Origin of the sequence: Burkholderia sp. 9777_1386 (assembly GCF_015712265.1) — a bacterium.
Classification (GTDB): domain Bacteria; phylum Pseudomonadota; class Gammaproteobacteria; order Burkholderiales; family Burkholderiaceae; genus Burkholderia; species Burkholderia cenocepacia.
In genome coordinates, this window is sequence record NZ_JACCQB010000026.1 from 1 (window position 1) to 55,965 (window position 55,965).

Genomic DNA, 55,965 nt, shown 5'->3' on the forward strand with positions numbered 1-55,965 from the left:
TCGCGTGCTGCCCTGCAGACAGTACGACCGGCTGGCCGAGATCGATCAAGCCGCCGTTGTCGAACACAAGCGTTTGAGTCACGTGCTGCAGGTCGCGCAAGCCCTTCAAGCACAACGCGATAACAGCCGGATTGGTAAGGCTCCATCGCGAGCGCATCGAGGTGACTCGACCAAGACGAATCGCAACACACCTCAACCGGGTAAAAAGAAGCAGCGTGAGTTCACGCAGGCCGATGTCGAGCAGGTGGTTGTGGATATTGCTCAGCGCAAACAGACGCAGCAACCACCCCGCAAACCTGGCCGTCGGTCTGCAAGGGACACTGGAACTGGCGTAAGCGCCCTGCCCGTTCAAGCTCCGCTCTTCGACTCCGCGAAATCTGTAACCCGAAAGAGACGAACCCTGAACCCTTCAAAACACGACATTTCTATTTAGCCGCCGCTACGACATCTTGAAATGGCTACGACAAGTCTGTGGTAGCTATAGGGAATTCCAAGTTCTATACGTGTGTACTCCTGGTCAGGTGTGTACCGCTGAATTGCAAGAGCGGGCGCTGGAGTAAGGAAACGCCGGTTTGATGCAGTCAACAGTCGCCCACACGCGACTTCAGCGCACAGCAGCTGATGCATCGATCGGTAGTCGATCACGTTGTAGCGCTGAGGGCGTGTGGCGGCCTCTTCAAGCTATTGTTTTATTGAGGAATACTCGCAGGCGTTCGCGGTCGGCGTGGGCCCTTGCAAGTTCCGATTTGAACGAAAAAAATTCCAAGTTGGACGCATCTCGACAGGACTGATAGACCGTCGGTCTCACGCTTGCTCTCGTGAAATTGTCATGCTAATTTTTCATGAAATTTCTCGGCGTAATTTTCACGGGAGTCCGCATGTTCGTGCAGTCCGACCGTCACGTCGCAAGCTACTACGCCGGCACCTACCCGGCGCCGATCCCGCATCGGCCGGTGCTGGACGAACGCGTCGACGCCGACGTGCTGGTCGTTGGCGCGGGTTTCAGCGGGCTGCATACGGCGCTGCGGCTCGCGCTTGCCGGCAAGCGCGTCGTCATGCTGGAAGCGAGCCGCGTCGCGTGGGCCGCATCGGGCCGCAACGGCGGACAGGCGCTGCTCGGCTGGTCGTGCGACATGCAGCCCCTCGAGGATGCGCTCGGCCGCGACGGCGCGCGGCTGCTGTGGAACAGCATGCGCTGGGCGGCGGCCGAGGTGCGCGAACTGCCGGCGCGGCACGGGTTCGACATCGACTACCGGCCCGGCAGCCTGTGGGCCGCGGTGCGGCCGCGGCGCGTCGCGATGCTGGCGCAGGCGCGCGACGAGGCGGCCGAGCGCTGGGGCTACGATCGGTTGCGCGTGATCGGGCGCGGCGAGATGCCTGAATGGATCGGCGGCACGCGCTATCTGGCCGCGCTTCACGATCCGGAGGCCGGCCACCTGAACCCGCTGAAGCTCGCGCTCGGCCTCGCGCAGACGATCGAGCGCGCGGGCGGCCGCATCTTCGAACAGAGTCGCGTGCTCGACTGCCGCGAGACGGCCGGCGGCCACGTCGCCCGCACGACGCGTGGCGAAGTGCGCGCGGACGTGCTGGTGCTCGCCTGCAATGCGTACGTCGACCGGCTCGACCGCGATCTCGCGCGCCGGCTGCTGCCGGTCGGCACGTATCAGGTCGCAACGGCGCCGCTCGCACCCGACGTCGCGCGTGCGCTGCTGCCGCGCAACAGTTGCGTGATCGACAACCAGTTCGTGCCCGACTACTTCCGCCTGAGCCCCGACAACCGGCTGCTGTTCGGCGGCGGCTGCACGTATCTCGGCGGCATCCCGGCCGATATCGCGGCGGCGACGCGCCCGCACCTCGAACGCGTGTTTCCGCACCTGGCCGGCGTGCCGCTCGACTACGCGTGGGGCGGTCACATCGACATCAGCATGCGCCGCACGCCGGACATCGGCCGCCACGGGCAGCGCTTCTGGCTGCAGGGTTTTTCGGGGCACGGCGTGCTGCCGACGCTCGCCGGCGCGCGCGCGGTGGCCGACGCCGTGCTCGGCGACACCCGTCTGCTCGCGCAGTACCAGCGCATCCGCAACCCGCGCTTTCCCGGCGGCGGCCGGCTGGCCGCGCCGCTCGAGGCGATCGGCAAGGCCTGGTACCGTTTGCGCGATACCGTTTGATTGCACCGGAATCCATCATGAACGAACAGGAAGAGATAGAAAGTCTGGCGATCCTGATCCGCGACCTGCGCAAGCATCGCAAGGTCACGCTGAACGATCTCGCCGAACGGATCGGCCGCTCGGTCGGCTTTCTGTCGCAGGTCGAGCGCGGGCTGTCGCGTCCGACGGTCGCGGATCTTACCGCGATCGGCGAGGCGCTCGGCGTGCCGACCACCTATTTCTACAGCCTGAGCAAGCCGCGCAGCGTGCCGTGGGTCACGCGGCCCGACGAACGCCGCACCGTGTATTACGCGGCCGGCATTACCGACATCCTCGTGTCGCCGAACATGCGGTCGCGTTTCTCGATCCTCGAAAGCCATCTCGGGCCGGGCGCGAGCAGCGGCGAGCGGCCGGTCGACGACAGCGACGAGCAGGGCGGCTTCGTGCTCGAAGGAGAACTGACGATCTGGATCGACGGCGACGACACGCCGGTCACGCTCGGCCCGAACGATGCGTTCCAGCTGCCCGCGCACAAGCGCTTCCGCTACGCGAACCTGACCGACGCGCCGACGCGCGTGATCTGGGTATTCACCTGAGTGGTCGGCGGGGCGGGCGGTGTTGGAGGCGGCCCCGCCGCGCAGCCTGTTTGCAGTACTGATCGACATGCGGCGTGCGTTGCGCCGTGCGCCGCCCGAATCCGGTTCGCCGCGTTGCGGCACCGCCATACAAGACATGGAAAGGATGAGACATGGCTGACGTCGTTCCCGCGCTGGTCAGTGAAGTCCGCGCATTCCGGCAGGCGCACCCCGAGATCCGTTATGTCGACCTGATCTGCCTCGACCTGCCCGGGCACTTCTACGGCAAGCGCTATCCGATCGATGCGCTCGAGAAAGTCGCGTCGGGCTCGCTGCTGAAGCTGCCGCAGAACTGCGTGCTCCTCGGCACGCAGGGCGGCCTCTACAAGATCGGCGACTACTGCTTCAACGACGGCGATCCCGATGCGCCGCGCCGCCTGATCCCCGGCACGCTGAAGCCCGTGCGCTGGGAGCGGCAACCGCTCGCGCAGATGCTGATCAGTTCCGACGGCACCGATTCCCCGATCGAATTCGAACCGCGCGAGGTGCTCGCGCGCGTGCTGCGGCGCTTCGCGGCGCGCGGCATCCGGCCGGTCGTCGCATTCGAGCTCGAGTTCTACCTGTTCGCCGCGCAGCTCGCGGACGGGATGCCGCAGTATCCGCGCGACCGCCTGAGCGACGACCGCGACGATCAGCCGAACATGCATATCGAGCGCCTGTCGCGTTTCTCCGACGTGCTGCACGAGATGGTCGAAGCCGCGTGCGAGCAGGGCGTCGATGCGACGGTGATCACCGCGGAGCTCGGGCCCGGCCAGTTCGAGATCAATTTCGGGCATACCGACGACGCGCTGCGCGCGGCCGACTGGTCGGCGCTGTTCTGTCGCAGCACGCGCGGCGTCGCGTTGCGGCACGGCTATCGCGCGAGCTTCATGGGCAAGCCGTATTTGCATGCGCCGGGCAGCGGCATGCACGTGCACGTGAGCCTGTATGACGACGCGGGGCGCAACCTGCTTGCGGCGGACGGGCAGCGGCCGTTGCGTCACGCGGTGGCCGGCTGCCTCGCGCTGCTGCCGCATTGCATGCCCGTGTTCGCGCCGAATCACAATGCGTTCCGGCGCTACGGGTCGATGGTGAACGCAGCGAGCCGCGCGAGCTGGGGTTTCGAGGATCGCGACGCGTGCATCCGCATTCCCGAGTCGGACACCCGCGACCTGCGGATCGAGCACCGGCTCGCGAGTGCGGATGCGAACCCGTACCTGGTGCTCGCGGCGATCCTCAGCGGGATGGAGCACGGGCTCGATGCGCGCCTCGAGCCGATCGCGCCGCTCAATGAGGATCGCGGGAGCGGGATCGATTTTCCGAAGGAGATGCTGTCGTCGGTCGCCGCGATGCAGGATCATCCGGCCGTGCGCGACGGGCTCGGCAGCGAGTTCGTGATGGTGTATTGCGAGAACAAGCGGCAGGAGGAACTGGATTTCCGCAATGAGATCGGCGCGCGGGAGTATCGGTGGTTTCTGTGAGCCGATGCCGCCGTCCGCACGGCTTATCGTCCGCGCGCCTGTTCCATCGGCAGGTGCGCGCCCCACGCGTTCGTCAGCGCTTCGATTTCGGCGACCGGATCGATCTGTTGTCGAGCGCTGTCGCTTACGTCGTCGCTGAATAACAGGTGCGCGAATTCACGCGCACGCTCGGTGATCGCGGCGGTTTTCCCGCTGCGCCGCAGCGTGAACGCCGCCAGCGCCGCATCGAGATCGCCGCCGTTGGCTGAATCGTATTCGTCGACGCACCGGGCAAGATGCCACGCATCTTCGAGCGCCTGGCAGGCGCCTTGTCCGGAGGTCGGGAGCGGCGCGTGCGCGGCGTCGCCGATCAGCAGTACGTTGCCGCGGTGCCATGCGTCGACCGGGTCCAGATCGTGCACGCGGATCTTCGTGAGCGTGTCCGCTGGCGTCGCACGTATCACGTCCGTGACGGGCGCCGGCCACGGCGCGAAGCGCCGTTCCAGCATCCCGCGCGGATCGTCTTCCGCCGTATCGCACCTGTCGGCTTCCGGCCATGCCGCCGCCCAGTACACGCGATGCCGGTCCAGCGCGACGATGCCGAAGCGTTCGCGCGTGCCCCAGTAATCGAATATCGACACTTCGTCGACCAGCGGCGCATTGCTTTGCGCGACGCCGATCCAGTTGACGAAGCCCTGATAGACGGGGGTGTTGTCGCCGACCACATGACGTCGCGCGACGGAGTTCATGCGGCCGTCCGCGCCGATCACGAGATCGGGGGCGATCGTCGTGCCGTTGTCGAAGCGAACGACGGCGCGACCGTCCGCGCCAGTATCGATGGCCGTTGCGCCGTGGCCGAAGCGGACCTCGATGCCGCGCGCGGCGAGGTGCCGGGTCAGCACGGCCTGCAGGTCGCGCCGCAGGATCGACACCGTCGGGAAGCCCATGCGGCGGTCGAGCGCGCCGATCTCGGTGGCCTTGAGCAGGGTGCCGTGCCGGTCGATGCGCCGCATCGCATGCAGGCGGCCGCCGGCCTCGACGATGTCCGGCAGCAGGCCGAGCTGGGTGAGGACGAAGCCGGCATTCGGCCACAGCACCACGCCTGCGCCCATCGTCGATTCCGCCGGCCTGCGTTCGTACAGCCGGATCTCGTGGCCGCGCCCGGCGAGCGCGAGTGCGGTGCTCATGCCGGCCACGCCGGCGCCCAGGATTGCAATGTTCATGACGCTCCTTGCCTGTGTCGTGCGAACGCTCGCTGGCCGCGGGTGCGTGCCCGGGCGCCGCATTGACGGGATGAGCATCGTAAATTATGGTTTCTGGCGGGATAAGTCATCGAAATCGGCAGGCTTTGATACCTAAAACGGGATAATGATGCGTAGCAAGCTGGATCTGAATGCGGTGCGTGTGTTCGTGACGGTCGTCGATGAAGGCAGCTTTGCCGGCGCCGCACGCATGCTCGCGCTGCCGGGTTCCAACGTGAGCCGTCATGTGGCGCAACTGGAGTCGCGGCTCGGCGTGCGTTTGCTCGAGCGCAGCACGCGCCACCTGCGGATGACCGAGGCCGGGCGGTTGCTGCACGAGCGTGCGCGGCCGATGCTCGACGCGCTGACGCAGGCCGAATGCGAGCTGACGTCGCAGCAAACGGAATTGCGCGGCGTGCTGAAGCTTTGCGTCCCGGGCGAAATCGGGCCGCGCATGCTGGGGCCGATCGTCGCGGAATTCGCGAGCCGCCATCCGCGTGTCGAGATCGACTGCGACACCAGCCTCGCGGGCATGTCGACGCTGCGCGACGATATCGACCTGGCGATCATCGTCAATCGCGGCAAGCTGGACGACAGTGCGTTCGTCGTCAGGCCGCTCGCGAGTTTGCCGAGCGTCGTCGTGGCCGCGCCGTCACTGGTCGCGCGGGTCGGGATGCCTGGCCTGACGGAGCAGCTTCGGCAGTTGCCGTGCATCACGACGTTGAGCACGCTGAAAGGGCAGCCGTGGCAGTTCGCCGATCGCGACGGACGGATTCACAAGATTCCGGTGGCGAGCCGGTATCGCGTCAATAGCGGCGAGATGGCGGGCCTCGCGGCGGTGAACGGGATCGGCTTCGCGATTCTGGTCGAACGCGCGTGCGCGGTGGAGCTGGCCGAAGGGCGGCTGGTGCGCGTGCCGCTGGAGATGGCGCCGGCGCCGCTGCAGCTGCATGCCGCTTACGCGAGCCGGAATTCGGTCAACGCGAAGATTCGCGCGCTGCTGCAGCTGATGCAGGAACGATTGGCGACGGAGGAGGCGCTGCCGTCATCGCGACCGCTTCGGTAGGGCGCGCCAGTAGCGCACTTCCTCGATCGGCGTACCGTCGATCTCGAAGGTCTTGATGTCGTCTTCGGCGACGAAACCTTCGCGTTCGTAGAATGTTCTTGCGCGACGGTTTTTGACCAGCACCCACAGCGACACCCATGCATGACCCGCGTCGTGCAGCGCCCGGCATGCATGGTCGACCAGCCGCGCACCGATCCCTTGCCCGCAATGCGCAGGATGCAGATAGATCGCTTCCATTTCGCCCCACGCCCGGTCCTTGTCGGCGTCGCGCGTCGGGCCGTACGCGATCCAGCCGGTCGGTGCGTGGTTCGCGAACGCGAGCGCGACGCATGGCCGGCCCGCGTCGAGTACCACGCGCCATGCGGCCGTGCGCTTTTCGACCGACAGGCCGGCGAGGAACGGGGCCGGCATGATGTCCGTGTAGGTCGCTTGCCACGACGCGACGTGGATGCCGGCGATGGCCGGTGCATCGGCGGCGGTGGCCGCGCGGATGTCGATCGTCGTCGTATTCGATGCCATGCGCCCTCCGTGTGGCCGGTTGCCGGTTGCCGCGCTGCCGCCTGCCGGATTCACGTCGCCGGATCCAGGCTGGCGTCGATGGCGAAACGGTAGTGGATGTCCACGTGTGATGCGTTGCCCGGTGCGTCGGTTTTCTTCAGCACGAACTCGAACGCGGGTTCGAACCAGCCGTCGCGTGCGATTTCTCCGCCGAGGATCTCGACGTCGTACCAGCCGTTGTCGATTTCAATGACGGGCCTGCCTGGTTCGCGATAGCGCGCAAGCAGCGCATTCACCGTGTCGTCGGTGAAGCGTTCGAGAATGCGCCACGTGTAGAGCATCACCGCACGATGCGCGACGCGCAATACGTATCCACCGCGCCGATGCTGCAGACGACTGCCTGCTTTCAGCAATTCGGGCGTGCCGTCGTCCAGCGTGAAGATGACCGTATATGGATGATTCTCGATGCCGGCCAGCGGAATGACGATGCCTTCGAGCACCGCGTGGTCGCCGCTGTCGCCGGTCGTGAACGCCGATGCGACGTCGTCCGGCAGCCCGTGTTCGTCCTTGTAGCGTTTCAGCAGCAGAAGATCGCCGACGAGAAAGTAGTCGATCAGATCGTTGAGGACTTCGGCGAATTGATGCCGCATCGTCGTTCCTTTCGAGCAGCGTGCCGTGCCGCGACGTGCTTCGCGGCACGGCACGCGTGGCGACCTTATTCGCCGAGCTTCGACGTCACGCAGCCGGTGCTCGAGCATTCGCGCTCACGCTCGCGCAGGAACGACAGTCGCGATTGCGTCATGTCGTTCGCGCACTGGATGTCGACGAGGTAGCTGCTGCCGCGCGTTTCGCTGCACTGCGCATCGCGTTGCTTCAGCCACGCGAGCTGGCCGGCCTTCAGCGTCGCCTGCTGGTCGCCGCTCAGTTGCTTGCGCAACCGGCCGTATTCGTCGTTGAGATCGCGGTCGGACTGCGAGAACTGCGTGCTCGTGCAATAGACCTGGTCGAACGCGCTGCGCGGCTTTCCGCAGCCGGCCGCGTGCGCGGCGAACGGAACGGCGAGCGCGAGCAACGCGCAGGCTGCGAGCAGATTCTTTTTCTTCATGGTGATGCTCCTGACTGGGTGAAAACCGTTGAACGCGACGGGCGAGACCGTCGTTATTGCGGCGTCGTGCACGCGTCGATGCCGCCCGCGATCGCGGCGGACAGGCGCTGGATCGTCTCGCGGCGCGCGAGCCGCGCTTCTTCGTCCGGATTGACGATCACGCCGGCTTCGACGAGCACGGCCGGAATCGGCGCGGTGCGCAGCACGACGAGATCGTCGAAGCGGTGGATGCCGAGTTGCGGGTCGATCAGCGGACGATTCTCGCCGCGGATCGGCTGCGCGTGATACAGCGACGGCCGTTCGCCGGCCGCGACCAGCCGCTCGGCGATCGCCTTCGCACAACGCAGGCTCTCCGCATAGTGCGGATTGCGCTCCGACACGAACACCGAGAAGCCGCGGAATTCGCGCTGCCGGCCCGCGTCGATGAACTGCTGCTGCATCGAGTCGTGATGGATCGACACGAACAGGTTCGCGTCGGGCGCCTGCGTCGAGCGCTGATTGAGCGCGATCTCGCGACCGTCCGCCGACGTGCGCAGCACGCGGTCGCCGTGCGCGGCGAGTTTGTCGGCGACGGCGCCGGACAGGTCGAGGTTGTACAGATATTCGACGCGGCCGCTGGCGCCGGTGGAGCCCGGATGCGCGGGCGTATGACCGGTGTCGACGACGATGTAGCGGCCGGACGCGGGCTCGGTAACGGGCGTGGCCGCGGTGTCGGCCGCGTGCAGCGCCAGCGGCGCGCCGAGCAGCGGGGCGCACGCGAGCATGCGCGCGGCGGCGCGCACGAGCGGGCGAAGGCGTCGGAAGGTTCGGTTCGTCATTGTTGTTGTCGAGAGGGGCGGACGGCGCGTCGAACGGCGCGCCGCCGTCGGCCTGCTCAATGCAGTCGGAATGTCGCGCGATTATAGCGGGTGCCGGCGACGCCGCAATGACGCGCGACGGTTGTCAGGCGAGCACGCGATGTGCCGCCAGCATGCCCCAGTACGACGCTTCCTCGAACAGCGACAGTCCGGACAGGTCGGCATGCGCGAACACGACGGGGCCGTCGGCATCGCGCAGCGCGAGCAGCCCCGGCCGGCTCAGGAAGCCGACGTCGGGCGTGGCCATCGCATGGCCGCGGACGGTGATCTCGAGCGCGGTCGCATGCTTCCACAGCTCGCGTCCGTACACGGCCTGCAGGTCGATCGCCGCCTGCTCGCGCAATGCGTCCGGCTTCGCCTGCGCGAGCCAGCGGCGCGTATCGTCCGGCGTTTGCGTGCTCAATGCCTGATAGGCGGAGAACACCGAGCGCGTCGGCGGCGACATCCGGATCAACTGGTGCGTCGACACGACGTAGCCGAGCCCGGCGCCGTCGTAGACGACGTTGTCCCACGCGAGCGGCACGCCCGCTTCCTCGGCCGGCATGCCGTCGAGCAGGAAGTTGGACACGAGCCACGGCGCGCGCGGCGGCAAGTCGCGCGCGGGCTCGAAGCCATACGCGGCAAGCAGTTGCGGGAATACGCGCGCCGCGACGAACAGCGGCATCGCACATACGACACGGCGCGCCTTCAGCGTGAACGTCGACAGCGTGCCGTCGTGACCGACGCGTGCGCACAGCACGTCGACGCCGCCCGCGCGTTCGGTCGCGCGCACCGCGAAGCCATCGCGCGACCACGTGTTCGAGCCGGTGCGCGCGGCGATCGACTCGCTCAGCTTCGTCACCATCGTGTGCAGCCCGTCGGGCCAGGTCAGCACCGCGCCGTCGCTCGCATCGCCCGCATGGCCGCCGCGCGACGAGAAATAGTGCAGGCCGGCCCAGGCGGAGACATGCTCGTAGCCGGCGCCGTAATCGTCGCGGCAGCAGTAGTTCAGATACCAGTGCAGCGCCTTCGCGGTGTAACCCTCGTCGTGCAGCCACTGGCGAAACGAGCGCCGGTCGAGTGCGCGCCAGCGCGGGTCGCGCGACGATTCCGCGATCGGGATGCAGAACACCTTGCGGCCGTCGGCGCCGCGCGCGGTGCGCAGCCCGTCCGTGTACGCGAAGAAGCGCGCCTGCTGCGCGAGCGCGTCGGCGTCGAGGCCGGTGGCCGGCACGATGCCGTCCTGCCACTGTCCATCGATGAACAGGCGTTCATCCGGTGCGTGGACGAGTGCACGCTCGTCGTACACGGGGCGCGCGGAGAACGGCGCGGATTCGATCACGCCGAGATCGGCGAGCATGTCGCGCAGATGCGCGGATTCGAGCGACGGCAGCGGCAGGTAGTGCGCGCCCTTCGGATAGCCGAGCGCGCCGAAGCGCCCGCCGGCCGCGTTGCCGCCGAATTCGGGGCCGGCGAGCACCGTGAAGCGCGTATGGCCCGCGCGCGCGAGCTGCCATGCGCACGACAGCCCGGCCGCGCCGGCGCCGAGAATTGCGACATCCGTCTCGATCGTGCCGGACGGCGCGGGCAGCGCGGCATGGTCGCGCAGCGCATGGCCTTCGCGCATGCCGGGGTAGTCGACGCGCGGCGTCGTCTCGATCCAGCCGGTGCGGCCGCATGCGGCGAGCGACGCGGCCGCCGATGCGACGAGGAACGTGCGGCGATCCATCAGCGCAGCACGTGCTTCCAGTCGTCGTCGAAGCGGCGCACGAGCGGCTGGTCGTTGAGTTCGTTCGGCGACATCGACAGCGCCGGCATGTCGGCCGGGAAGTGGAACATCTCGGCGGCCGTTTGCGCATCGAGCCAGCGCGTCGGCACCGAGTAATGCGTCGGCACCGTGAAGTCGCGGCGCTTGCCGGCGATCACGAAGCCCCAGTCGCCGAACGACGGCACGTAGCAGTGGTATGGCCACGTGTTGAGCCCGGCTTCGTGCAGCGTCGCGATGATGGTCCAGTACGCGTGCGGCGCGAAGTACGGCGAGGTCGACTGGATCACCGTGTAGCCGTTCTCCGACAGGTGGCGCGCCAGCAGCCGGAACACCGGCACCGAGTACAGGCGGCCGAGCCCGAAGTTGGTCGGATCGGGGAAATCGACGACGATCGCGTCGTACACGTCGGCATTCGATTCGAGCCAGCGCACCGCGTCGTCGTTGATCACGTGCACGCGCGGGTCCTTCAGCGCGCCCTGGTTCAGCTTGACGAGCGGCACGGACGTCGAGAACAGCTTCGTCATCGCGGGGTCGAGATCGACGAGCGTGATTTGTTCGAGGTTGCGGTGCTTGAGCAGTTCGCGCACCGCGAGGCCGTCGCCGCCGCCGAGCACGAGCACGCGCTTCGCCCACGGCAGTGCCTCGATCGTCGGGTGGATCAGCGCTTCGTGATAGCGGTGCTCGTCGCGCGACGAGAATTGCAGGTTGCCGTTCAGGTACAGCCGCATGTCGTCGTGCCATTGCGTGAGCACGATGCGCTGGTACGGCGTCGTTTCCGAATAGATCGTCTCGTCGCCGTACACGCCGTGCTCGGCCCAGTGCGTGATGCGGTCCGACAGCGCGAATCCGGCGACCAGCAGCCCGATCACGAGCGATGCGCGCATCAGCTTGCCGCGCACGTTGCGGATCTCGTCGCGGAACAGGTGCGTGGTCCACAGTGCGACGAGTGCGTTCAGGAGGCCGAACAGGAAGCTCGTGCGCAGCAGGCCGACACGCGGCGCGAGCACGAGCGGGAAGATCAGCGACACGGCCAGCGAGCCGAGATAGTCGAAGGTCAGCACCTCGCTGACGGTATGGCGGAACGCCTGGCGCCGCTGCTGGAACGCGCGCATCACGAGCGGAATCTCCATCCCGATCAGCAGGCCGAGCGCGAGCACCAGTGCGTAAAGCGCCGCACGAAACGGCGCGGCGAGCCAGGCGAACACGACGAACAGCAGCGCGGCCGACACGCCGCCGAGCAGGCCGACGAGCAGCTCGATGTCGACGAAGCGGTCGAGCACGTCGTCGTCCTCGACGAACTTCGCGAGCCACGAGCCGATCCCCATCGCGAACAGGTAGCAGCCGATCACCGACGAGAACTGCAGGATCGAGTCGCCGAGCAGGTAGCTCGACAGCGCGCTGCTGATCAGTTCGTAGCCGAGCCCGCAGGACGCGAGCACGAGAATCGACAGGACGAGCGCGCGCTTATGCAGCATCGCGCATCCGTTGTGCAGTGTTCGGCAATGTGGATATACTGGCGCGGATTTTCGTCTGGCGGCCCCGTGCGGGCCGGCCGGCGACGGGGCGGCGAACCGAGCACAAAATCCGAGGAAAAGAATGAATAGTGCCTATCTTTATGCGGTTCATTTACTGTCGGCGTTCGTGCTGCTTCTCGTGTTCGCGGCAGTGTACCTGAAGGTCACCCCGTTCGACGAACTGGCGCTGATCCGCGACGGCAACGCGGCCGCGACGCTGTCGTTCGGCGGCGCACTGATCGGTTTCTGCCTGACGCTCGCGTCCAGCATCGCGCACAACGCGACGCTCGGCGAAGTCGTGATCTGGGCCATCGGCGCGATGATCGTGCAACTGATCGCCTACGCGGTGCTGACGCGCGTGATGCCCGGCATGAATCATGCGATCGAGGATCGCAACGTCGCGATGGGCGGCCTGATGGGCACCGCGTCGCTCGTCGTCGGCATCATCAATGCCGCCTGCCTGACCTGACGCGCCACGCGTTCCGAGGAGACCGACATGAGTCTGGGTTCATTCATCCGCAAGCAGTTCATCGACGTCCTGCAATGGACGGAAGACACCGACGGCGTGCTGGCCTGGCGCTATCCGATGGAAGACCAGGAAATCCAGTACGGCGGCAAGCTGACTGTGCGCGAAACGCAGGTCGCGATCTTCGTCAACGAAGGCAAGGTCGCCGACGTGTTCCAGCCGGGCCTCTACACGCTGGAAACGCGCACGCTGCCGGTGCTCACGAACCTGAAGAACTGGGACAAATTCTTTCAATCGCCTTTCAAATCGGACGTCTACTTTTTCAGCACGCGGCTGCAGCTGGGCCGGCGCTGGGGCACCGCGCAGCCGGTGACGATCCGCGACCGCGAATTCGGTTTCGTGCAGCTGCGCGCGTTCGGCGTCTACTCGTATCGGATCGTCGATGCGGCGGCGTTCCATCGCGAGGTCAGCGGCACGCGCGCGGCATACACGGTCGACGATCTCGAGCAGCAACTGCGCAACCTGGTCGTCACCGCGATGAGCACCACGTTCGGCTCGGCCGACGTGCCGTTCGTCGACATGGCCGCGAACCAGTCGCTGCTGTCGCAGCGTGTCGCCGAGGCATTGGTGCCGGTGTTCACGCGCTACGGGCTGGCGCTCGACGCGTTCGCGGTCGAGAGCGTGTCGCTGCCGGCCGAACTGCAGAAGGCGCTCGACCTGCGGATCGGCGCCGGGATGGCCGGCGATCTCGCGCGCGCCACGCAATACCAGACCGCGCAGGCGATTCCGCTCGCCGCGCAAAACCCGGGCGGCATCGCCGGGGTCGGCGCGGGGCTCGCCGCGGGCGCGGCGATCGGGCAGGCGATGGCCGGCCAGATCGCGGGCGCCGCGCAACCGGCACAGGCCGCACCGCCCGCGCCCGTTGCCGCGCCGGTGGCCGCCGCGCCGACCGAGAGCACCGATTACGTGCAGCGGCTCGAGCAATTGAAGGCGCTGTTCGACAAGGGCCTCGTGACCGAAGACGAATATTCGCGCGCGAAGGCCGAGATCCTCGCGAAGCTCACCCGGTAAGCGTCGCGCATGTTCCGTACCTCGTGCCCCCAGTGCGGCGCGCCGGTCGAGTTTCGCTCGGCCGCGGCGGTGATGGCCGTCTGCGCGTTCTGTCGCAGCACGCTGCTCAAGCGCGGCGCCGACGTCGAGCGCATCGGCGAACTGGCCACGGTGCTCGACGATGCGTCGCCGATCCAGATCGGCACGGCCGGCCGCTACGACAAGCGCGCGTTCACGGTGCTCGGGCGCATCCAGATGACCTACGACGCCGGTGCATGGAGCGAGTGGTACGTCGTGTTCGACGACGGCGCGTTCGGCTGGCTGTCGGATGCGTCGGGCCAGTACGCGATCACGGTGCGCGAACCCGACGATGCGTCGGGCCGCGCGTGGCCCGCATTCGACTCGCTCGAACCGGGCATGCGGATCGACCACGGCGGGCGCGCGTATCTGGTGTCCGACGTGCGCACCGCGCGCTGCACGGGCGGCGACGGCGAGCTGCCGTTTCGCGTCGATGCCGGCTGGGAGGCGCGCGTCGCCGACCTGCGCACGGGCAATGCATTCGCGACCTACGACTATTCCGACGCCGAACCGAACGGCGGCATCCCGGCCGTCTATGCGGGCGAGGCGCTGGAATTCGACGCGCTCGCGTTCACCGGGCTGCGCGACACCGAAAACGATACGCGCGACAAGCGCGGCGCGGAGCTGGTGCCGTTCGCGTGCCCGAGCTGCGGCGCGCCGCTGTCGTATGCACCGAACGTGGCCGACTACGTCGTGTGCGGCAGTTGTCACGCGGGCGTGCAGTGCACGGCGGAGCAGCAGACCGTGTTCGCGGCGCGGCGCAAGCTCGAATCGGTGAAGGGCGCGCTCGAACTCGGCGCGATCGGCACGTTCGACGGCGTGAAGTACACGGTGATCGGCATGATGCGCTGCCGCGTGCCGGGCGACGACGAGACGTGGGACGAGTACCTGTTGCTGAACCCGAAACGCGGCTTCCTGTGGCTCGTGCAGAGCGACGGGCGCTGGGAACGGGTGCAGGTGCTCGACCATTGGCCGACGATCGGCGGCGAATCCGGCAACGTGACCGACGACGGCAAGACCTACCGGCTGCGCGAGGAATACGAATCGGAGGTCGTCTACGTGGTCGGTGCATTCAACTGGCGCGTGCAGGCGGGCGATCGCACGTCGATCATCGACTACGGCTGGCAGAAGGACAAGCTCACGCGCGAGCGCAGTGACGCGGAGATCGTCTGGTCGCGCGCGCGCCCGCTGTCGGGCGGCGCGCTCGCCGAGCGCTTCGGCACGCCCGCGCTCGCGGCGGCCACGCCGGCGGCCGCCGGCGCCACCGAATCGATGGGCCTGTTCGGCCGAAAGGGGCCGCACAGTTTCGCGCCGCTGCCGTTCATGTTCAGCGCGTTGCTCGTGATCTTCAACATGGGCTCGCTGTTCTCGTTCACCGGCCGCTCCGTCTACGTGCTGGTCGGCCTGCTGGTGCTGTGGCTGCCGGAATGGCTGTGGAAGCGGTTTGCGCCGGACGGGGGCAACGCGTGATCCGGTACATTCTCTACGGCATCTACGGCCTGATCGTCGTCACGCTGTTCAGTTGTTCTTCGATCGGCGGCAGCGGTTCGGGCGGCGGCGGGTGGGGCAGTTCGTCGGCGCGCAGCGGCTACTCGTCGTACGGGTCGCACAAATGACCGCACGCGACGGGAGCGTGTCGCCGGACGCGACGCTCGGCTCGCACGTGCTGGCCGACCTGGCCGGCATCGATGCGGCGCTGCTGCGCGACGCCGCGCGGCTCGAAGCAATCCTCACCGACGCGGCGCAACGGGCCGGCGCGCGCGTGATCGGCGCGCATTTCCATCATTTCGGCGGCGAGCATGGCGTGACGGGCGTCGTGCTGCTGGCGGAGTCGCACATCACGATCCACACGTGGCCCGAGCATCGCTTCGCGGCCGTCGATGCGTTCATGTGCGGCGCGGCGCGTGCCGCCGACGCGGTCGATGCGATCGCCGCGGCGCTCGGCACGCACGCGCAGGTCCGGCAGCAGGTGGCGCGCGGCGGGATGGCGGCCGCCTGTCGTTTCCCCGGCTTCGGCGAATCTGGCAAATAGCCGATGGCGCAGCCGGCTTACGCCGGTCAGCGCGGCAGTGCTTCGGCTTCGGCCCAGCGCTTGAACGAATCGAGACGCCGGCGGGTCTGCACGAGATAGAACGCGCCGATCAGCGGTTCGAGCAGCCAGCGCAGCCAGGACGGCTGGGCGCGGAAGTGGTACGTGAACTTCACCTCGGTCGATCCGGCCGTGCGCTCGGTGAAGTTCCAGCTGCCGCTGAAGCGTTCGAGCACCTTCGGCCCTTCGACCATTTCGACGGCGGCGACCTGCGGCGGACGGTACGAGATGTAGCGCGACACCATCGTCGCGCCCGACTGGCTGCGGCAGAACGCGTCGACGCCGACGTCGGCGGTCGTGCCGTCGAGCAGATAGGCATCGATGAGGAAGTTGTCCCAGACGAGCCGCCGCCCGTAGTCCTGCGACCACGTGAACAGGCGTCTGCGATCGACGCCGACGGTCCGGCTGACGGAGATCCTCATGAGGGCGGGCGCCGTGGCGCGGATTGGGATGAAATCGAGTGTAACTCGCCAATAACGCGTGTTTCGTCAGACTTCGTCAAGTCGAGCGCGGGCTCGAATCGGCTCGATTGACGTCCCTCGGGAATTCCCCTAGGATTCATCTCAACCCTTCGGGACAGACCCGGAGCGTTTCAATCTCTTGAGGGAGCCTCATGAGTACGCAACAGAACCGGCGCTTCGACGCGCTCGTTTTCATTGGTCGTTTCCAGCCTCCGCATCGTGGTCACCTGAACGTGCTGAAGTCGGCACTGAGCCGGGCCGAGCGCGTGTGCGTGCTGATCGGATCGACCGACAAGCCCCGCACCATCAAGGATCCGTTCTCGTTCGACGAGCGTCGCCAGATGCTGGCTTCGCTGCTCGACGCGTCCGAGCGCGATCGCGTGACGATTGCCCCGCTGCAGGATTCGACCTACAACGACGGCGACTGGGTACGCTGGGTGCAGGATGCGGTGGCCGTCGCGCTCGGCGACGTCGCGCAACGCAAGGTCGGGCTGATCGGCCACGAGAAGGACGCCACCTCGTATTACCTGCGGATGTTCCCGCAATGGGAGCTCGTCGACGTCGATGCGACGGAAGACATTTCCGCCACCGAGATCCGCGACCAGTATTTCGCCGAACGCACCAACAGCTTCGTGCAGTGGGCCGTGCCGGAACCCGTGTTCGGCTGGCTCGAGCGTTTTCGCACGCAGCCGGAATTCGCGCAACTGAAGTCGGAAGCCGAATTCATCGCCGCGTATCGCAAGGCGTGGGCGGCCGCGCCGTATCCCGTCACGTTCGTGACGGTCGACGCGGTGGTCGTGCACTCGGGGCATATCCTGCTCGTGCGCCGCCGCAGCGAACCGGGCCGCGGCCTGTGGGCGCTGCCGGGCGGCTTCGTGAACCAGGACGAGCGGCTCGACGCGGCGTGCATCCGCGAGCTGCGCGAGGAAACCGGCCTCAAGCTGCCGGAACCCGTGCTGCGCGGCTCGATCAAGGATCGCCAGGTGTTCGATCACCCGACGCGTTCGCTGCGCGGCCGCACGATCACGCATGCGTGCCTGTTCAACTTCCCGACTGGCGAGTTGCCGCGCGTGAAGGGCAGCGACGACGCCGACAAGGCGCGCTGGGTCCCGCTCAACGAATTCGCGCAGATGCGCAACGTGATGTTCGAGGATCACTTCGACATCGCGTATCACTTCCTGGGGAAGCTGTGACGCGCTGATTCCCCGCATCGGTCCGCCGCGACAGACGCGGCGGCACTTCAACGGCCTAGAGGAGCTCTAGCCATGCAAAACGATCCCGGCGGCTTTGCCGCGGTTCTCGCCAATCCGATTCTCAACACGGATTCGTACAAGGCTTCCCACTTCCTGCAGTATCCGCCGGACGCATCGGCGATGTTCTCGTACGTCGAATCGCGCGGCGGCCGTTACGACCGCACGCTGTTCTTCGGCCTGCAGATGCTGCTGAAGCAGTACCTGTGCAAGCCGGTCACGCACGCGATGATCGACGACGCGCGCGATTTCTTCACGGTGCACGGCGAGCCGTTCAACGAAGCAGGATGGCGCTATGTCGTCGAGCACTACGACGGTTACCTGCCGGTGAGGATTCGCGCGGTGCCGGAAGGCTCGATCGTGCCGGTGAACAACGTGCTGATGACGGTCGAATGCGACGATCCGCAGGTGTTCTGGCTCGCGTCGTATCTCGAGACGATGCTGTTGCGCATCTGGTATCCGGTGACGGTGGCGACCCGCAGCTGGCACCTGCGGCAGACGATTCGCCGCTTCCTCGAACGGACCGACGACGATCTCGCGCAACTGCCGTTCAAGCTGCACGACTTCGGCGCGCGCGGCGTGTCGAGCGCGGAGTCGGCCGCGATCGGCGGCGCCGCGCACCTCGTGAACTTCATGGGTTCGGACACGGTGCTCGGCGTGCTGGCCGCGAACCGCTTCTATCGCGAGCCGATGGCTGCCTACTCGGTGCCGGCGGCCGAGCACAGCACGATCACGTCGTGGGGGCGCGAGGGCGAGGCCGATGCGTACCGCAACATGATCAGGCGCTTCGGTTTGCCGGGTGCGATCGTATCGGTCGTGTCGGACTCCTATGATCTGTTCGCCGCGCTCGATCTGTGGGGTGGCGAACTGCGGCAGGCGGTGCTCGATTCGGGCGCGACGCTCGTCGTGCGTCCCGATTCCGGCGACCCGGTGACGATCGTGTTGCAGACCGTGCGCGCGCTCGACGCGTCGTTCGGTTCGACCGTGAACGGCAAGGGGCGGCGCGTGCTGAACCGCGTGCGCGTGATCCAGGGCGACGGTGTCGACGAGCAGTCGATCGAGGCGATCCTCGACGCGCTCGACGATGCCGGCTATGCGGCCGGCAACGTGGTGTTCGGCATGGGCGGTGCGTTGTTGCAGCGCGTGAACCGCGATACGCAGCGCTTCGCGATGAAGTGTTCGGCCATCCGGCGTGATGGCGTATGGCACGACGTTCGCAAGGATCCGGTCACCGATCGGGGCAAGCGCTCGAAGCAGGGGCGGTTGACGTTGCTGCGCAATTGGCGCACCGGCGAGTATCGGACGGTGACGTTGCCGGTCGCGTGGGATGATCACGTGCTGGAAGGCGAATGGGAAGAGGCGCTCGAGACGGTGTTCGACACCGGGCGTTTGCTCGTCGATACGTCGTTCGCCGAGGTCCGGGCGAGGGCGCATGCGGGGGAGGTGTGACGCAGGCGGCGGGCCATCCCGCCGCTGCGCGGCAGGTTCGCGTCACTTGCCGGCCAGTACACGGCTGCCGGCATTCGCCGGCGCGCCGCCGCGCTCGACCACCCGCACCGCCTCCATCGCCCGCGCCAGCGCATCGAACACCGCCGGACCCTTGCAACGCGACACGTTGAAGCGCATGTACGACGTCGCGCTGCGCGACGCGCTGAACACGTCGCCGGGCGCGAGCACCACGTCATGGTCCAGCGCATGACGCGCGACGCGCGCGGCGTCGAGTCCGTCCGGCAATTGCGCCCACACGAACAACCCGCCGCGCGGCTCCGTCCAGATCCCGAGCCCGGCCCGCGCGAGGCGCCGGATCGTTTCGCCCATCGCGTCCGCGAGACGCGCGCGCAGGCTGTCGAGATGGCGGCGGTACGTGCCGTCGATCAGCAGCCGGTGCACGACGTTCGCGCCGATCTGCGCATTGCCGAACGACGTCGCGAGCTTCAGGTCGACGAGCGCGTCGATCCATTCCGGACGCGCGGCGACATAGCCGCAGCGGATCGCGGCCGACAGCGTCTTCGAGAAGCTGCCGATCGACACGACGCGCGACAGCCCGTCGAACGCCGCGAGGCGCGGTGCGGGCGTGCTCTCGAAATCCGCGAAGATGTCGTCCTCGACGATCAGCAGCCCGTGCTCGGCCGCGAGCGTCAGCAGCCGGTGCGCGACGGGCGGCGCGAGCGTCGCGCCGGTCGGGTTGTGCAGCGCGGCGTTGGTGATGTACAGGCGCGGCCGGTGCTCGGCGAGTACCTGCTCGAAGCGCACGAGATCGGGGCCGTTCGGCGTGAAGGGGACGCTGACGATCCGTGCGCGATGCGCGCGCAGCAGCGCCTGGAAGTTGAAGTAGCACGGATCGTCGAGCACGACCGTATCGCCGGGCTCCAGCAGCAGGCGGCACACGAGGTCGAGCGCGTGCGTGCCGCCGTCGGTCAGCATGATCTGCGCGGGTTCCGCGTGGACGCCGTGCTGCGCGAGCCGCCACGCAAGCTGCTGGCGCAGCGCGGGCAGGCCGAGCGGGGTCGCATAGTCGGTCAGCGCATCGGCTTCGTCGCGCGACACGGCGCGCAACGCGCGCCGCAGGCTTTCGTCGGGCAGCCACGACGACGGCAACCATCCGCAGCCGGGCTTCACCGACGTCGGCGCCGCTTCGAGCGACTGACGCGACAGCCACAGCGGATCGAGCGCGCGATCGAGGCGCGGGCCGAGTTCCGCGAGCGCGAGCGGCGGTGCGTGCCCCGATACATAGAAGCCCGAACCGCGTCGGGCGACGAGCACGCCTTCGCTCGCGAGCCGTTCGTACGCATCGACGACCGTCGATTTCGACACGCCGAGCGCATCGGCCATCATCCGGATCGACGGCACGCGCGCGCCGGGCATCAGCGCGCGGCTCGAGATCCGCGCGCGCAACGTATCCATGACGGTTTCCACGCGCGTGCGCGACGGCGCGGGCGGAGCGGGAATCGGGGCGGAATGGTTCATGGCGAACGATGAACTGTACGGCCGGTTGTCCAGTACAGTTTGTCTGAATTGTATTGGGCTGTAGCTTACGCCGTTTTCGCCGGCGGCGGATCATCGGTCATCCATTTCCCCATTCAGGATCGACCGTGCAAAAGACGACCGACGGATGGCTCAGCGGCCTGCTGGGTGTCATCATTTTCAGTGGCTCGCTGCCCGCGACGCGTGTCGCGGTACAAGGGCTCGACCCGCTGTTCCTGACGTTCGCCCGCGCGACCATCGCCGGTGCGCTCGGCCTGCTGCTGCTCGTCGTGCTGAAGCAGCGGCGGCCGTCGCGCGCCGAGGCCGTGTCGCTGGCCATCGTCGCGCTCGGTGTTGTGGTCGGGTTCCCGTTGCTGACGGCGCTTGCGTTGAAGCACGTGACGTCGGCGCACGCGATCGTGTTCGTCGGGCTGCTGCCGCTCGCGACCGCGCTGTTCGGCGTGTGGCGCGGCGGGGAACGGCCGCGGCTGCCGTTCTGGATCTTCTCGATCGTCGGCAGCGGCGCGGTGGCCGCGTTTGCGCTGCGCAACGGCGGGCAGGCGTCGGTGGTCGGCGATGCGCTGATGCTGGCCGCGATCGTCGCGTGCGGGCTCGGTTATGCGGAAGGCGCGCGCCTGTCGCGCCAGCTCGGCGGCTGGCAGGTGATCTCGTGGGCGCTCGTGTTGTCGCTGCCGCTGATGCTGCCGCTCACGTGGCTGACCTGGCCCGCGTCGTTCGACGGAGTAGACGCCGCCGCGCTGTGGGGGCTCGCGTACGTGTCGCTGTTCAGCATGTTGATCGGCTTCGTGTTCTGGTATCGCGGGCTGGCGCTCGGCGGGATCGCGGGCGTCGGCCAGTTGCAGCTGCTGCAGCCGTTCTTCGGCCTCCTGCTCGCGGCCGGGCTGCTGCACGAGACGGTGCCGCCGTCGATGGTGGTCGTGACGGTCGTCGTGGTCGGCTGCGTGGCGGGCGCGAAGTACTTCTCGAAGATGGCGCCCGTGCAGCGTGCGGGGTGACGCAGGCGCAGCGGCGTGCCGCGCATCAGGCCGACGCCCTCCGGTGCGAGGCTGGCCGTAAGCCGGTTGCCACCGATGCGCATGATCGCGACATGCGCTCGATCCTGCACCCGATGACGGGGCCCAAGGCAAAACGGCCAGGCTGCCGGTAGCGGCAAGCCTGGCCGTTGGGCGTTCGTCACGCCGGGCGCGGGTTACTCGAACGTTTCCAGCGCGAGCAATTCGCCGATCGTCTGCCGGCGGCGGATCAGTCGCGGCGTGCCGCGATCGACGAGCACTTCCGGCGCGAGCGGCCGGCTGTTGTAGTTCGACGACATCGACGCGCCGTACGCGCCCGCGTCGTGCAGGAACAGCAGGTCGCCGATCTGCGGCTGCGCGAGCTTGCGGTGCGTGACCACGCCGCCTGCATCCTGCGTGAACACGTCGCCCGATTCGCACAGCGGCCCCGCGATCGCGAGATCGACGAGCGGCCGGCCGGCGGGCGGCGCGCCATCGTGCGCGTGTACCGACACCGCGTGATAGCTGCCGTACATCGACGGGCGCATCAGGTCGTTGAAGCCCGCGTCGATCAGCACGAAATCGTGCTTCGGCCGACGGTTGACGGCTTGCACCTCGGTGACGAGCGTGCCGGCTTCGGCGACGAGAAAGCGGCCCGGTTCGATCTCGATGCGCACCGGGTGGCCGAGATGCCGTTCGATCCGCTTGCGCGCGGCGTCCCACTGGCTGAAGTAGTGACCGACGTCGACGCGCGGTTCGCCGTCGCGATACGGGATCGACAGGCCGCCGCCGGCCGAGATCGCATCGATGTCGTGGCCGAGCGACGTGACGAGATCGACCATCGCATCGCACACCTGCGACAGGTGGCCGTAGTCGACGCCCGAACCGATGTGCATGTGGATGCCGACCAGCTTCAGCCCGTACTGGCGCACGATCTCGATCGCGCGCGGTACGTCGTCGATCCAGATGCCGTGCTTGCTCTGCGGGCCGCCGGTGTTGGTCTTGTTGCTGTGGCCGTGGCCGAACCCGGGATTCACGCGCAGCCACACGCGGTGGCCGGGCGCGTGCTCGCCGATGCGCGCGAGCATGTCCAGCGAGCCGGCGTTCACGGTCACGCCATGCTTGAGCACCGCCGCGAGCGTCGGGCGGTCGATCAGGTCTGCCGTGAACACGACGCCTTCCGGTTCGCCTGCCGGGCTGAACCCCGCCGCGAGGCTGCGCTCGATCTCGCCGAGCGACACGGCGTCGACGCACGCGCCTTCTTCGCGCATCAGCTTGAGGATATGGACGTTCGAATTCGCCTTCTGCGCGTAACGGATCACGTCGAACTGGCGCAGTTGGGCGATGCGGTCGCGGATGACGTCGGCGTCGTACACCCACAGCGGGGTGCCGTATTGCTGCGCGAGCGTCGCGAGCTGGCGGGAATCGAGAGACATGGCGGATGAACCGGATGGAGTGAACGGATAGCGGGATGATGCGCCTGATCGGCTATACAGTAAAATGCCGATTTATCTTCATTCGATTCATTCTTGATATATACGATCATGCTGACGCACCGTCATATCGAGGTGTTCCGTGCGCTGATGGTCACCGGCAGCACGACGCGCGCGGCCGAGATGCTGTACACGTCGCAGCCGACGATCAGCCGCGAGCTGGCGCGGATGGAGCAGGTCGTCGGCTTCGCGCTGTTCGAACGCGCGCACGGCCGGCTGCGCCCGACGATGGCCGCGCTCACGCTGTTCGACGACGTGCGGCTCGCGTATGTGGGGCTCGAACGCGTCGCGGCGACGGCCGCGCGCCTGCGCGAATTCCGCGACGGGCAACTGTCGGTGATCGCGCTGCCGGCGTTCTCGCACGCGATCCTGCCCGGCGCGTGCCGGCGCTTTCACGATGCGCATGCGGGTGTCAGCGTGTCGGTCACGACGCAGGAGTCGCCGGTGCTCGAGGAGTGGCTCACCGCGCAGCGTTACGACCTCGGGCTGACCGAGCACGACGTCGCGCCGGCCGGCACCGTGCTCACGCCGCTGCTCGAAGTCGATGAAGTGTGCGTGCTGCCCGACGGCCATCCGCTGCTCGCGCAGGACGCGATCGACTTGCTCGATCTCGCCGACCGCCCGTTCGTGAGCCTGTCGCTGAACGATCCGTACCGCATCCTGATCGACGAGGCGTTCGCGCAACTCGGTGTCGCGCCGCGCTCGGTGGTCGATACGCCATCGGCGGTGTCGGTGTGCGCGTTCGTGCGGCAAGGGCTCGGGGCCGCGATCGTCAACCCGCTCACGGCGCTCGATTTCGTCGGCCGCGGTCTGCACGTGCGGCCGCTGACGCGCTCGTTTCCGTACCGGGTCAGCGTGATCGTGCCCGAGCACCGGCCGAAGAGCCTGCTCGTCGATGCGTTCGCCGATGCATTGCGCGGCGAAGCGAAGGCGATCCGCCGCCGGCTCGCCGCGCACCTCGGCTAGCTGTGAAGCGTCAAGAGGTTGTTTCTTGACGCGGGAAGTCTGGCCATCGGCGCAACGCCGCCGATGGCGCTATGGGCACGATGCCAGTTGTAGTGGTGCTGCCAACTCGCCAAGGCTTCGATGCGATGGGCCGAGCTCTGGTATGTCCATGCGTAGGCCCATTCGCGTAACGCTGACTGGATGAAGCGTTCGGCCTTGCCGTTGGTCTGCGGACGATACGCCCGCGTAAATTTGTGCCGGATACCCAGTTCCTGACAGGCTCGCGCAAACTCGTGTGAGCGAAACGCCGAACCGTTGTCGGTTAGCAAGCGATGCACACGCACGCCGAGTCCGGCGTACCAAGCCACTGCATCGCGCAGGAACTGCACGGCACTGCGTTTCGTCTCGTCTGGATGCATTGCCGTGTAGGCAATCCGGGCGTGATCGTCCACTGCGACGAACAGGTACTCCCAGCCAACGCCGTCCACTGTATCGCGCCGATTGCCGGTGACACGATGGCCAGGACGCGCGATACGGCCAAACTTCTTGATGTCGATGTGCAGCAAATCGCCCGGCGCCTTGTGCTCGTAGCGCTGAACCGGTTCACGCGGTTGCAGGTCGCTCAACCGAGACAGTCCGGCACGCACCAGCACCCGACTGACGGTCGAGGCCGACACTCCCACCTGTCGAGCGATCTGACGTTGCAGCAAGCGCTGCTGGCGCAATTCCACGATCAGTAAGGCAGTCGACGGGGCGATGGCGCGTGGAGAGCGAGCCGGTCGAGAAGAAGCGTCAGCCAGCGCAACCGCACCGCCGGCCAGGTAGCGTCCAAGCCATTTGCGCACAGTCGGTGCTGTCACGCCGTGATCGGCCGCCGCTTGCGACACGCTCGAACCGGATTCGGTGATCTCCTGAACCATCTCAAGTCGACGCGTGAAAGTGAGTCGGGCATTCTTATGGGTGTTCATCCGGCTGGGTTCCTGCAAGGTTGGGTGTTTGGCGACTTCCAGTCTCCCAGACTCAGTCCGGATGAACCATCGATACAACCTATTGAAGCTTCACAGCTAGCGGCACCGTATGATGGGCGTTTCGCCGCCATCGTCCTCATTTTCCGGAATCCCGTCATGACCGACGCATCGTCTTCCCTCGAACAACCGACCCTCGTCGGCGAACGTGTCGTCCTGCGTCCGCTCGACGTGTCCGACCGGCAAGCGCTGCTGGACGCTGCAGCCGACGGCGAGTTGTGGAACCTGAAGGTCACGGTCGTGCCGGGCGCGCAGACGGTCGACGCCTACATCGACACGGCGTTGCGGGGCCGCGCGGCCGGCACCGTGATGCCGTTCGTGATCGTCGATCGCGCATCGGGTCGCGCCATCGGCAGTACACGCTTCTGGAAGATCGATCGCACGAATCGCAAGCTGGAGATCGGCCATACGTGGTTGAGCGAATCGGCGCAGCGTACGCGGGCGAATACCGAAGCGAAGTGGTTGCTGCTGACCTATGCGTTCGACACGATGCGATGCGTACGCGTGCAGTTCACGACGGACGAGCTGAACGAGAAATCGCGCGCGGCGATCCTGCGGCTCGGTGCGAAACAGGAGGGCATCGTGCGTCACGAACGGATCATGCCGGACGGCCGCAAGCGCAATTCGGTGCGGTTCAGCATCATCGATGACGAATGGCCGGAAGTGCGTGCGCGGCTCGACGCGAAGCTGGCGACGTAACGTGTGCCGCGCCGCCGGCAGGGGAGGCGGCGACGCGACAGGGGGCGGTGCGCCGCGCACGATGCGCGGCGCTGCATCGTGTTACTGCGCCGATGCGAGGTGATGACGCTGCGCGAGCTTCTGCGCGTCTGCATAGTGCGCCTGCAGGATCGGCAGCGCCTGGCGTGCGACTTCCTTCAGCTTGGTGTCGCGGCCCGATGCGATTTCGGCCTGGAATGCCGAGATCGTCTTTTGCTGGCCGGCGAGCGCGACCTGTTCGATGTAGGCCTTGTCGAAGTCGGCGCCGCGCAAGCTCTTGATGCTGTTCAGCACGGTCGTGTCCGGGTCGTTGGCCGGCACGTCGACGCCGCGCGGGCTCGCCGCGCGCATCGCCTGGATGATCTTCGCATCGTCGGTCGACACGCGTTGCGCGAAGGCCTTGACCTGGCTGTCCGACGTGCGCGAATCGGCGATGCGCGCGGCGTCGTGCTGGGTCGACACGGTTTTCGTGCCGTCCGTGATGAAGGTCTGGTCGGCTTCGTGGATGCGCGTCGCGGTGGCAGCCGGCGCGGCGGACGCGGCGGGGGCCGGTTGCGCGGTTTGCGCGGTCGCCGTCACGGCGACGAGAAGCAGGCCGGCGGCAGACAAGGCAAGGCGCGAGATGGGGGGAAAGCGGTTCATGGGACCTCCTTTCGATCGGGGCTCTGGTTGAAAAACGGATCGTGTGATCCGTCGCTGTGCGAGAGGCCGGGCGCGCCCGGGCCGGATTCGATGGCCACTCTGCCGCGGCGGCGTTCGAAGTGTTTCCCGGCCCGACTTATTCTAGGAGAGCGCTCGGGTAGCAGGTGCAACCGTGCTGTGGCTTGTGTAACGGTTGGTAAGACGAATCGATGGGCATGCGCGCAGGCAGGTAGCGCGTACCTGATGCGCGTGCGGTGGCGGCAATTTTTGCGCGCGCGTGGCGCATGCAATGCATGAGATGCAGGTGCGTGTCATCCGCATTGCATCGACGTGATGTTGTCGTGGCGGCTGCCGTGGCTGCATGCGCGCGTGGCGCGGCGAACGCGTTACACGCGTTCGAGCAGCGCGTCGAGGCGCGGCAGCAACGGCGTCGCGCAATGCGCCTGCAACGCGTCGGGCGCCGTATAGCCCCACGCGACGCCCTGGAACGCGATCCGTGCACGCCGTGCCGCTTCGGCATCACGGATTTCGTCGCCGACGTACAGCACTTCGTCGGCGCGCACGCCGGCCTCGCGAACGAGCGCGCGCAGACGACGCGCCTTGCCGAACAGCGGAATCCCGCATGCGAAATGGTCGACGCGCGCGCCGGCGCGCGGGCCGAGCCGGTCGCGCACGATCGCCTCGGTATTCGACGTGGCGATCGCGATGCGGATGCCGCGCGCGGCGAGCGCGTCGAACGTTTCGTCGACGCCGGGGAACAACTGCACTTGCGCGACACGCGGCTGCATCAGGCGGCGCATGTCGATCGTCACGCGCGGCACTTTCCACATCGGCACGTCGAGCGCGCGGATGATGTCGCGCGCCGACATGCCGCGCAGCGCCGGGCGCAGTTCGGGCGTGGCGTCGCGAAAGCCGTGCAGGCGCGACGCTTCCGACAGCGCGGCGAGAAAACTGTCGAGCGAATCGGCGAGCGTGCCGTCGAAGTCGAAGGCGATGAGGCGGTAGGTCATGATGCAGCGTGGCAGGTTTATCGGGCGATGACATTGTCACCGAATCGAAGCCGGCAGAGTACGACCGTTCGTCCGCGGTGGTTCGTGGCGCCCCTTGTCCGCCACTCGCCAGCGCGGTATCGTCGATGCTCCGCCTTCCGTCCCGACCGGAGAACAGACGTGCCCGCAGCCACTCCCGCCACGCTGAGATTTTCCACCGACAAGCGCGAACTCGACATCGACGCGATCTTCGATTTCCTGCATCGCGACGCGTACTGGTCGCAGGGCATTCCGCGCGACGTGGTCGAGCGCGCGATCGACGGTTCGCTGTGCTTCGGCGCGTACGTCGGCGACCGGTTCGTCGGGTTCGCGCGGCTCGTCACCGATCAGGCGACGTTCGCGTACCTGTGCGACGTGTTCGTGCTGCCGGCCGAACGCGGCAACGGCTACGGCCGCGCGCTGATCGACCATATATTCGCGCAGGAGATGGTGCGGCGGCTGCGCCGCATCATGCTCGCGACGACTGATGCGCACGCGCTGTACCGGCCGGTCGGTTTCGGTCCGCCGGCGAACCCCGAGCGGCTGATGGAGATCCGCCGCCCCGACATCTACACGACACGCTGACGGGCGGCGCAGCGCATACAATACGCGCTTTCCGTTTTTGCCGAAGAGAAGCACACCATGACCGAACAGGAAGCCGAACAGCTCGCGACGCACCGCCACTACAAGGGCGGCCTGTACCGCTACATCGGCGTTGCCCGCCATTCCGAAACCGAGGAATCGGTGGTCGTCTACGAGCATCTGTGGCCGCATGCGCGCGGGCTGTGGGTGCGGCCGGAAGCCATGTTCAACGGCAATCTCGAAGACGGCACGCCGCGTTTTCGCAAGCTGCGCGACTGATCCGCGGCCGGCGGCGCGTACGCCGCCGCGCAGGCCGGCCGCGCGAACCTGTGCGCGTTACGTGTCGGCCAGCGCCTTCACCAGTTCCGGCGGTGCATGCCTGACCGTCACCTCCGGCGTGCCGTGCCACGCCGCGAGTTTCTTCACGGCCTTCGCGACGTCGGCCGCGAGCCCGGTGCCGAAGCGCACGCCCGGCTCGACGTGCACGGCCTTCAGTTCGAACGTGCCGAGCGTGCGATGCGCTTTCGCATCGACGCGGCCCACCAGCCGGCCGCGATGCAGCACGGGCAGGCAGAAATAGCCGTAGCGCCGTTTGTGCTCGGGTGTGTAGCACTCGATCGTGTAATCGAAACCAAACAGCGTCGACGCGCGCCGCCGGTCCCAGACGACCGGATCGAACGGCGACAGCAGCGTCGTGACCGTCGAGCGCAACGTGTCGGCCGCGGCGGCCGGCAGCCACGCATCGAGCGAGCGATGCACGTAGGCCGGTTCCTTCCAGTCGTCGATCTGCACCGGAATCAGGTCGCCGGCCTCCGCCAGCCGTTCCAGCTCCGCGCGGTACGAGCGGCGCGGCAGCCGATAGTAGTCGGCCACCCAGTCCGCGCGCACGACGCCGAGCGCGCGGCACGTGTAGTCGAGCAGCGTGGGCAGCACGGCTTCGCGCGGCGGCAGGTCGCGCGTATCGTCCCAGCCGGGCAGCACGCGTTCGCGCACGTCGTACACACGCTGGAAATTGCGGCGCTCCGACACCATCAGGTCGCCCGTCGTGAACAGCACTTCCAGGTGACGCTTCTCGGGCTTGCGGTCCCACCAGCCGTTGCCCTTCACGCCGTCCTCGCGCGCGAAATCGGCCGACCGCACCGGGCCTTCCGCGCGAATCCGCGCGAGCAGCCGTTCGATCTCGGGACGATTCTGCGCATGCCATTCGGCCGCATATTTCCAGCCCATCCCCGACGGATCGAGCATCTTGTAGCGCATCAGCCCGAACTGCTCGATCGGCAGGAAACACGCTTCGTGCGACCAGTATTCGAACAGGCGCGCCTCGGCGAGATGTTCGTCGAGCCACTGCGGCGAGAAATCGCCGAGCCGGCTGAACAGCACGAGATACGGGCTGCGCGCGACGACGTGGATGGTGTCGATCTGCAACTGCGCCATCCGGCGGATCGTGTCGAGCACGTCGGACTTGGTGGCCTTGCGGCGGGGCGGCGTGAGCAGGCCCTGTGCGGCGAGATGCAGTGCGCGGGCGGCGGCGGGCGAGAGCGTGAGCATCGGCAGGACGGTCGAGGGTGGCGATCGGGAACCACTTTAGCGCGAAAGCGGCGCGCGCGTGCGACGTGCGGCTGCAACGCGTCTGACAATGGTTGACAGATGCGTTTCGCAAGTTTCCCTATAGTGCAGTTCATGGCGCGACGACAAGTGCGCGCAACGATTCCGCTTCCGACGCACATATGTCCATGGCACGCAGGAAGCGAATCCGGGACTCTCAACCCCCATCGGGAGACCCGGAGCCCTGAGCGAACATCCACGCGGCTGTGCACCGGCCCCGTGTGGATGTTCGCTGATTTTTTTGTTTTTCCGGTTTTCATCCGTCGCCGAGCGACAGGTCATGTCGCAGCGCTCGTCTGTCCGGGCCGCAGCGCACGGGACAGGTCGTAGTGTTTCGCCGCACCGTAACGCGGCGAACCGAAGTGCCAGTCGTAGTTGCCGCGAATGTATGTGCGGGCCTCGTCGAGCAGGCGCAGCGACGCGCGATCGTCGGTGCGCGCACGCACCTTTTTTTCCAGATCCAGATAACGCGCGAGATAGCCGTTGTGGATGTCCGCCGCCGCGTCGAGCGCGGCTTGCGGCGCGAGCCCGCGTTCGTGCATCAGGACGCAGACGAGATTGCTGCTCGATTCGCCGGCCTCCTTCGGATACGAAAAGATGTCGTTGCACAGGCACAGGATCAGGCCGGATAGCTTGCGCAGGCGCTCGACTTCTTCGTCTGCGTAGAACGCGGCGGGCGCTTCGTAGCCCGCGGCGATGTCGATCAGCGCGAACGCGCCTTCGCCGCAGCCGTTATAGGTGCGACCGGACAGGTACTCGGCCTCGCCGGGCACGACGTCGGTCGCGAACCGGCCGGTTTCCCATAGCGTCGAGAACAGGAACGTCATCATTCCCGCCACCCAGCGGGCGTACTGCACGCGTGTGGATGCAGCGGCGATACGCGCGCAGATGTCCTGCGTCGCCCGTTGCAGGGCGGGCAGGAACGCGGCCAGGTGCGGCAGGCGCCCCGCCAGCGCGGCGCGCAGCGGCGCCGGATCATGACCGGTCGGGTCGGCGATCATTTCGTACAGCCACAGGTAGAGCGCGCCGAGCTCGCCCGGGGCGCGCGCGACGCCGTGCAGGCTGCACAGGCCGTCGTCGATCGCGAAGATCCAGCCATACGCGCGGCTCGTCGTGCACAGGCCGTCGAAGGTCGCGTGCGCATAGACGCGTGAGCAGTATTCGCCGACCTTGCCGTGACGGATGCCGTTGGCCCAGCGCGGATCGTCGAGCAAGCCATGGCCGTTCATCCACGCGAGCAGGTCGGCTTCGGCGCGGTCGGCGTCGGGATGCACGGGCGTGTCGAACGGGTGGAACAGGTGCGGCAGCACGAGCGCGGGCGCGGCGGCTTCGGCGGTAACGGTTTCAACGGTGGACATGGCGTGCCTCGCGGATGGCGGGTGACAACGGGTGTCATGAAGGACGGTCCGGCGCTACTTGCCGAACCGGCGCGCGCGCTTGCCGTACGCATCGATGGCCTGTTCGAAATCGTCGCGTCCAAAATCGGGCCAGCACGTCGGCGTGAAATAGAACTCCGAGAAAGCGGTTTGCCACAGCATGAAATTCGACAGGCGCTGCTCGCCCTACGTGCGGATCACGAGGTCCGGCTCCGGCTGGCCGGCCGTGTAGAGCCGGCTCGCGATCAGCTCCGGGCTGAGTTGCGCGAGCAACTGCTCGACGGTGCCGGCGGCGACATGCTCCGCGATCAGCGAGCGGACCGCGTGCAGCAGGTCGAGGCGGCCGCTGTACGCGACCGCGATGTTCACGTCGAGCCCGCGCGCGTGGGCCGTGCGTTGCTGCGCGGCGCGGATGCGCTCGGCGGTGGCGGGCGGCAACTGCGTCAGGTCGCCAATCACGTGCAGGCGCCAGCGGCCGCAGGCGGCAAGCTCGTCGAAGACGTCGCCGATCACCGCGAGCAGGTCGCGCAATTCCCCGGCGTCGCGCTGGAGATTCTCGGTGGACAGCGGCCACAGCGTCACGAACGGGATTCCGGTTTCCTCGCACCACGACAGCAGCGCGTGCACGTTGCGCCCGCCGGCCCGATAGCCGTCGGCGGCCGGCAGGCCGAGGCGGTCCGCCCAGCGCCGGTTGCCGTCGAGGATGACGGCGAGATGCGTCGGCAATGGCGGCCGGGCCGTATCCAGTGCAGCGGGCGAGTCGGTGATGAATGTTTCCGGCGCGCGCAGAATCAGCTCTTGAGTCATGGAGACCCCTTCGAGGCGAGATAGCGATCGAAACGTGAAACAGCGGATGGGAGGTTATGACGACTGCTGCAATTCGGCGCGGGGACAATATTGGCGCCGATGCGAGTGATCATTATTGATCAATGGATTTCGGATTTTCAAGTCGTTCGCATGCCCGATATCGGGACGCGCCAGCGCAAGCGACCGAGCAGGCGTGGCGGCGCGTCTGCCGATATCTAAAGCGGTGATGCGCAGTCGATCTTCGGGCCGAGGTTATTTCGACATGCGGATTCGGCGAGTGCCTCGTGCGTTTCGCGCGATTGAATAAATTTCGGAATTGAAAAATAAAAGCGATGCAATACGCGGACGATCGATTGCGGCGAAAATGATTTCGCTGCGTCGGCCGTTGGCCGCCTATGCCCGCTTGCCGCGCGCGACCTCGTCGCCGGCGCCGGGCGGCAGCCGCCGCGTGATCGGAATCGATGCGAACGAGCACAGCCCGACCACCACGAATGCCGGCCAGAAATCCGACCACACCATCGCCTGATGGCCCTGGAGCCAGTGCGACACGTGCAGCACGAGGCCGGCCACCGTCACGCCGAGGCCGAGCGACATCTGCTGCACGACACTGCCGAGGCTCGTCGCGCGACCTGCGTCGCGCGGCGAGATGTCCGCGTAGATCATCGAATTCAGGCTCGTGAACTGCAGCGCGGGGAAGATGCCGCCGACGAGCACGATCATCCAGATCGCCCAGGTGGCCATGCCGGGATGGAATACGCCATACGCGGCGATCGCGAGGCCCGCGAATGCCGCGTTGTAGATCAGCACGGTACGAAAGCCGAAGCGGCGCAGCGTATGGGTGGCCGTCGAGCGGCTGACCGCGCCGCCGAGCGCGGACGCGCACGTGATCAGGCCGGAATGGAACGCGCTCATGCCGAGCCCTTCCTGCAGCGCGAGCGGCAGCAGGAACGGCACCGCGCCGAGGCCGATGCGGAACAGCGACCCGCCGACGACGCTCGCGTGGTACGTCGGGATCTTCAGGAAACTGAGGTCGAGCACGGGGCGCTCCTTGCGGCGCGCGTACGGCACGTACAGCGCGAGCATCGCGGCGCCGGCCGCGCACATGAGGATGGCGTTCGAGCGCGACGTGAGCGAACCGTCGATCAGCGTGAGGCCCATCAGCAGCAGCGCCGCGCCGCTGGCCGACAGCAGGAAGCCGAACCAGTCGAGCGGCCCCGGATCGGGCTCGTGCGTGTTCGCGATGTGCTTGCTCGCGAGGTAGATCCCGTAGATGCCGATCGGCACGTTGATGAAGAAGATCATCCGCCAGTGCAGGTAGGTCGTGATGAAGCCGCCGACGAGCGGCCCGACCGTGGGCCCGAACAGCGCGGGAATCGCGAGGTAGTTCATCGCGCGCACGAGATCGGAGCGTGGCACCGCGCGGAAGATGATGATGCGGCCGACCGGCACCATCATCGCGCCGCCGACGCCCTGTATGAAGCGCGCGAACGTGAGCACGCCGAGGGAGTTGGACGCCGCGCACATCAGCGAGCCGCCGACGAAGATGCCGATCGCGGTGCGGAACACGGCGCGCGCGCTGAAGCGGTCGGCGAGCCAGCCGCAGATCGGGATGAACACGCCGAGGCCGACCACGTAAGCCGTGATCGCGATGTTCAGTGTGACGGGGCTGTGCCCGAAGTCCCTCGCCATCGCGGGCAGCGCGGTGACGATGATGTTCGCGTCGACGCTTTCCATGAACAACGCACAGGCAACGATGAGCGGTGCTAGAAAGACGGGCGACATGGGCTGGGCGCGCGGTAAAGACGTCATTATGCCCACAATGTGACCGTTGCGTCACGTACGACAACAGTTGTTCCGCATGTTGCAACAGTCGTCTTTTCCTGTGGATGGGGCGGAAAGAACGACTGCGCGTGGGCAAGCGACGCATTGCTCGTGCGTGTCGAATGCGTTGCCCGACCGGTGAACGACGCAGCATCGCCGTTGCCGGGCGCGCGTGCGTTTTCGATGCCGGGCAGGCGGTCGATGCGCCCGACATTGCGATCGGGGAACGGCTTCCCGCGCGGTGCGTCGCCCACGCTTTCGCCATTCGGCGTGCGTGTCGACGCGCATGAACACGATGAGCGGGACCGACGTCTGCCCGGTATGGCGATTCCTTTTGACGGAGTGGCGGTGCGTTTCTAGAATATGAGCGTTTGCTCATATTCGAAACTCGCATTCCCGCCATGTCCGACTCGTCTTCGCGCATCCCGCTGTCGCCCCGCAAGGCGCCGCGCCAGCGCCGCTCGGTGGCCACCGTCGATGCGATCGTCGAGGCCGCCGCGCGCATTCTGGAGCGCGACGGCTTCGACGGTTACACGACGAACGCGGTCGCCGCGCTGGCCGGCGTGAGCATCGGCTCGCTCTATCAATACTTTCCGAACCGCGATGCGCTGACCGCTGCGCTCGTCGAGCGCGAGAGTGCGCATCTGCTCGACGACGTCGACCGGGCGGCCGCGCTGTCGTCGTGCGACGACGTGCTGCGCACGCTGGTGCGCGGGGCCGTCGCGCACCAGATGCGCCGGCCGGTGCTCGCGCGGCTGATCGATTTCGAGGAGGCGCGGCTGCCGCTCGGTGCGCGCAACGCGCGCGTCGTCGACCGCATCCACGCGACCTTGCTGCATGCGCTCGGGTTGCGCGATGCGCCGCGCGTCGCCGCGCCCGACGTGATTGCGCACGATCTGCTCGCGATCGTGAAAGGCATCGTCGATGCGGCGGGCGCGCGCGGCGAAACCGATGCGCACGCGCTCGAAGCGCGGGCGTGGCGGGCGGTGCGCGGTTATCTCCGGGAATCGCGCGAATCGAAACTTGCTTGAGATGCATGTTTCGTGCGACAGTCGGACCCATTCGCACCACAACATGACGCGTATCGATCGAAGGCCATCGAGACGAACGCGCGCGCGAACGAGACCTCGTGCCGATCCACTCACCATCGAAAGGAGGGGACACGCCATGACGTCACGTCGTGCCGCACCGCTTGCATCTCGCTTCTCGTCGCGTCAGTCACCGCCCGCGCCGCGTCTGCGCTGGGCCGCCGCACTGGCCATCGCGTATCTCGCCGTCGCCGGCTGCGCCGCGCAGGCCGACAATGCGAACCAGGCCGCCGCGCAAGCGGCCGGCCAGTCCGCGATACCGGCTACCACCGCAGCGGCTGCCGCTCCCGCGTCGGGCACGCTGCCGCCGCCGAGCCAGCTCTACGGCGATCTGTTCGTCGCGGTGCAGACCGCGCAGCTCTATCCCGACCAGAAGACCTTCGTCGACGCAACGCCCGATACCGACCCCGCGACGATCGTGCAGTTGTATCAGCAACAGAAATCGCAGCCGGGCTTCTCGCTGAAGGCGTTCGTCGACCAGCATTTCACGCCGCCCCCGGAAGGTGGCGTGACGCCGCCGCCGAACCAGACGCTGCGCCAGCACATCGACTGGCTGTGGCCGCAGCTCACGCGCACGAGCGTCACGGTGCCCCAGTACAGTTCGCTGATTCCGATGCCGAAGCCGTACGTCGTGCCGGGCGGCCGTTTCCGCGAAGGGTACTACTGGGATACCTATTTCACGATGCTCGGGTTGCAGGTGTCGGGGCGCGAGGATCTCGTCGACGACATGCTCGACAACTTTGCATACCTGATCGATACGGTCGGCCACATCCCGAACGGCAATCGCACGTACTACGCGAGCCGCTCGCAGCCGCCGTTCTTCGCGTACATGGTCACGCTCGCCGCGCAGGTCGAGGGCGACAAGGTCTACCAGAAATACCTGCCGGCGCTGCGCAAGGAACATGCGTACTGGATGCAGGGCGAGACCACGACGCCGCGCGGGCAGGCGGCGCGCCACGTGGTCGCGATGCCCGACGGCGCCGTGCTGAACCGCTACTGGGATGCGAGCGATACGCCGCGCGACGAGTCGTATCTGGAGGACGTGACGACCGCGAAGTCGGTGCCGTCCCGACCGGCGAACGAGGTGTACCGCGACCTGCGCGCGGGCGCCGAAAGCGGCTGGGACTACAGCTCGCGGTGGTTCGGCGACGGCAAGACGCTCGCGACGATCCGCACGACGTCGATCGTGCCGGTCGACCTGAACAGCCTGATGTTCCATCTCGAGACGACGATCGTGAAGGGCTGCGCGGTCACGCGCGACATCGCATGCGTGGCCGATTTTTCAGCGCGCGCGGGCAAGCGGGCGGCTGCGATCAATCATTACCTGTGGAACCGTCGCGGCTACTATGGCGACTACGACTGGCAGTTGCGCAAGCCGCGCGACGGCGTGACGGCGGCCGCGCTGTATCCGTTGTTTGCAGGCGTCGCGTGGCCGGAGCGTGCGAAGGCGACCGCGCGCGAAGTGCGCAAGACGCTGCTGCAGCCGGGCGGTCTCGCGACGACGACCGAGAACACGGGCCAGCAATGGGATGCGCCGAACGGCTGGGCGCCGCTGCAGTGGATCGCGATCGACGGGCTGCGCCGTTATGGCGAACCGGCGCTCGCGAAGGACATCGGCACGCGTTTCCTGTCCGACGTGAAGCATGTGTATGCGACCGAAGGCAAGCTCGTCGAGAAGTACGTGGTCGAGGGTACCGGCATGGGCGGCGGAGGCGGCGGCGAATATCCGTTGCAGGACGGCTTCGGCTGGACCAACGGCGTCACGCTGAAACTGCTCGGGCTGTACGGCGAGTAAGGTGCGGTGCGCGGTGCGGGCCGCGTGCCCACACGGCGAGCAATCGCACGGGCCGGACCGTCGCGCAAGCGGTCGTCCGGCCCGCGTTTTCATGCGGCGCGCGTCAGAACGTGATCGTCGTGCGCACGCCGACCACCGTCTCGTCGCCGATGCGCGCGCCGGCCGCGTTCGGGTTCGGGATGCCGCCGCCCGGACGGAAGAAGTGCTGCAGGTCGGCCTGCACCTGCCACCACGGCGCGACCTGGTACTGGTAGGTCGCTTCGATGACGGTTTCCGCGCGGCGCACCGGATAGCCGGGCGTCGTGTACACGCCGGTATCGCCGTCGAGGCCGCGCGCATGCGAGCCGATCTTCGCGTAGCCGATCGCGATGCCGGCGACGTCGTTGTCGCGGCCGGCGAACGGCGCCTTCAGCGTCACGCCGGCGTTGGCCGCGAAATCGACGACGTTGCGGTCGCCCGGCGAGCCCATCACGCGCGCGAACATGCCGACCGAACGCGGGCTGTCGGCGGACGGCCGCCACACCATCTGGTCCGCGACCGCATAGAACCCATAGTTGCCGCGATGCGTGGCGGGCGTGCCGTTGCTCGCCGGATCGGCGAGCGACAACCCGTCGGTGCCGTAGCGCGGATCGTTCGCATGCTGCGAGTGATACCAGAAGCCGAGCTTGTACGTGCCGGGCAGGCCGGCCGGCTGCGGGGCCTTCGGGTCGGCGGGCGGCGCGTTCAGCGCGTACTGCACCTCGCCGATCACGAACGCGCCGCTGCGCAGGTTGAAGTTGGTGCCGTGTGCGTTCAGCACCTGGGCGTCGCCGTCGCTGCGGCCGGCCGGGTTGCCGTCGAACACGCCGACCAACGCGGTCCACGCATCGGCCGGCTTCACGCGCAGCCGCACGCCGAGCGACGACAGCGGGTACGCGGGGCCGCCGGACGGCAGATCGGTGGACGGCAGCACGGGCCAGCCGAACGTCGCGTTCATGAACGTCGCCGCGTTCTGGCTCACCATGAATTCCTGGTCGACGCTCTGCTGGCCGACTTTCACGTCGACCTTGCCGTCGAGCAGCGACTGCTGGTACCAGAGTTCCCACAGACGTGTGGTCGAGTTCGCCTCGATGCCGGTGGCGGTCTGCAACGTCTGCAGGTAGCGCTGCGTGAGGTTGGTGCCGTGGATCTGCAGCCCCGACACGTTGAACGTGCCGCCCGGCAGGCCGATCGCCTTGCCGGTGTCGATGTTGAAACCGAATTGCGTGAGCCCCTGGTATGCGCCGCCGCGACCCGTGCCGCCGGACGTGTTGTACAGGTACTCGCTGGTCTCCTGCAGGCTCAGCGTGACGCCGTGCTCGTCGAGCACGTCACGCAGGCCGCCCATGTTGCCGAGCAGGTTCGAGCGCTCCCAGAAGCCGGTCGGAGCGGGCGCGGCAGCATCGGCGGCCTGTTGCGCGGGGGCGGCGGCATCGCTCGCGCCGGCTGCCGGTTCGGCAGCGGCGGGCGACGATGCCTGCGCGAATGCGGGCGCGGCGGCGAGCGACAGCAGCAGCGCGGTGAGCGCATCGAGGCGGCGCTTGCGCGGGACGGGTGCGAGGTGATTCTTCATTTGGGTTCCGTTGGCAGTTTGATTAGTTTGGCTGAAGAAACGGGAACGTGATGCGGGACGCATGGCGAGACGGCCCGCACGGAGCAGGGCTTACGGCAGCCAGCCGCCGACGCGCCAGACCTGCGCGAAGCCGACGCGCGGCGCGACCGAGCACAGCAGCGCGGCGAGCGCGAGCGCGGCCGCCGTCGCGGCGATCAGCACGCAATCGAGCGGGCGGGGCGCCGTCGGCACGTGGGCGAGGGCCCGGCCGCGCCAGCGGCTGAATGCCCGGGCGAGCGGCGAGCGGCCGGAAAAAGAGCGGTCGCACGCGACGTGTACGACGCGCTTGAGCTTGACCGCGAACGATTGAACGAACATGACGCTGCCTCCGTTCCGTCCGGCGGACGCCGGACGACGTGATCGAGCGCGGGTGCGTGACGCGGCCTGCGATCGGAGGATGGAACATAACGGAGCGTGCGACTGACGAACCGGCGATGGCCGGCCCGGATGGAGGCGCGCTAACCCGACGAGTGCGAGCTAGCGGCGAAAGACATGCGTCTGGCTGCTATCTCGCGATGGCTTGGCCGGCCTGGACCGGCATCGAACTGCAACTAGAGCATGTATCCACGGAGGGGACTCCCGTGATGAATTGGGGCGGATTGTAGTCGCGACTTTTGCTGCGGCGCAAGTAGAAAACGCATGACGGTTGCGCCGTGTGGTGTGCGCGTCGCGGCGGCCCAGGGCCGCCACACGCCCGCCCGGCAACGGCAAAGCGGGTGGTTGCGCGTTGCGCCGCACCGTTGCTTGCACGCATCGGCGCGCGATCGCGTCATCGCCCGCTGAAAGGTTTCGGTACGTCAATTCAAGGGCAAATCTTTCAGTTGCGTCATGCGGGAAATTTATTTCGAAAAACGGGGTTTCGAGGGGTTGACTTCACTTTCGCGCGGTCCATAGAATCCGCCATCTTCACTCTTGGGGCCGCCGCCTTGGACGCCTGCAGTAGTCGATCTTCGAACGAAATTTCCGCCTGAGCGACCGACGTCCGCGCCTCATCGAAGCCGCCGTTTGTCTCCCGGGCAAACGGTGCGCGCAGCAGTATTTCCGCAGCAACTCCCTACGTGCACCCTGATTCGCGCCGGTTAGCGTGATGCGTTCTCGCATGCGTTGTCCGGTTTCACCGCCGCCTGGCAGGCGGCCGTGTTCGCGCATCCGTTTCCCGGGCGCGCGAATGCCGGCCCGCACGCCGGACGGCGGTCAACCGTGTTCCCCGGAACACCGTACAGGAGCCGCCATGAACGACAGTGACAGTTGTCCCTTATGCCCGCTGCATACGCAGACCCTTTTGAACCCGGGTCGCGGGGACATGCCGGCCGACTAGCCTGACACGTCGTTCAGGCCGCTGGCTGGCCCCGCGCCCACGACGCGGCCGGCACGCCTGCCGCCGCCGCACGGAGCCAGACCATGAACTTCGGCCTTCTGCTGTCGACCCTTCCGCACGTCACGGAATCGCGCCCCCACTACGACGCGATGCTGACGCTCGACGCCCGTCCGCGGGTGTTCTCCCGCCTGCTGAACCAGTTGAAAGCGTTGATCCGCTAAAAGAGACACGCCGAGCGCGCCTCGGCATGCGCACGTGCGGCCGCCTTCGAGCGGCCGTCCCGCGCGCATCCCAAGGTCGCACGCTCATCGAATCGCATAACCCTTAGCCGTACGGAACACATCATGTCCACGCCCTCCAACGTCTCTCCACCGATCGCGGTCGACCGCAGCGCCGTGCTCGACGACGCCCACCTGGGCGACATCCGCGGTGCGCTCGGCACGATCCCGCACCACGACACCGGCGCACGCGGCACGTGGTGGGCGCGCCTGCGTACGCTGCTCGCGATCATCGGCCCGGGCCTGATCGTGATGGTCGGCGACAACGACGCGGGCGCATTCGGCACCTATACGCAGGCCGGCCAGAACTACGGCACGACGCTGCTGTGGACGCTGCTGCTGCTCGTGCCCGTGCTGTACGTGAATCAGGAAATGGTGCTGCGCCTCGGCGCGGTCACGGGCGTCGGCCATGCGCGGCTGATCTTCGAACGCTTCGGCAAGTTCTGGGGCGCGTTCAGCGTGATCGACCTGTTCCTGCTCAACGCGCTGACCATCGTCACCGAATTCATCGGCATCACGTTCGTGCTGGATTTCTTCGGGCTGCCGAAGGTGGCCGGCGTGTGCGTCGCCGCCGCGCTGACGATGGCCGCGGTCAGTACCGGCGATTTCCGGCGCTTCGAGCGGTTCGCGATCGGGCTGTGCGTGCTGAGCCTGCTGCTCGTGCCGGTGCTCGTGTCGATCCACCCGCCCGTCGCGCAGATGACGCGCGATTTCTTCGTGCCGAACTGGCCCGCGCACGCGAAGCTGTCGGACGTGATGCTGCTCGTGATCGGGATCGTCGGCACCACGGTCGCGCCGTGGCAGTTGTTCTTCCAGCAGAGCTACGTGATCGACAAGCGCATCACGCCGCGCTTCATGAAGTATGAAAAAGCCGATCTGTGGATCGGCATCGCGTTCGTGCTGGTCGGCGCGGTCGCGATGATCGGCTTCAGCTCGGCGCTGTTCGGCGGCCATCCGGAAGCCGGCAACTTCACCGACGCGGGCGGCATCATCGCCGGCCTCGAGAAGTATGCGGGCCGCACGAGCGCGACGCTGTTCGCGATCGCGCTGCTCGACGCGTGCATCATCGGCGCGGCGGCCGTGTCGCTGTCGACCGCGTACGCGATCGGCGACGTGTTCAAGATCCGTCACTCGCTGCACCGCGGCGTGACCGACGCGAAGGGCTTCTATCTCGTCTACTTCGGCATCGTCGCGGCGGCGGCCACGCTCGTGCTGATTCCGGGCAGCCCGCTCGGCCTGTTGACGGAAGCCGTGCAGACGCTGGCCGGCGTGCTGCTGCCGAGCGCGACGGTGTTCCTGCTCGTGCTGTGCAACGACCGTCAGGTGCTTGGGCCCTGGGTCAACTCGACGAAGCTCAACGTGTTCACGGGCGCGGTGATCTGGGTGCTGGTGCTGCTGTCGATCATCCTGACCGCGTCGGTGATGTATCCGGACATCAGCGGGGAGGCGATCGTCGACGTGCTGGTGGGCGGCACCGTGCTCGCCATCGCCGGCTATCTCGCGACGGTACTGATTCGCCGCAACAAGCGCGTCGTCGAGCCGGCCGTCGATCGTTCGCTGCGCGACACGTGGCGCATGCCGCCGCTCGACACGCTCGAGCCGCAGAACATGACGCTCGCGACGCGGATCTGGATGGCCGTGCTGCGCGGCTATCTGGTGATTGCGGTCGGGCTCGTGATCGTAAAGGTCGTGCAGATGACGCTGCTGAAGTAACGGCGACCGTCCACGAGGAAGCGGCGCCGGCCCGGCGCCGCGCCGCAACCCGAACATGCCGGCCCGCGAGGCCGGCATGTGCGTTTACGCGATCGGCGAAACGAAACTGCGCCGCGCCGTCGCCCGCGCGTCAGATCAGCTCGAGCTTCGACGTCAGGTACGTGAGCTGGATCCGGTTCGCGACGCCGAAGCGCTTGCGCAGCTTGCGCAGGTGATAGTCGACGTTGTGCGCGCTGGTGTCGAGGCGCCGGCCGATCTCCTTGTCGGACGCGCCTTCGGCGATGCCGAGCAACAACTCCTGCTCGAACGGCGTGAGCCCGTTGACCGCGCGCTCGCGCGACGTCGAGATCAGTTGCGGCGACGCGAACTTGTGTACCGACAGCCCGATCGACAGCGCCTGCTCGATCGTCGCGGGCGTGATCCATTCGCGCGTGCGGCGCGGCGCGGTGAAGCTCATGAACGCGTGCAGCCGCGTGCCGGGCACGGCCATCGAATACATGATGCCGCTGCACATCCCGTCGTCCTGCATCGTCTGCAGGAAGCCGTCGAGCGCGGCCGGGCTCACGCACGAGTCGTCGTCGCGCTCGCGGTGTTCGCGGCGCAATTGCTGCAGGTCCCACACGATCGGCATGTTGCACACGCGCGCGCCGAGCGTGCGCGGATCGACGTCGTGATGGTTGTGACGTACGTAGTCGCCGCGATAGGTGGCCGGCGTGAATGCTTCGTGCAGGTAGAGACTTTCGACGCGCTCGCGCGTGAATTCGAGGGCGAAGTACGCGAACGTCGAGAAGCCTGTCAGATGCAGCAGGCTCGTGACGATCCGGTTGCGCTCGGCCGTGCTCTGTGCGTGCGCGAGCGTATCGGCGACGCCGAGCTTCGGCGCGTGCGGCTGCGCGACGTCGCCGCGTTTCACGTCGTCGCACCAGACGACCTGCACGGTGCGCTCGCGCAGCGTGTCCGCGCAGGCGTTCAATCCGCGCGACGAGCGGGACAAGGTGGTTGGGGCGACCGCTTCTTCATGCAATGCAATATCGGACATGAGCCATCCCTCGGAATCGACGCGCATCGCCTGGCGGCGGCCGTATCGTGTACGGCATTCGCGGCGGTGCGACCGAGCATCGTTGTGATATGCGCCGATCGTCATCCCTGACGAAACGCGGGGGCATTGTACAAAAATGCCGGTGTGTGGGTAATATGCCGTAATACTAATTGCGGCGAAAGGTTCATGTTCGTGCGCATATAACGACGACCAGAAAATCATAAAGAAAAGACCAGATCGTGACGGGGCGCAGTTTCACATATTGGGAAAGGGCGGGCTCCTCATGACATATGCTGACGGCGCACCACGCGTCGAGTGGTTCTCACAAGCCGATATAGCGGCCGCCGCCGCTTATTCGAACGAATATCACGCAATCGAGCGTGACGTTTTTACCGGTATTCAAATCACGTCCGGTAAAACCGACCTTGCGTCATTCGATTTCGCGCAATGCCATGCGCGATTGCGGCAAATCGGATTCAGTACGCTCGGTTACGGCGCGTACGAAATGATCGGGCGGCGCATTCTGCGCGCGCATCTGCTGCGCGACCTCGCGCCGGCGACGTTCATGCAGCCGTTCATCGAAGGGATGCTGTACGAAAGCGACCCGCGCTTCGCGCAGGTGCGACAAAGCGGCTTCCCGGTCGCGTGGCGGCTCGACGAGATCGAGGCGGCCGCGCACGGCAGCGGCGACCGCAAGGTGCTGGCGCTCGCCGGCCACTTGCGTGCGCACGCAATGAACAGCGGCGTGATCTTCAGCCTGTCGGCGCCGCGGCTCGACCTGCGCGTCGCGGTAAATGTGACGTCGGAAACGCACGGCACCGAATGGATCGACGATCGGGTGATCGGCGGCGCGCTGTCGGTCAGTCTGGCCGTGCATCGCGTCGCGCTGCCGTTCCTCGAGGCGCGGGTCGCGCGCATGCGCGGCTTCGCGCTCGGCGACGAGCAGCAGCAGGTGCTCGACCGGCTCGTGCACGGGCTGTCCGACCAGGAGATCGCGAGCGCGCTGCGCACGTCGCTGCACAAGGTCGGGCACCACATCCGCTCGCTCGAAAAACTCTTCAACGTACAGAACCGCGCGCAGCTCGCGTACCTCGCCGCGCGCCGGCTGCCGTCCTGACCCGACCCCTGCCGCAGGCGCGCGCCGGCGGCCCGGCGCGCGATGGAAGCGGTTCCGGCGGCGCGTGCCCGAGCCGGCCGCCGGGTTTCGTAGTCCGATTCGATCGTCTGAGGAAAACGCGCTTTCACGCTACGAGGCGCGCTTCTTTTTCCGCCGTTTCCCGTCGCTACACTCGTCCCATTCAACGGTCCGCGCAGCACGGGGAAGGGTTGCCCGTGCCAGCCGGCGATAACGACAGGACGACGGCACGATGGCTGAACCGAAGGCGCTCCCCCGCGACTGGCAGCGGTTGTTTTCCGCCGGCCGCGGCGTGTCCGGACGGCGCCTCGGGGGCGCGTCGCCGCGCGCCGACCTGTTTCTCGCGACCTTCATCGTCGCGGTTGTCGCGCTGTTCATCCTGCCGCTGCCGCAGGCCGCGCTCGACGGGATGATCTCGCTGAATCTGGCGGCGAGCGTCGTGCTGCTGACGGTGTCGACCTACGTGCCGTCGGCGGTCAGCTTCTCGTCGTTTCCGGCGCTGCTGCTGTTTACGACGCTGTTCCGGCTCGCGCTGAACATCGCGTCGTGCAAGCTGATCCTGCTGCATGCGAACGCCGGCCACGTGATCGACGCGTTCGGGCGGCTGGTGGTCGGCAACAACGTGGTGGTGGGCGGCGTGGTGTTCCTCGTGATCGCGGTCGTGCAGTTCATCGTGATCGCGAAAGGGTCGGAGCGGGTGGCCGAAGTCGGCGCGCGCTTCTCGCTCGACGCGATGCCCGGCAAGCAGATGAGCATCGACGCGGACCTGCGCGCGGGCATCATCAGCGCCGACGAAGCGCGCGAGCGCCGCGAGAAACTCGAGCAGGAATCGCAGATGCACGGCGCGATGGACGGCGCGATGAAGTTCGTGAAGGGCGACGCGATCGCGGGCCTCGTGATCGCGTTCATCAACATCGTCGCGGGGATCGCGGTCGGCACGCTGATGCACGGGATGGACATCGGCGAAGCGCTGCAGCGTTACGCGATCCTGACGGTCGGCGACGGGATGGCGTCGCAGATTCCGTCGCTGCTCGTGTCGATCGCGGCCGGCATCGTGACGACGCGCGTCGCGACGCGCGATGCGCGGCAACGCCAGCTCGGCGAACAGCTCGGCGAGCAACTGGGTGCGCATCCGCGCGCGTTGCTGATCGCGGCGTTCGTGCTGAGCGGTTTTCTCGTCGTGCCCGGTTTCCCGAAATGGTCGTTCGCGCTGATCGCGCTCGGCCTCGGCGCCTTCGCGTTCTCGCAACTGAAGCGCAAGACGTCCGCGCCGAGCTTCAACCTGATTCATGTCGCGGGGCGCGTCGGTGCGGCCGACGACGGCCAGCCCGCGAAGGTGTCGCACGCGGCGGGCGTCACGTCGCTGATCGCGGTGTCGCTGTCCGACGACCTGCGCACGAACCTGAACCTCGCGCAATTGCAGGCGGCGCTGTCGAGCGCGAAGGCGCGCGTCGACGCGGACATCGGCACGGTATTCCCGCGTATCACGCTGAACGACGACGAAGGCGCGCCGGCCGGCACGTACCGGATCTACCTGCAGGACGTGCTCGTCGCGCACGGCGCGCTGAAGCCGGGCTGGCTGCTGTGGGACGGCGTCGCGCCGCTGCCCGAGCGCGCGGAGCGCCAGCCGGCCGAAGCGTTCGGCCCGTTCGCGACCGCGCTGTGGATCAAGCCCGACGGCGCGGCGCCGGACGGGAAGTGGCTGTCGAGCGAGAGCGCGCTGGCCGCGCACGTCGAGCAGATCGTGCGCCAGCACGCGGACGAGCTGCTCGGCATCCAGGAGACGCAGGCGCTCGTGCATCTGGTGCGCCGCGATCATCCGGAGCTCGTCGGCGAACTGACGCGGCTCGTGCCGCTGCAGCGCGTGACCGAAGTGTTGCGCCGGCTGCTGGCCGAACAGGTGCCGATCCGGAACCTGCGCGTGATCTTCGAGAGCCTGATCACGTGGGCGCCGAACGAGCCCGACGACGTGATCGCGCTGGTCGAACTCGTGCGCGTCGACCTGCGCCGGATGATCACCGATCGTCACGCGGGTACGGCGCGCCAGCTGCGGGTCGTGCTGTTCGAGCAGAACCTGCAGGAGCGGATCGAGAGCGCGGTGATGCGCACCAAGCAGGGCAATTTCCTCGCGCTGTCGAGCGCGGTCAAGCAGGACATCGGCGAACAGGTGCGCGCGATCGTGCAGGCCGCGCAGGCGGCCGGCCCCGGCGGCCACGGCAACGCGCAGGGTGGCGCGCGGCTCGCGGTGATGGTCGCGCTCGGCGCGCGCCGCTACGTGAAGACGATCCTGCAGCCGGTGCTGCCCGAACTCGCGGTGCTGTCGTACCAGGAAGTCGAGGAGGACGTGCAGTTGCATACGGTCGGCTGGGTGAAGAACCCGCCGGACGACGGCACGGTCGGCGCGGGCGCCGACGTGCGCGCGCCGGGAGCCGTGCAATGACGAGCTCGACGATCCTCGACCTGACGCGCCAGGCGCTGATGCTCGTGCTGCTGCTGTCGCTGCCGATCGTGCTGATCGCGACCGTCACGGGCCTCGTCGTCGCGATCCTGCAGGCCGTCACGCAGGTGCAGGACGCCAATATCGGCATCGCGGTGCGGCTGATCGCCGTGATGGTCGCGCTCGTGCTGCTGTCGGGCTGGCTCGGCGGCGAAGTGCTGCGCTTCGCGCAGCAGGCGCTGGAACGCATGTTCGTTTCTTCCACAGGAGTCCTTTGATGCGTCGACGCGTCGCCTCGATCCGGTTTCAACCGCGCAGCCTGCAACGGGCCGCGCTTGCCGTGTGCGCGACCGCGCTGCTCACGGCGTCGCTGTGCATGGCGCCCGCGCAGCATGCGCGCGCCGCGGACCTGCGCTGGCGCAACAAGCCGTTCACGATCGTCGCAAACGGCAAGAAGATCGGCGACTTCATCCGCGAGCTCGCGTCGTCGCAGGGCGTGACGGCGGTGGTCGACCCGAAGGTCGACGGCGTGATCAGCGGCCGCTTCTCCGGCACGCCGCAGCAGACGCTCGACACGATCTGCTCGACCTACGGGCTCACGTGGTACTACGACGGCTCGTTCCTGTACGTCGATCCGGCCGACCAGTCGCAGACGCAGATGATCCCGATTCCGCCGAATGCGTCCGGCGAAATCGGCCGCGCGCTGCAGGCGATGCAGATTCCGGACAAGCGCTACACGCTGGTGATCAACGATCGCGCGAACAGCGTGTACGTGGCCGGCCCGCGCCGCTATGTCGAGCTCGTGCGGCAGGCGGTCGGCTCGGTCGGCGATCCGTCGGCGAACGGCGCGCATGCGGACATCCGCGCGTTCCGGCTGAAATACGGCTGGGCGTCGGACTTCACGATCAACCGCTCGGGCAAGGAAGTGACGGTGCCGGGCGTCGCGACGATCCTGCGCCGGCTGTTCGGCAAGGGCGGCGGCACGACCGCGGCGCCGTCCAGCACGCCGCTCGGGCAGGCCGCGCGCCAGGTGAAGCTCGGTTCGGGGCTGACGATCGCGGTGCCGCGGCTCGACTTTCCCGACATTTCCGGCGGCCCGCGGCAGAGCGGTTATGGCGGGGCGGACAGCGGCATGGGCGGCGGCTTCTCGCCGTTCTCGAACAACGGCGGCGACACGCTGCCGCAGATCGTTGCCGACCCGGCGATCAACGCGGTGATCGTGCGCGACCTGCCGGAGAACATGTACCGCTACCAGTCGCTGATCGGCCAGCTCGACGAGCGGCCGCGCATCGTCGAGATCAACGTGACGATCATCGACATCAACGAGGATTCGCTCGACAGCCTCGGGATCGACTGGCGCCTGCACACGACGCACGGCGACGTGCAGATCGGCAACGGCCAGAACGCGCTGAACGGCAACACGCAGTACAACGGCGCCGGCAATCCGCCGCTGACGTTCGGCATCGGCACGTCGGAAACCGGGCAGACGGGCGCCTTCATGCCGACCGGCATCGCGCTGACCGCGTCGATCGGCGGGTCGCTGCGCAACTACCTGCTCACGCGCGTGAACGCGCTCGCGCAGAAAGGCCAGGCGCAACTGCGATCGAAGCCGAAGGTGCTCGCGCTCGACAACACCGAGGCGATCCTCGAGAACCTCACGCAGTTCTACGTGCAGGTGCCGGGCTATCAGGATTCGTCGCTGTACAGCGTGACGACCGGCACCAGCATCAAGGTGACGCCGATGATCGTCGACGAGGCGATCCGCAACGCGGCGGCCGTGTCGGGCAACCCGCAGAGCGTGATGATGTCGATCGACATCCAGGACGGCAACATCGTGCCGGGGCAGGCGGTGTCGAACGTGCCGGTGATCCAGCAGCGCAACATCGTCACCAAGACGATGATCGACGAAGGCAAGAGCCTCCTGATCGCCGGTTTCAACGACGACGAGGTGCGGCTGAACAAGAGCGGCGTGCCCTGGCTGTCCGACATCCCGCTGATCGGCAACCTGTTCAAGTACACCGACAAGTCGGGCAACCACATGGAGCGGTTCTACCTGCTGACGCCGCGGGTCGTGACGAGCGCGTCGATGTATGCGCCGGACGGCTCGCCGGTGAATCCGGGCGTCGACGGTCCGGCGAACCAGGAAGGGATGTCGATGTATCGCCCGCCGGACAACGACGTCACGGTGCCGCTGACGCCGAAGCCGCTGCCCGGCACGAAATTCGGTCCGCCCGCGTTGCCGCCGCCGAAGGATACGGCGGCGTCGCAGCCCGCGGCGACGACCGCAGGAGTGGTCACGCATGTCGACGAGCATCATTGATCCGCACGGCGACGGCGCATTGCCCGGCGGCGCGGCGGGCGGAGCCGGCTCGGCCGCCGCGCTCGCGTCGCCGTGGAACCTGTGCTTCCTGAGCGGGCCGATGTACGGCCGCACGATGTCGCTCGCGCGCGGCGCGAACTGGGTCGGCACGGCGGCCGACTGCGAGGTGATCCTGCCCGATCGCGAGATCGGCGCGAAACAGGTGTGCCTGCAGGTCGGCGCGCTCGCGGTGACGGTGCAGAACCACGGCGGCGACGCCGGCGCGCCGGTGCTGTTCAACGACGAGCCGCTCGGCACCGGCCGCCGCTCGTTGACGCCGAACGACGTCGTGACGGTCGGCTCGATCCGGCTCGGCATCGCACGGCATGCGCAGGCGAGCGTCGCGGTGCCCGACGAAACCGATGCGCCGGACGCCGCGCGCGAAGCCGCGTGGCTCGGCTGGCTCACGGGCGGGCTACGGCGGCTGGGCAGCCGGCGGCTCGTGATCGCGCTGGTCGCGCTGTGGGTCGGCGTGCTGCTCGGCGCGCTCGGCTACGGCTTCGTCGCGTGGTCGGGGCGGCTGCCGTGGCAGCACGAATCGGTGCTCGCGCGCACGCACCGGCTGCAGCAACTGCTGCACGCGTATCCGGAGCTGGCGGTCGCGCCGCGCGACGACGGCGTGATCGTGTCGGGCTACGTGAGCGACCCGGCCGCGCGCGAGCGCGTCGCGCAGATCGTCGCGGGCGTCGACAACGCGGCGCTCGGCAACATCTACGTGGTCAGCGATCTCGTGGCGACCGCGCAGACCTATTTCAGCGACACGGCGCTGACGGTCACGTATCTCGGCCGCGGCCGGATCGAGCTGACGGGCACGGCCGCGCGCGCGCAGATCGAGCCGCGCATCCGCAACTACATGAAGGACGCGCGCCCGGCGCTCGAGGTGGTCGATCACGTGCGCGATGCCGATGCGGCCGCGCCGCGCACGGCGACGACGCTCGGCGGCACGGCGGGCATTCCGGAGATCACGACCGTGTTCGCCGGCGACGGCGACCAGCGCTACATCGAGACGGTCGACGGCAGCCGCTATTTCGAAGGCGCGCGGCTGAAGGAGGGCGCGACCGTCGTGTCGATCGGCCCGGACGAGGTCGTGTTCGAACGCAACGGCCAGCGCATCACGATGCCGCTCGGCGGCCCGTCGACGCGTGCGCCCGAGCAGGCGCCGGCGCCGCCCGTGGCGCCGCTCGCGAGCGGTGCGGCGGCGGGCGTCGCGCAGCCGGTGCCGGGGCCGACGCTGTTGCCGCGCGAGCCGGCGGCCGGTGTATCGACGAAGGAGGCGGCGCACTAGCGTCGCGACGAATCAGGCGCAGCGCGAATCGCGCTGCGCGCATCACGCGACACGTCGCCGGCAGGCGGCGCGTCACGTCATCGGCGGGGCATGGGGCCGCCGCCGGCAACGCAAGTGAACGTCACGTAAAGGAGCGAAACATGACTGCCCCCACCGGTAGCGCAACCGACACGAAGCAAGTCCAGCAACAGGCGGACGACCTGACCAAGACGCAGCTCGAACTGACGAAGATCAACTTCCAGGTTCAGCAATCGACTGCGACGTTCGAAACCAGCAACGCAGTGACCGCGCAGGAGGGGACGGCGAACGCCCAGGTCGCGCAACACCTGAGTTCCGCCGGCCGCGCGTGATGCCGGTCGCCGGCCGTGCCGCGCGACGCCGGATGCCGGGGCCGCCCGTGACGGGCGCCCGGTGCGGCGTGGGTGCGTGCCGGCCGGCCCGATTCCGGCCCTGCCGGTCAAGGAGGACACGATCATGTCGGTAACAGGCGTAGGCGCGGCGCCGCCGGGCGCAGCCGCGCTCGCGAGTGCCGCGCAGCAAACGGGCGCGACGTCCGATCCGGCGCAGGTGCGCCAGTTCGATGCGCTGATGCAGCCGGGCGCGTCGTCGGCCGCACCCCCGTCTTCGTCCGGTGTCGCGATGTCGCGCGCACCGGCGGATGCGGCGCCGGCCGTGCAGATGACGCCCGCGCAGGCGAACCAGTCGTCGCTCGTCGAGCGATTGCGCACCTACGGCAACGATCTCGATTCGCGGTACGCGAACATCGACAAGCACCGCAGCGAGATGCTGACGTCGATGGCGGACAGCCGCAGCGATCCGCTGATGACGATGGTGAAGGCGATGGATTTCCAGTGGACGGCAACCACCACGATTTCGGAATACCAGTTGAGCCTGTCGGTTGCGCAGGCGGCGAACGGCTTCACGCACACGGTGCTGAAGACGCAGGAGTGACGAAAGCCGGTGCGTGTGCCTGCAACGGCCGCGCGCCCTGAAGCGGACAAACGATGACGACGATCGATTCGACGCCGCGCACGCATGCGTGGCGCAGCCGGGCGGCGCGCGCGCTGCTCGCGGGGCTGCTCGTGCTGTTGGCCGGGTGCCAGAAGGAGCTGTACTCGGGCCTGTCGGAGCGCGATGCGAACCAGATGGTCGCGGTGCTCGGCGACGCGGGCATCAGCGCGTTGAAGGACAACGATGCACGCGACACGTCGGACCGCAACGCGTGGCTCGTGAGCGTCGCGGACGGCGACATGCAGGCGGCGCTCACGGTGCTGCAGGCGAACGGGCTGCCGAAGCCGAGCTATGCGAGCCTCGGCGAGCTGTTCCAGAAGCAGGGGCTCGTGTCGACCCCGGCCGAGGAGCGCGTGCGCTACCTGTACGGCGTGTCGCAGGACCTGTCGCGCACGCTGCAGGACATCGAAGGCGTGGTGGTCGCGCGCGTGCAGGTCGTGATTCCGGAGAACGATCCGCTCGCGGACAAGATCAAGCCGTCGTCGGCCGCGGTGTACATCCGCTACCGGCCGGGCGTCGACCTGCGCGCGATGGCGCCGATGGTCAAGGATCTCGTCGCGCACAGCATCGAAGGGCTGCAGTACGACAACGTGTCGCTGTTCCTGCAGCCGGCCGCCGCGCGCGCGACGCGCGTGGACGGCATCGGCAGCGCTGTGTCGGACATCCTGCGGCTGCGCTCGCCGCTCGGCTGGCTGGTGTTCGCGCTGATCCTGCTGACCTGCGCGGTGATCGCGCTGTCGGCCGCCCGGCGCGGGATGTTCGGCGCGCGCGTCGCGGGCCTCGTCGGCGCACCGCGCGGCGCGAACGGCGGTGGTTCGGCCGCGCAGCAGGCAGGCGGCGGGCTGCGTACGCCGGACGGCGCGCGCGACGGCGCATGAGCGACCCGCACGCGCTGCCGCCGGGCGAGGCGGGCGAGGCGGCGCCGCTGCCGTGGCTGCAGCCGCTCGCGCCGCCGCCCGCCGCGCGCGCTGCCGCGTTTCATGCGCTCGTCTGCGACTTCAACCTGCGGCCCGACCGCTATCTGCACGTGACGCGCGTGCCGGCCGACTGGCCCGCGCGCTATCGTTCGCCGGACGCGTTCGGCGCGGCCGGCCGCAAGCTGCTCGCGCGGCACCTGCTCGACCTGCACGGCGTGGCCGACCGGCACGACTTCGACGTCGCGAGCCCGTGCGCGCGGCTCGCGCTGCTGCCCGGCGCGGCGCTCGAACAACTGGCCGCGTATGCGGGGCTGCTGCTGCATCGCGCATGGCTGCGCGACGCGCTGGCGGGGCGGCGCATTCGCGCGGAAGTCGCGGCGCGGCTCGGCGGCGATGCGCTCGAACTCGCGCTCGAACGCGCGCCGGAATTCGGCGCGCTCGCCGAAACGCTCGAACCGTGGCGCGCCGATCCCGCCGCGCTGCCGGTCGTGATCCGCGCGCGCGGCGGACGCCTGCTCGCCGATTTCATCGGCGTGGCCGGCGACGCGGTGGCGCGGCGCGTGCGCCTGAAATTCAACCGCGCGATCGACGACGAAGCGCCGTACTGGCTGAACCGTGCGCAGCGCGACCAGTTCGGCGAACTGATGTTCCTGTTTCTGATTCCCGAGAGGCTTGCGTCATGGGACTGGCTTTTCTGATCACGAGCGACAACCTGCAGCTGCTGTCCGAGCGCAAGGTGCTCAAGGAGCGCGAATACGCGGCGCTGCTCGATGCGTCCGCGGTGATCGCGACCGCGCATGAAGAAGCGGCGCGCATCGTCGCCGACGCGCAGCGCGAATTCGACAAGCGCCAGGCGGCCGGCTACGACGAAGGCATGCGCCGCGCGCAGCGCGAGCAGGCCGCGCAGGCCTACACGCAGGCGCTCGCCGCGACGCGCACGATGGAAACGATGAAGGATGCGATGGCCGATATCGTCGTGAAGGCCGTGCGCGCGATCGTCGGCGAGATGAGCACGCAGAAGCTGTACGAGGCCGCGCTCGCGCGGATCGCGCCGCTCGTGCGCGACGAGGCGTTCCTGATCGTGCGCGTCGCGCCCGGCCGCACGGACGAAATGCGCGACGCGCTCGACGGCGCGTTCGCCGGGCAGTCGAACCGGCAGAAGATCCGCATCGTCGAGGATGCGCAGCTCGAACGCCACGCGTGCACGGTCGAGACGCCGTCCGGGCGGATCGACGCGAGCCTCGACCTGCAGATCGACGCGCTGCGCCAGGCGATCCGCCGCGACGCGCTGAAAGGGGCCGCGCGATGAGCGCGCCGCTCGACGATCCGCCGTCGTTCGGCGACGACGACGCGCCGTTCGATCGCGGCCGCCTGGTCGGCGAGCTCGACGCGGGGCTCGCGTTCTTCTCGCCGGTCTCGGTGCAGGGCCGCGTCAACCACGCGGTCGGGCAGATCCTGAACGCGACGGGCATCCGCGCGCGGCTCGGCGAGATCTGCGAGCTGCGCACGCCGAACCAGCCGACGCTGCTCGCGGAGGTGGTCGGCTTCTCGCGGCAGACGACGCTGCTCACGCCGCTCGGCGACGTGGCCGGCCTGTCGCCGGAGACGACCGTCGTGCCGTCCGGGCGCGAACATGTCTTTCCGGTGGGCGAAGGACTGTTCGGCCGCGTGCTCGACGGGCTCGGCCGGCCGCTCGACGATCGCGGGCCGGTGACGGGCGCCGCGTGGGTGTCGACGCAGCAGGACCCGCCGAACCCGCTCGCGCGCAAGATGATCGACACGCCGTTTCCGACCGGCGTGCGCGTGATCGACGGGCTGATGACGCTCGGCATCGGGCAGCGCGTCGGCATCTTCGCGCCGTCCGGCGTCGGCAAGAGCACGCTGCTCGGGATGATCGCGCGCGGCGCGCAGGCCGACGTGAACGTGATCGCGCTGGTCGGCGAGCGCGGCCGCGAGGTGCGCGAATTCATCGAGCACAGCTTGTCGCCGGAAGTGCGCACGCGGTCGATCGTCGTCGTGTCGACGTCCGATCGCCCCGCGATGGAGCGCGTGAAATCCGCGCTGGTCGCGACCGCGATCGCCGAGCACTTCCGCGATGCGGGCAAGCGCGTGCTGCTGCTGGTCGATTCGCTGACGCGCTTTGCGCGCGCGCAGCGCGAGGTCGGCCTCGCGAGCGGCGAGCCGCCGACGCGGCGCAGCTTCCCGCCGTCGACGTTCGCGGTATTGCCGCGCCTGCTCGAACGCGCGGGGCAGGGGGCGCACGGGTCGATCACCGCGCTCTACACGGTGCTCGTCGAAGGCGACGAGGAATCGGACCCGATCGCCGAGGAGGTGCGCTCGATCCTCGACGGCCATATCGTGCTGTCGCGCAAGATCGCGCTCGCGAACCGCTATCCGGCGATCGACGTGCTCGCGAGCCTGTCGCGGGTGATGCCGCTCGTCGCGAGCCGCGCGCACCAGCATGCGGCCGCGCGCGTGCGCGAGTTGATCGCGAAGTACCAGGAGATCGAGCTGCTCGTGCAGATCGGCGAGTATCGCGAAGGCAGCGACCGGCTCGGCGATCTCGCGCTGCGCGCGCGCGACGCGATCGGCGCGTTCTGCGCGCAGGCGTCGGACGAGGACGTGCGCTTCGACGCGCTGCTCGCGAAACTGACGAAGCTGGCGAACGATCATGTCTGAAGCCGACGACCGCCTCGTGCTCGCGACGCTTGCCCGCCTGAAGCGGGTGCGCGAGATGCGCAGCCAGATCGCGCGCGTCGCGGCCGCGCGCCAGCAGGGCATCGCCGCGCAGAGCCGGCGCGCGCTGGCGGCCGCGCAGGCGCAGCTCGCGCAGCAGGTCGCCGCGAAGGCCGCGATCCAGACGCGCCTGGCCGACGACGTGCGTGAAGCCCGCGCGTTGCAGAACGCGGCGGCCGATACGCGCACGTTCGACCGGCATATCGGCACCGCGAACGCGTCGGTGAGCGAGGCCGCGCACGTGCATCGCGGCCACGAGGCGACGCTCGCCGACCTGCAGCGCGCCGCACGCAAGGCGAAGGCCGCCGAGGACAAGCTGGAGAAAGCCGGCGAGAAGGCGCTGCATGCGCGCGCCGCGCGGGTCGAGCGCGACGCCGACGACGTCGCGGACGGCTACGCGGTGCGGCGCTTCGCGACCGGCGGCACCTGGGTGGCCGGCGCGGGCGACGCGGCCGGTCACGGGTCCACGTCGCCGGAGGCCGCCGCCGCGTTCGATGCGGCGATGACCGACGTGGAGACGGGCGCCGCCGCTGCCGCTGAAGCCGATGCATCCGATACATCGGACGCACCCGCCATGCCCGACGATTCCGTCCCGTCCGCCGCCGCGGAGCGCCGATGCTAGACCAGGCCGCGGGTTTCAACGACGTCGCCGGCATGCTGCGGCCGCTGCTCTACGTGATGCCGCGTCTGTTGCCGGTCATGCTGATCGTGCCGGTGTTCAACGAGCAGATCATCACGGGCCTCGTGCGCAACGGGATCGCGGTCGTGATCGCCGCGTTCGTCGCGCCGACGATCGATGCCGCGCAGGTGGCCGCGCTGCCGTTCCTGATGTGGTGCCTGCTGGTCGCGAAGGAGGCGATGGTCGGCATGCTGCTCGCGGGCGCGTTCAGCGCGGTGCTGTTCGCGATCCAGGGCGTCGGCTACCTGATCGATTTCCAGACCGGCAGCGGCAGCGCCGCGTTCTTCGATCCGATGGGTGGCCACGAGGGCGGCCCGACTTCCGGATTCCTGAATTTCGTCGCGATCGCGCTGTTCGTGACAGCCGGCGGGCTGCAGGTGCTCGTGCAACTGTTCGCGCAGTCGTACGCCTGGTGGCCGATCGGCTCGCTCGGCCCCGATTTCTCGTCGATGCTGCAGACCTTCATCGTGCGGCAGACCGACACGATCTTCGAATGGATGGTGAAGCTCGCCGCGCCGGTCACGATCGTGCTGGTGCTCGTCGAGCTCGGCGTCGGGCTGGTCGGGCGTGCGGTGCCGCAGCTCAACATCTTCGTGTTCTCGCAGCCGCTGAAGAGCGCGCTCGCGATGCTGATGATGATCCTGTTCCTGCCGGTGGTGTACGCGTCGCTGCATGCGCTGCTGAGCCCCGACAGCGGGTTGATGGCGCTGCTGCGCGCGTTGTTCGCCGCGCACGGCGGCGGCTGAGCGCGCGAGAGCCGACATGGCCGAAAAGGACCAGAAGCCGACCGCGAAGCGCCTGCGCGAGGCGCGCGAGAAAGGCGACGTGCCGAAAAGCGCGGAAACGGTGTCGTCGGCGTTCTTCGTCGGCGTGTGCGTGGCGCT

53 protein-coding genes and 2 pseudogenes (1 of these 55 only partly in view) are annotated in these 55,965 nt (G+C 67.9%); 35 read left to right on the forward strand and 20 right to left on the reverse strand.

Annotated features, from left to right (window positions below; all coding sequences use genetic code 11):
• The 4 genes and pseudogenes from H0X91_RS34985 to H0X91_RS19760 all read left to right on the forward strand — a co-directional run.
• Positions 1-373 (forward strand): annotated as a pseudogene (locus tag H0X91_RS34985) (ISNCY family transposase); the annotation flags it as partial.
• Between the two features lie 505 nt (positions 374-878).
• Positions 879-2,168, forward strand: coding sequence for an NAD(P)/FAD-dependent oxidoreductase (locus H0X91_RS19750; RefSeq protein WP_196433268.1), 1,290 nt, complete (start codon positions 879-881; stop codon positions 2,166-2,168).
• Between the two features lie 17 nt (positions 2,169-2,185).
• Positions 2,186-2,743, forward strand: coding sequence for a helix-turn-helix domain-containing protein (locus H0X91_RS19755; protein WP_006490367.1), 558 nt, complete (start codon positions 2,186-2,188; stop codon positions 2,741-2,743).
• 152 nt (positions 2,744-2,895) lie between these two features.
• On the forward strand, positions 2,896-4,242 hold the full coding sequence (locus H0X91_RS19760; protein WP_196433269.1) for a glutamine synthetase family protein: 1,347 nt from the start codon (positions 2,896-2,898) through the stop codon (positions 4,240-4,242).
• Between the two features lie 23 nt (positions 4,243-4,265).
• Here the strand turns inward: H0X91_RS19760 and H0X91_RS19765 are convergent, their stop codons facing one another.
• Complete coding sequence (locus H0X91_RS19765) at positions 4,266-5,444, reverse strand: FAD-dependent oxidoreductase (RefSeq protein ID WP_196433270.1); 1,179 nt, start codon at positions 5,442-5,444, stop codon at positions 4,266-4,268.
• A 148-nt stretch (positions 5,445-5,592) separates the two neighbouring features.
• Between H0X91_RS19765 and H0X91_RS19770 the strand changes: the two genes are divergently transcribed.
• Complete coding sequence (locus tag H0X91_RS19770) at positions 5,593-6,528, forward strand: LysR family transcriptional regulator (protein ID WP_196433271.1); 936 nt, start codon at positions 5,593-5,595, stop codon at positions 6,526-6,528.
• On the opposite strand, the gene H0X91_RS19775 is transcribed toward H0X91_RS19770, so the two are convergent.
• The 6 genes from H0X91_RS19775 to H0X91_RS19800 form a co-directional block, all read right to left on the reverse strand.
• Positions 6,508-7,047 (reverse strand): GNAT family N-acetyltransferase, encoded by a 540-nt coding sequence (locus tag H0X91_RS19775; RefSeq protein WP_196433272.1) that lies wholly within the window; start codon positions 7,045-7,047, stop codon positions 6,508-6,510. The two genes, H0X91_RS19770 and H0X91_RS19775, sit on opposite strands and share 21 nt — an antisense overlap.
• Positions 7,048-7,097: 50 nt before the next feature.
• Positions 7,098-7,676: a hypothetical protein gene (locus H0X91_RS19780; RefSeq protein ID WP_084752178.1), complete on the reverse strand. Its 579-nt coding sequence runs from the start codon at positions 7,674-7,676 to the stop codon at positions 7,098-7,100.
• Between the two features lie 65 nt (positions 7,677-7,741).
• Positions 7,742-8,131, reverse strand: a complete 390-nt coding sequence (locus H0X91_RS19785) for a lysozyme inhibitor LprI family protein (RefSeq protein WP_006490376.1) — start codon at positions 8,129-8,131, stop codon at positions 7,742-7,744.
• Between the two features lie 53 nt (positions 8,132-8,184).
• Positions 8,185-8,949: an N-acetylmuramoyl-L-alanine amidase family protein gene (locus tag H0X91_RS19790; RefSeq protein ID WP_060210890.1), complete on the reverse strand. Its 765-nt coding sequence runs from the start codon at positions 8,947-8,949 to the stop codon at positions 8,185-8,187.
• Between the two features lie 124 nt (positions 8,950-9,073).
• Positions 9,074-10,696, reverse strand: a complete 1,623-nt coding sequence (locus H0X91_RS19795) for an NAD(P)/FAD-dependent oxidoreductase (protein WP_112751260.1) — start codon at positions 10,694-10,696, stop codon at positions 9,074-9,076.
• Positions 10,696-12,210: a polyamine aminopropyltransferase gene (locus tag H0X91_RS19800; RefSeq protein WP_196433273.1), complete on the reverse strand. Its 1,515-nt coding sequence runs from the start codon at positions 12,208-12,210 to the stop codon at positions 10,696-10,698. The genes H0X91_RS19795 and H0X91_RS19800 overlap by 1 nt, the downstream gene beginning before the upstream one ends.
• Positions 12,211-12,331: 121 nt before the next feature.
• On the opposite strand from H0X91_RS19800, the gene H0X91_RS19805 reads away from it, so the two are divergent.
• From H0X91_RS19805 to speD, 5 genes are read left to right on the forward strand one after another with little or no spacing between them, the layout of a single operon-like run.
• Positions 12,332-12,718, forward strand: coding sequence for a DUF350 domain-containing protein (locus tag H0X91_RS19805; protein WP_006490342.1), 387 nt, complete (start codon positions 12,332-12,334; stop codon positions 12,716-12,718).
• A gap of 27 nt (positions 12,719-12,745) precedes the next feature.
• Positions 12,746-13,786, forward strand: coding sequence for an SPFH domain-containing protein (locus tag H0X91_RS19810; protein WP_196433274.1), 1,041 nt, complete (start codon positions 12,746-12,748; stop codon positions 13,784-13,786).
• 9 nt (positions 13,787-13,795) lie between these two features.
• Positions 13,796-15,313, forward strand: coding sequence for a DUF4178 domain-containing protein (locus H0X91_RS19815; protein WP_060210887.1), 1,518 nt, complete (start codon positions 13,796-13,798; stop codon positions 15,311-15,313).
• Positions 15,310-15,459: a hypothetical protein gene (locus H0X91_RS19820; protein ID WP_006491192.1), complete on the forward strand. Its 150-nt coding sequence runs from the start codon at positions 15,310-15,312 to the stop codon at positions 15,457-15,459. Before H0X91_RS19815 ends, H0X91_RS19820 begins: the two co-directional genes overlap by 4 nt.
• A complete protein-coding gene (gene speD, locus H0X91_RS19825) occupies positions 15,456-15,875 on the forward strand; it encodes an adenosylmethionine decarboxylase (RefSeq protein WP_006491200.1) in 420 nt (139 codons plus the stop codon). The genes H0X91_RS19820 and speD overlap by 4 nt, the downstream gene beginning before the upstream one ends.
• Positions 15,876-15,901: 26 nt before the next feature.
• Here speD and H0X91_RS19830 read toward each other — a convergent pair whose 3' ends face one another.
• Positions 15,902-16,354 (reverse strand): SRPBCC family protein, encoded by a 453-nt coding sequence (locus H0X91_RS19830; protein WP_006491214.1) that lies wholly within the window; start codon positions 16,352-16,354, stop codon positions 15,902-15,904.
• A 191-nt stretch (positions 16,355-16,545) separates the two neighbouring features.
• Between H0X91_RS19830 and H0X91_RS19835 the strand changes: the two genes are divergently transcribed.
• Together H0X91_RS19835 and H0X91_RS19840 are read left to right on the forward strand one after the other, a co-directional pair.
• Positions 16,546-17,586, forward strand: a complete 1,041-nt coding sequence (locus tag H0X91_RS19835; RefSeq protein WP_012339666.1) for a bifunctional nicotinamide-nucleotide adenylyltransferase/Nudix hydroxylase — start codon at positions 16,546-16,548, stop codon at positions 17,584-17,586.
• Between the two features lie 72 nt (positions 17,587-17,658).
• The gene (locus H0X91_RS19840; RefSeq protein WP_196433275.1) at positions 17,659-19,092 is read left to right on the forward strand and encodes a nicotinate phosphoribosyltransferase; all 1,434 of its coding nucleotides are present in this window, start codon (positions 17,659-17,661) and stop codon (positions 19,090-19,092) included.
• A gap of 42 nt (positions 19,093-19,134) precedes the next feature.
• Here the strand turns inward: H0X91_RS19840 and H0X91_RS19845 are convergent, their stop codons facing one another.
• Positions 19,135-20,610 (reverse strand): aminotransferase-like domain-containing protein, encoded by a 1,476-nt coding sequence (locus tag H0X91_RS19845; RefSeq protein WP_034202102.1) that lies wholly within the window; start codon positions 20,608-20,610, stop codon positions 19,135-19,137.
• A gap of 125 nt (positions 20,611-20,735) precedes the next feature.
• Here H0X91_RS19845 and H0X91_RS19850 point away from each other — a divergent pair, with 125 nt between their 5' ends.
• Complete coding sequence (locus H0X91_RS19850; RefSeq protein ID WP_006491199.1) at positions 20,736-21,623, forward strand: DMT family transporter; 888 nt, start codon at positions 20,736-20,738, stop codon at positions 21,621-21,623.
• Between the two features lie 194 nt (positions 21,624-21,817).
• Here the strand turns inward: H0X91_RS19850 and lysA are convergent, their stop codons facing one another.
• Entirely contained in the window at positions 21,818-23,056 is a 1,239-nt protein-coding gene (gene lysA / locus H0X91_RS19855) for a diaminopimelate decarboxylase (protein WP_196433276.1), read from the reverse strand.
• A gap of 108 nt (positions 23,057-23,164) precedes the next feature.
• On the opposite strand from lysA, the gene H0X91_RS19860 reads away from it, so the two are divergent.
• A complete protein-coding gene (locus H0X91_RS19860; RefSeq protein WP_084751633.1) occupies positions 23,165-24,079 on the forward strand; it encodes a LysR family transcriptional regulator in 915 nt (304 codons plus the stop codon).
• Here H0X91_RS19860 and H0X91_RS19865 read toward each other — a convergent pair.
• Complete coding sequence (locus tag H0X91_RS19865; protein WP_196433277.1) at positions 24,076-25,026, reverse strand: IS481-like element ISBcen26 family transposase; 951 nt, start codon at positions 25,024-25,026, stop codon at positions 24,076-24,078. The two genes, H0X91_RS19860 and H0X91_RS19865, sit on opposite strands and share 4 nt — an antisense overlap.
• 156 nt (positions 25,027-25,182) lie before the next feature.
• Between H0X91_RS19865 and H0X91_RS19870 the strand changes: the two genes are divergently transcribed.
• Positions 25,183-25,782, forward strand: a complete 600-nt coding sequence (locus tag H0X91_RS19870) for a GNAT family N-acetyltransferase (protein WP_034202103.1) — start codon at positions 25,183-25,185, stop codon at positions 25,780-25,782.
• Positions 25,783-25,863: 81 nt separating this feature from the next.
• Here H0X91_RS19870 and H0X91_RS19875 read toward each other — a convergent pair whose 3' ends face one another.
• Both H0X91_RS19875 and H0X91_RS19880 read right to left on the reverse strand, forming a co-directional pair.
• Positions 25,864-26,442 (reverse strand): DUF4142 domain-containing protein, encoded by a 579-nt coding sequence (locus tag H0X91_RS19875; protein ID WP_196433278.1) that lies wholly within the window; start codon positions 26,440-26,442, stop codon positions 25,864-25,866.
• 386 nt (positions 26,443-26,828) lie between these two features.
• Positions 26,829-27,452, reverse strand: a complete 624-nt coding sequence (locus H0X91_RS19880; protein WP_084751631.1) for an HAD hydrolase-like protein — start codon at positions 27,450-27,452, stop codon at positions 26,829-26,831.
• A 159-nt stretch (positions 27,453-27,611) separates the two neighbouring features.
• Between H0X91_RS19880 and H0X91_RS19885 the strand changes: the two genes are divergently transcribed.
• Entirely contained in the window at positions 27,612-28,055 is a 444-nt protein-coding gene (locus tag H0X91_RS19885) for a GNAT family N-acetyltransferase (RefSeq protein WP_006491201.1), read from the forward strand.
• A 57-nt stretch (positions 28,056-28,112) separates the two neighbouring features.
• A complete protein-coding gene (locus tag H0X91_RS19890; protein ID WP_006480837.1) occupies positions 28,113-28,331 on the forward strand; it encodes a DUF1653 domain-containing protein in 219 nt (72 codons plus the stop codon).
• Between the two features lie 57 nt (positions 28,332-28,388).
• On the opposite strand, the gene H0X91_RS19895 is transcribed toward H0X91_RS19890, so the two are convergent.
• The 4 genes and pseudogenes from H0X91_RS19895 to H0X91_RS19910 form a co-directional block, all read right to left on the reverse strand.
• Positions 28,389-29,600 carry a winged helix-turn-helix domain-containing protein gene (locus H0X91_RS19895; RefSeq protein WP_006498979.1) on the reverse strand — a complete coding sequence of 404 codons (1,212 nt, stop codon included), beginning with the start codon at positions 29,598-29,600 and terminating at the stop codon, positions 28,389-28,391.
• A gap of 335 nt (positions 29,601-29,935) precedes the next feature.
• Positions 29,936-31,015: a terpene synthase family protein gene (locus H0X91_RS19900; RefSeq protein ID WP_006491212.1), complete on the reverse strand. Its 1,080-nt coding sequence runs from the start codon at positions 31,013-31,015 to the stop codon at positions 29,936-29,938.
• A 54-nt stretch (positions 31,016-31,069) separates the two neighbouring features.
• A pseudogene (gene uppS / locus H0X91_RS19905) lies at positions 31,070-31,840 on the reverse strand (polyprenyl diphosphate synthase).
• A 393-nt stretch (positions 31,841-32,233) separates the two neighbouring features.
• Entirely contained in the window at positions 32,234-33,622 is a 1,389-nt protein-coding gene (locus H0X91_RS19910; protein ID WP_196433279.1) for an MFS transporter, read from the reverse strand.
• 440 nt (positions 33,623-34,062) lie between these two features.
• Between H0X91_RS19910 and H0X91_RS19915 the strand changes: the two genes are divergently transcribed.
• The gene (locus H0X91_RS19915) at positions 34,063-34,692 is read left to right on the forward strand and encodes a TetR/AcrR family transcriptional regulator (RefSeq protein WP_062910360.1); all 630 of its coding nucleotides are present in this window, start codon (positions 34,063-34,065) and stop codon (positions 34,690-34,692) included.
• Between the two features lie 136 nt (positions 34,693-34,828).
• Positions 34,829-36,544 carry an alpha,alpha-trehalase TreA gene (gene treA, locus H0X91_RS19920; RefSeq protein WP_196433280.1) on the forward strand — a complete coding sequence of 572 codons (1,716 nt, stop codon included), beginning with the start codon at positions 34,829-34,831 and terminating at the stop codon, positions 36,542-36,544.
• A 103-nt stretch (positions 36,545-36,647) separates the two neighbouring features.
• Here treA and H0X91_RS19925 read toward each other — a convergent pair whose 3' ends face one another.
• Together H0X91_RS19925 and H0X91_RS19930 are read right to left on the reverse strand one after the other, a co-directional pair.
• Positions 36,648-38,135, reverse strand: a complete 1,488-nt coding sequence (locus tag H0X91_RS19925; protein ID WP_062910362.1) for a carbohydrate porin — start codon at positions 38,133-38,135, stop codon at positions 36,648-36,650.
• A 90-nt stretch (positions 38,136-38,225) separates the two neighbouring features.
• A complete protein-coding gene (locus H0X91_RS19930; RefSeq protein WP_006487869.1) occupies positions 38,226-38,492 on the reverse strand; it encodes a hypothetical protein in 267 nt (88 codons plus the stop codon).
• 1,083 nt (positions 38,493-39,575) lie between these two features.
• On the opposite strand from H0X91_RS19930, the gene H0X91_RS19935 reads away from it, so the two are divergent.
• Both H0X91_RS19935 and H0X91_RS19940 read left to right on the forward strand, forming a co-directional pair.
• Positions 39,576-39,713, forward strand: a complete 138-nt coding sequence (locus H0X91_RS19935; RefSeq protein WP_006487867.1) for a hypothetical protein — start codon at positions 39,576-39,578, stop codon at positions 39,711-39,713.
• A gap of 123 nt (positions 39,714-39,836) precedes the next feature.
• Entirely contained in the window at positions 39,837-41,483 is a 1,647-nt protein-coding gene (locus tag H0X91_RS19940) for an Nramp family divalent metal transporter (protein WP_006487872.1), read from the forward strand.
• A 130-nt stretch (positions 41,484-41,613) separates the two neighbouring features.
• On the opposite strand, the gene H0X91_RS19945 is transcribed toward H0X91_RS19940, so the two are convergent.
• Positions 41,614-42,522, reverse strand: coding sequence for a helix-turn-helix transcriptional regulator (locus H0X91_RS19945; protein ID WP_062911396.1), 909 nt, complete (start codon positions 42,520-42,522; stop codon positions 41,614-41,616).
• A 283-nt stretch (positions 42,523-42,805) separates the two neighbouring features.
• Between H0X91_RS19945 and H0X91_RS19950 the strand changes: the two genes are divergently transcribed.
• The 14 genes from H0X91_RS19950 to H0X91_RS20015 form a co-directional block, all read left to right on the forward strand.
• Positions 42,806-43,639, forward strand: coding sequence for a helix-turn-helix transcriptional regulator (locus H0X91_RS19950; protein WP_006487859.1), 834 nt, complete (start codon positions 42,806-42,808; stop codon positions 43,637-43,639).
• 250 nt (positions 43,640-43,889) lie between these two features.
• Complete coding sequence (sctV, locus tag H0X91_RS19955) at positions 43,890-46,097, forward strand: type III secretion system export apparatus subunit SctV (protein ID WP_006487865.1); 2,208 nt, start codon at positions 43,890-43,892, stop codon at positions 46,095-46,097.
• Positions 46,094-46,372 (forward strand): type III secretion system export apparatus subunit SctS, encoded by a 279-nt coding sequence (sctS, locus tag H0X91_RS19960; protein ID WP_006480854.1) that lies wholly within the window; start codon positions 46,094-46,096, stop codon positions 46,370-46,372. Before sctV ends, sctS begins: the two co-directional genes overlap by 4 nt.
• Positions 46,372-48,414 (forward strand): type III secretion system outer membrane ring subunit SctC, encoded by a 2,043-nt coding sequence (sctC, locus tag H0X91_RS19965; RefSeq protein WP_058903318.1) that lies wholly within the window; start codon positions 46,372-46,374, stop codon positions 48,412-48,414. Before sctS ends, sctC begins: the two co-directional genes overlap by 1 nt.
• Positions 48,395-49,738 (forward strand): type III secretion system inner membrane ring subunit SctD, encoded by a 1,344-nt coding sequence (gene sctD, locus H0X91_RS19970; RefSeq protein WP_006498991.1) that lies wholly within the window; start codon positions 48,395-48,397, stop codon positions 49,736-49,738. The genes sctC and sctD overlap by 20 nt, the downstream gene beginning before the upstream one ends.
• Before the next feature lie 140 nt (positions 49,739-49,878).
• Positions 49,879-50,088 carry a hypothetical protein gene (locus tag H0X91_RS19975; RefSeq protein ID WP_006486267.1) on the forward strand — a complete coding sequence of 70 codons (210 nt, stop codon included), beginning with the start codon at positions 49,879-49,881 and terminating at the stop codon, positions 50,086-50,088.
• Positions 50,089-50,212: 124 nt separating this feature from the next.
• A complete protein-coding gene (locus H0X91_RS19980; protein WP_012493472.1) occupies positions 50,213-50,689 on the forward strand; it encodes a hypothetical protein in 477 nt (158 codons plus the stop codon).
• Between the two features lie 53 nt (positions 50,690-50,742).
• Positions 50,743-51,627 (forward strand): type III secretion system inner membrane ring lipoprotein SctJ, encoded by an 885-nt coding sequence (sctJ, locus tag H0X91_RS19985; RefSeq protein ID WP_196433281.1) that lies wholly within the window; start codon positions 50,743-50,745, stop codon positions 51,625-51,627.
• Complete coding sequence (locus H0X91_RS19990) at positions 51,624-52,364, forward strand: SctK family type III secretion system sorting platform protein (RefSeq protein ID WP_048989439.1); 741 nt, start codon at positions 51,624-51,626, stop codon at positions 52,362-52,364. Before sctJ ends, H0X91_RS19990 begins: the two co-directional genes overlap by 4 nt.
• Positions 52,346-52,975, forward strand: a complete 630-nt coding sequence (sctL, locus tag H0X91_RS19995) for a type III secretion system stator protein SctL (RefSeq protein ID WP_006487566.1) — start codon at positions 52,346-52,348, stop codon at positions 52,973-52,975. Before H0X91_RS19990 ends, sctL begins: the two co-directional genes overlap by 19 nt.
• Positions 52,972-54,345, forward strand: coding sequence for a type III secretion system ATPase SctN (gene sctN / locus H0X91_RS20000; protein ID WP_084751617.1), 1,374 nt, complete (start codon positions 52,972-52,974; stop codon positions 54,343-54,345). Before sctL ends, sctN begins: the two co-directional genes overlap by 4 nt.
• Positions 54,338-55,024, forward strand: a complete 687-nt coding sequence (locus H0X91_RS20005) for a hypothetical protein (RefSeq protein ID WP_006495896.1) — start codon at positions 54,338-54,340, stop codon at positions 55,022-55,024. The genes sctN and H0X91_RS20005 overlap by 8 nt, the downstream gene beginning before the upstream one ends.
• Entirely contained in the window at positions 55,018-55,827 is an 810-nt protein-coding gene (gene sctT / locus H0X91_RS20010; protein WP_006489708.1) for a type III secretion system export apparatus subunit SctT, read from the forward strand. The genes H0X91_RS20005 and sctT overlap by 7 nt, the downstream gene beginning before the upstream one ends.
• Positions 55,828-55,843: 16 nt before the next feature.
• Positions 55,844-55,965, forward strand: partial view of an EscU/YscU/HrcU family type III secretion system export apparatus switch protein gene (locus tag H0X91_RS20015; RefSeq protein ID WP_006495898.1) — the beginning only. It continues 910 nt past the right edge of the window; 122 of the gene's 1,032 nt are visible here — the first part of the coding sequence; it begins with the start codon at positions 55,844-55,846; its stop codon lies off the right edge, out of view.

Excerpts from the sequence above, each read along its gene's own strand:
- H0X91_RS19750 (WP_196433268.1), top strand. The coding sequence starts at position 879 with ATGTTCGTGCAGTCCGACCGTCACGTCGCAAGCTACTACGCCGGCACC.
- H0X91_RS19755 (WP_006490367.1), top strand. The coding sequence starts at position 2,186 with ATGAACGAACAGGAAGAGATAGAAAGTCTGGCGATCCTGATCCGCGAC.
- H0X91_RS19760 (WP_196433269.1), top strand. The coding sequence starts at position 2,896 with ATGGCTGACGTCGTTCCCGCGCTGGTCAGTGAAGTCCGCGCATTCCGG.
- H0X91_RS19765 (WP_196433270.1), bottom strand. The coding sequence starts at position 5,444 with ATGAACATTGCAATCCTGGGCGCCGGCGTGGCCGGCATGAGCACCGCA.
- H0X91_RS19770 (WP_196433271.1), top strand. The coding sequence starts at position 5,593 with ATGCGTAGCAAGCTGGATCTGAATGCGGTGCGTGTGTTCGTGACGGTC.
- H0X91_RS19775 (WP_196433272.1), bottom strand. The coding sequence starts at position 7,047 with ATGGCATCGAATACGACGACGATCGACATCCGCGCGGCCACCGCCGCC.
- H0X91_RS19780 (WP_084752178.1), bottom strand. The coding sequence starts at position 7,676 with ATGCGGCATCAATTCGCCGAAGTCCTCAACGATCTGATCGACTACTTT.
- H0X91_RS19785 (WP_006490376.1), bottom strand. The coding sequence starts at position 8,131 with ATGAAGAAAAAGAATCTGCTCGCAGCCTGCGCGTTGCTCGCGCTCGCC.
- H0X91_RS19790 (WP_060210890.1), bottom strand. The coding sequence starts at position 8,949 with ATGACGAACCGAACCTTCCGACGCCTTCGCCCGCTCGTGCGCGCCGCC.
- H0X91_RS19795 (WP_112751260.1), bottom strand. The coding sequence starts at position 10,696 with ATGGATCGCCGCACGTTCCTCGTCGCATCGGCGGCCGCGTCGCTCGCC.
- H0X91_RS19800 (WP_196433273.1), bottom strand. The coding sequence starts at position 12,210 with ATGCTGCATAAGCGCGCGCTCGTCCTGTCGATTCTCGTGCTCGCGTCC.
- H0X91_RS19805 (WP_006490342.1), top strand. The coding sequence starts at position 12,332 with ATGAATAGTGCCTATCTTTATGCGGTTCATTTACTGTCGGCGTTCGTG.
- H0X91_RS19810 (WP_196433274.1), top strand. The coding sequence starts at position 12,746 with ATGAGTCTGGGTTCATTCATCCGCAAGCAGTTCATCGACGTCCTGCAA.
- H0X91_RS19815 (WP_060210887.1), top strand. The coding sequence starts at position 13,796 with ATGTTCCGTACCTCGTGCCCCCAGTGCGGCGCGCCGGTCGAGTTTCGC.
- speD (WP_006491200.1), top strand. The coding sequence starts at position 15,456 with ATGACCGCACGCGACGGGAGCGTGTCGCCGGACGCGACGCTCGGCTCG.
- H0X91_RS19830 (WP_006491214.1), bottom strand. The coding sequence starts at position 16,354 with ATGAGGATCTCCGTCAGCCGGACCGTCGGCGTCGATCGCAGACGCCTG.
- H0X91_RS19835 (WP_012339666.1), top strand. The coding sequence starts at position 16,546 with ATGAGTACGCAACAGAACCGGCGCTTCGACGCGCTCGTTTTCATTGGT.
- H0X91_RS19840 (WP_196433275.1), top strand. The coding sequence starts at position 17,659 with ATGCAAAACGATCCCGGCGGCTTTGCCGCGGTTCTCGCCAATCCGATT.
- H0X91_RS19845 (WP_034202102.1), bottom strand. The coding sequence starts at position 20,610 with ATGAACCATTCCGCCCCGATTCCCGCTCCGCCCGCGCCGTCGCGCACG.
- lysA (WP_196433276.1), bottom strand. The coding sequence starts at position 23,056 with ATGTCTCTCGATTCCCGCCAGCTCGCGACGCTCGCGCAGCAATACGGC.
- H0X91_RS19860 (WP_084751633.1), top strand. The coding sequence starts at position 23,165 with ATGCTGACGCACCGTCATATCGAGGTGTTCCGTGCGCTGATGGTCACC.
- H0X91_RS19865 (WP_196433277.1), bottom strand. The coding sequence starts at position 25,026 with ATGAACACCCATAAGAATGCCCGACTCACTTTCACGCGTCGACTTGAG.
- H0X91_RS19870 (WP_034202103.1), top strand. The coding sequence starts at position 25,183 with ATGACCGACGCATCGTCTTCCCTCGAACAACCGACCCTCGTCGGCGAA.
- H0X91_RS19875 (WP_196433278.1), bottom strand. The coding sequence starts at position 26,442 with ATGAACCGCTTTCCCCCCATCTCGCGCCTTGCCTTGTCTGCCGCCGGC.
- H0X91_RS19880 (WP_084751631.1), bottom strand. The coding sequence starts at position 27,452 with ATGACCTACCGCCTCATCGCCTTCGACTTCGACGGCACGCTCGCCGAT.
- H0X91_RS19890 (WP_006480837.1), top strand. The coding sequence starts at position 28,113 with ATGACCGAACAGGAAGCCGAACAGCTCGCGACGCACCGCCACTACAAG.
- H0X91_RS19895 (WP_006498979.1), bottom strand. The coding sequence starts at position 29,600 with ATGCTCACGCTCTCGCCCGCCGCCGCCCGCGCACTGCATCTCGCCGCA.
- H0X91_RS19900 (WP_006491212.1), bottom strand. The coding sequence starts at position 31,015 with ATGTCCACCGTTGAAACCGTTACCGCCGAAGCCGCCGCGCCCGCGCTC.
- H0X91_RS19910 (WP_196433279.1), bottom strand. The coding sequence starts at position 33,622 with ATGTCGCCCGTCTTTCTAGCACCGCTCATCGTTGCCTGTGCGTTGTTC.
- H0X91_RS19915 (WP_062910360.1), top strand. The coding sequence starts at position 34,063 with ATGTCCGACTCGTCTTCGCGCATCCCGCTGTCGCCCCGCAAGGCGCCG.
- treA (WP_196433280.1), top strand. The coding sequence starts at position 34,829 with ATGACGTCACGTCGTGCCGCACCGCTTGCATCTCGCTTCTCGTCGCGT.
- H0X91_RS19925 (WP_062910362.1), bottom strand. The coding sequence starts at position 38,135 with ATGAAGAATCACCTCGCACCCGTCCCGCGCAAGCGCCGCCTCGATGCG.
- H0X91_RS19930 (WP_006487869.1), bottom strand. The coding sequence starts at position 38,492 with ATGTTCGTTCAATCGTTCGCGGTCAAGCTCAAGCGCGTCGTACACGTC.
- H0X91_RS19935 (WP_006487867.1), top strand. The coding sequence starts at position 39,576 with ATGAACTTCGGCCTTCTGCTGTCGACCCTTCCGCACGTCACGGAATCG.
- H0X91_RS19940 (WP_006487872.1), top strand. The coding sequence starts at position 39,837 with ATGTCCACGCCCTCCAACGTCTCTCCACCGATCGCGGTCGACCGCAGC.
- H0X91_RS19945 (WP_062911396.1), bottom strand. The coding sequence starts at position 42,522 with ATGTCCGATATTGCATTGCATGAAGAAGCGGTCGCCCCAACCACCTTG.
- H0X91_RS19950 (WP_006487859.1), top strand. The coding sequence starts at position 42,806 with ATGACATATGCTGACGGCGCACCACGCGTCGAGTGGTTCTCACAAGCC.
- sctV (WP_006487865.1), top strand. The coding sequence starts at position 43,890 with ATGGCTGAACCGAAGGCGCTCCCCCGCGACTGGCAGCGGTTGTTTTCC.
- sctS (WP_006480854.1), top strand. The coding sequence starts at position 46,094 with ATGACGAGCTCGACGATCCTCGACCTGACGCGCCAGGCGCTGATGCTC.
- sctC (WP_058903318.1), top strand. The coding sequence starts at position 46,372 with ATGCGTCGACGCGTCGCCTCGATCCGGTTTCAACCGCGCAGCCTGCAA.
- sctD (WP_006498991.1), top strand. The coding sequence starts at position 48,395 with ATGTCGACGAGCATCATTGATCCGCACGGCGACGGCGCATTGCCCGGC.
- H0X91_RS19975 (WP_006486267.1), top strand. The coding sequence starts at position 49,879 with ATGACTGCCCCCACCGGTAGCGCAACCGACACGAAGCAAGTCCAGCAA.
- H0X91_RS19980 (WP_012493472.1), top strand. The coding sequence starts at position 50,213 with ATGTCGGTAACAGGCGTAGGCGCGGCGCCGCCGGGCGCAGCCGCGCTC.
- sctJ (WP_196433281.1), top strand. The coding sequence starts at position 50,743 with ATGACGACGATCGATTCGACGCCGCGCACGCATGCGTGGCGCAGCCGG.
- H0X91_RS19990 (WP_048989439.1), top strand. The coding sequence starts at position 51,624 with ATGAGCGACCCGCACGCGCTGCCGCCGGGCGAGGCGGGCGAGGCGGCG.
- sctL (WP_006487566.1), top strand. The coding sequence starts at position 52,346 with ATGGGACTGGCTTTTCTGATCACGAGCGACAACCTGCAGCTGCTGTCC.
- sctN (WP_084751617.1), top strand. The coding sequence starts at position 52,972 with ATGAGCGCGCCGCTCGACGATCCGCCGTCGTTCGGCGACGACGACGCG.
- H0X91_RS20005 (WP_006495896.1), top strand. The coding sequence starts at position 54,338 with ATGTCTGAAGCCGACGACCGCCTCGTGCTCGCGACGCTTGCCCGCCTG.
- sctT (WP_006489708.1), top strand. The coding sequence starts at position 55,018 with ATGCTAGACCAGGCCGCGGGTTTCAACGACGTCGCCGGCATGCTGCGG.